This window comes from Chthoniobacterales bacterium, assembly GCA_036569045.1.
Taxonomy (GTDB): Bacteria; Verrucomicrobiota; Verrucomicrobiia; order Chthoniobacterales; family JAATET01; genus JAATET01.
The window spans coordinates 1-43,636 of record DATCRI010000046.1 but is presented as its reverse complement, the minus strand read 5'-3'; the positions used below and the strand labels follow the sequence as shown (position 1 = coordinate 43,636).

The 43,636-nt window shown below is 63.2% G+C and carries 40 protein-coding genes and 1 tRNA gene; 22 read left to right on the top strand and 19 right to left on the bottom strand.

Translation table 11 applies throughout. The features are described from left to right. The 4 genes from VIM61_08935 to VIM61_08920 all read left to right on the top strand — a co-directional run. Nucleotides 1-1,896: ATP-binding protein (locus VIM61_08935; GenBank protein ID HEY8900524.1), on the top strand; the 1,896-nt coding region annotated here is incomplete at its 5' end. Continuing rightward, nucleotides 1,890-2,969 (top strand): response regulator, encoded by a 1,080-nt coding sequence (locus VIM61_08930; GenBank protein ID HEY8900523.1) that lies wholly within the window; start codon nucleotides 1,890-1,892, stop codon nucleotides 2,967-2,969. The genes VIM61_08935 and VIM61_08930, both read left to right, overlap by 7 nt. Nucleotides 2,970-3,000: 31 nt before the next feature. Further along, nucleotides 3,001-4,188, top strand: coding sequence for a response regulator (locus tag VIM61_08925; protein HEY8900522.1), 1,188 nt, complete (start codon nucleotides 3,001-3,003; stop codon nucleotides 4,186-4,188). Nucleotides 4,189-4,197: 9 nt separating this feature from the next. Beyond that, a complete protein-coding gene (locus VIM61_08920) occupies nucleotides 4,198-5,301 on the top strand; it encodes a response regulator (protein ID HEY8900521.1) in 1,104 nt (367 codons plus the stop codon). A 31-nt stretch (nucleotides 5,302-5,332) separates the two neighbouring features. Here VIM61_08920 and VIM61_08915 read toward each other — a convergent pair whose 3' ends face one another. The 4 genes from VIM61_08915 to VIM61_08900 are packed head-to-tail and all read right to left on the bottom strand — an operon-like array spanning nucleotide 5,333 to nucleotide 11,660. Beyond that, nucleotides 5,333-6,877 carry a response regulator gene (locus VIM61_08915; protein ID HEY8900520.1) on the bottom strand — a complete coding sequence of 515 codons (1,545 nt, stop codon included), beginning with the start codon at nucleotides 6,875-6,877 and terminating at the stop codon, nucleotides 5,333-5,335. After that, nucleotides 6,864-7,448, bottom strand: a complete 585-nt coding sequence (locus VIM61_08910) for a chemotaxis protein CheB (GenBank protein ID HEY8900519.1) — start codon at nucleotides 7,446-7,448, stop codon at nucleotides 6,864-6,866. The genes VIM61_08915 and VIM61_08910 overlap by 14 nt, the downstream gene beginning before the upstream one ends. Then, the gene (locus tag VIM61_08905; GenBank protein ID HEY8900518.1) at nucleotides 7,445-8,272 is read right to left on the bottom strand and encodes a CheR family methyltransferase; all 828 of its coding nucleotides are present in this window, start codon (nucleotides 8,270-8,272) and stop codon (nucleotides 7,445-7,447) included. Before VIM61_08905 ends, VIM61_08910 begins: the two co-directional genes overlap by 4 nt. Before the next feature lies 1 nt (nucleotide 8,273). After that, nucleotides 8,274-11,660: a response regulator gene (locus VIM61_08900; GenBank protein ID HEY8900517.1), complete on the bottom strand. Its 3,387-nt coding sequence runs from the start codon at nucleotides 11,658-11,660 to the stop codon at nucleotides 8,274-8,276. A gap of 199 nt (nucleotides 11,661-11,859) precedes the next feature. On the opposite strand from VIM61_08900, the gene VIM61_08895 reads away from it, so the two are divergent. Together VIM61_08895 and VIM61_08890 are read left to right on the top strand one after the other, a co-directional pair. Further along, nucleotides 11,860-12,243, top strand: a complete 384-nt coding sequence (locus VIM61_08895) for a response regulator (protein ID HEY8900516.1) — start codon at nucleotides 11,860-11,862, stop codon at nucleotides 12,241-12,243. 86 nt (nucleotides 12,244-12,329) lie between these two features. Continuing rightward, the gene (locus VIM61_08890; protein ID HEY8900515.1) at nucleotides 12,330-12,761 is read left to right on the top strand and encodes a DUF6232 family protein; all 432 of its coding nucleotides are present in this window, start codon (nucleotides 12,330-12,332) and stop codon (nucleotides 12,759-12,761) included. A gap of 995 nt (nucleotides 12,762-13,756) precedes the next feature. On the opposite strand, the gene VIM61_08885 is transcribed toward VIM61_08890, so the two are convergent. Both VIM61_08885 and VIM61_08880 read right to left on the bottom strand, forming a co-directional pair. Then, nucleotides 13,757-13,833, bottom strand: a tRNA-Met gene (locus tag VIM61_08885). Between the two features lie 63 nt (nucleotides 13,834-13,896). Continuing rightward, nucleotides 13,897-15,297 carry a dipeptidase gene (locus tag VIM61_08880; protein ID HEY8900514.1) on the bottom strand — a complete coding sequence of 467 codons (1,401 nt, stop codon included), beginning with the start codon at nucleotides 15,295-15,297 and terminating at the stop codon, nucleotides 13,897-13,899. Between the two features lie 114 nt (nucleotides 15,298-15,411). Between VIM61_08880 and smc the strand changes: the two genes are divergently transcribed. From smc to VIM61_08850, 6 genes are all read left to right on the top strand, one after another. Beyond that, nucleotides 15,412-19,152 (top strand): chromosome segregation protein SMC, encoded by a 3,741-nt coding sequence (smc, locus tag VIM61_08875; GenBank protein HEY8900513.1) that lies wholly within the window; start codon nucleotides 15,412-15,414, stop codon nucleotides 19,150-19,152. A gap of 6 nt (nucleotides 19,153-19,158) precedes the next feature. Further along, on the top strand, nucleotides 19,159-19,401 hold the full coding sequence (locus VIM61_08870; protein HEY8900512.1) for a hypothetical protein: 243 nt from the start codon (nucleotides 19,159-19,161) through the stop codon (nucleotides 19,399-19,401). Nucleotides 19,402-19,475: 74 nt separating this feature from the next. Further along, the gene (locus tag VIM61_08865; GenBank protein HEY8900511.1) at nucleotides 19,476-19,742 is read left to right on the top strand and encodes a hypothetical protein; all 267 of its coding nucleotides are present in this window, start codon (nucleotides 19,476-19,478) and stop codon (nucleotides 19,740-19,742) included. Nucleotides 19,743-19,791: 49 nt separating this feature from the next. Beyond that, complete coding sequence (locus VIM61_08860) at nucleotides 19,792-20,589, top strand: ABC transporter permease (protein HEY8900510.1); 798 nt, start codon at nucleotides 19,792-19,794, stop codon at nucleotides 20,587-20,589. Next, nucleotides 20,586-21,335 carry an ATP-binding cassette domain-containing protein gene (locus tag VIM61_08855; GenBank protein HEY8900509.1) on the top strand — a complete coding sequence of 250 codons (750 nt, stop codon included), beginning with the start codon at nucleotides 20,586-20,588 and terminating at the stop codon, nucleotides 21,333-21,335. The genes VIM61_08860 and VIM61_08855 overlap by 4 nt, the downstream gene beginning before the upstream one ends. A gap of 15 nt (nucleotides 21,336-21,350) precedes the next feature. Beyond that, the gene (locus VIM61_08850; GenBank protein ID HEY8900508.1) at nucleotides 21,351-22,280 is read left to right on the top strand and encodes an MlaD family protein; all 930 of its coding nucleotides are present in this window, start codon (nucleotides 21,351-21,353) and stop codon (nucleotides 22,278-22,280) included. A gap of 3 nt (nucleotides 22,281-22,283) precedes the next feature. Here VIM61_08850 and ptsP read toward each other — a convergent pair whose 3' ends face one another. The 7 genes from ptsP to kdsA all read right to left on the bottom strand — a co-directional run bounded on the left by ptsP (nucleotide 22,284) and on the right by kdsA (nucleotide 28,095). After that, complete coding sequence (gene ptsP, locus VIM61_08845) at nucleotides 22,284-24,050, bottom strand: phosphoenolpyruvate--protein phosphotransferase (protein ID HEY8900507.1); 1,767 nt, start codon at nucleotides 24,048-24,050, stop codon at nucleotides 22,284-22,286. 109 nt (nucleotides 24,051-24,159) lie between these two features. Next, the gene (locus VIM61_08840; protein ID HEY8900506.1) at nucleotides 24,160-24,468 is read right to left on the bottom strand and encodes an HPr family phosphocarrier protein; all 309 of its coding nucleotides are present in this window, start codon (nucleotides 24,466-24,468) and stop codon (nucleotides 24,160-24,162) included. 8 nt (nucleotides 24,469-24,476) lie between these two features. Beyond that, nucleotides 24,477-25,442, bottom strand: a complete 966-nt coding sequence (gene hprK / locus VIM61_08835) for an HPr(Ser) kinase/phosphatase (GenBank protein ID HEY8900505.1) — start codon at nucleotides 25,440-25,442, stop codon at nucleotides 24,477-24,479. Between the two features lie 20 nt (nucleotides 25,443-25,462). After that, a complete protein-coding gene (gene lptB, locus VIM61_08830; protein HEY8900504.1) occupies nucleotides 25,463-26,245 on the bottom strand; it encodes an LPS export ABC transporter ATP-binding protein in 783 nt (260 codons plus the stop codon). After that, complete coding sequence (locus tag VIM61_08825; GenBank protein HEY8900503.1) at nucleotides 26,242-26,874, bottom strand: LptA/OstA family protein; 633 nt, start codon at nucleotides 26,872-26,874, stop codon at nucleotides 26,242-26,244. The genes lptB and VIM61_08825 overlap by 4 nt, the downstream gene beginning before the upstream one ends. Continuing rightward, complete coding sequence (gene lptC, locus VIM61_08820; GenBank protein ID HEY8900502.1) at nucleotides 26,871-27,371, bottom strand: LPS export ABC transporter periplasmic protein LptC; 501 nt, start codon at nucleotides 27,369-27,371, stop codon at nucleotides 26,871-26,873. Before lptC ends, VIM61_08825 begins: the two co-directional genes overlap by 4 nt. Further along, nucleotides 27,355-28,095, bottom strand: a complete 741-nt coding sequence (gene kdsA, locus VIM61_08815; protein HEY8900501.1) for a 3-deoxy-8-phosphooctulonate synthase — start codon at nucleotides 28,093-28,095, stop codon at nucleotides 27,355-27,357. Before kdsA ends, lptC begins: the two co-directional genes overlap by 17 nt. A gap of 184 nt (nucleotides 28,096-28,279) precedes the next feature. Between kdsA and VIM61_08810 the strand changes: the two genes are divergently transcribed. The 7 genes from VIM61_08810 (at nucleotide 28,280) to VIM61_08780 (ending at nucleotide 33,272) form a co-directional block, all read left to right on the top strand. After that, on the top strand, nucleotides 28,280-29,128 hold the full coding sequence (locus tag VIM61_08810; GenBank protein ID HEY8900500.1) for a hypothetical protein: 849 nt from the start codon (nucleotides 28,280-28,282) through the stop codon (nucleotides 29,126-29,128). Between the two features lie 46 nt (nucleotides 29,129-29,174). Continuing rightward, on the top strand, nucleotides 29,175-30,254 hold the full coding sequence (gene rlmN, locus VIM61_08805) for a 23S rRNA (adenine(2503)-C(2))-methyltransferase RlmN (protein HEY8900499.1): 1,080 nt from the start codon (nucleotides 29,175-29,177) through the stop codon (nucleotides 30,252-30,254). 10 nt (nucleotides 30,255-30,264) lie between these two features. After that, a complete protein-coding gene (locus VIM61_08800) occupies nucleotides 30,265-30,927 on the top strand; it encodes a hypothetical protein (protein ID HEY8900498.1) in 663 nt (220 codons plus the stop codon). 39 nt (nucleotides 30,928-30,966) lie between these two features. Further along, nucleotides 30,967-31,554, top strand: coding sequence for a sigma-70 family RNA polymerase sigma factor (locus VIM61_08795; protein ID HEY8900497.1), 588 nt, complete (start codon nucleotides 30,967-30,969; stop codon nucleotides 31,552-31,554). Next, nucleotides 31,541-32,047, top strand: coding sequence for a hypothetical protein (locus tag VIM61_08790; GenBank protein ID HEY8900496.1), 507 nt, complete (start codon nucleotides 31,541-31,543; stop codon nucleotides 32,045-32,047). Before VIM61_08795 ends, VIM61_08790 begins: the two co-directional genes overlap by 14 nt. Before the next feature lie 98 nt (nucleotides 32,048-32,145). Continuing rightward, the gene (locus VIM61_08785) at nucleotides 32,146-32,493 is read left to right on the top strand and encodes a hypothetical protein (GenBank protein ID HEY8900495.1); all 348 of its coding nucleotides are present in this window, start codon (nucleotides 32,146-32,148) and stop codon (nucleotides 32,491-32,493) included. Then, entirely contained in the window at nucleotides 32,490-33,272 is a 783-nt protein-coding gene (locus tag VIM61_08780) for a methyltransferase domain-containing protein (protein HEY8900494.1), read from the top strand. Before VIM61_08785 ends, VIM61_08780 begins: the two co-directional genes overlap by 4 nt. A 9-nt stretch (nucleotides 33,273-33,281) precedes the next feature. On the opposite strand, the gene VIM61_08775 is transcribed toward VIM61_08780, so the two are convergent. From VIM61_08775 to VIM61_08755, 5 genes are all read right to left on the bottom strand, one after another. Continuing rightward, a complete protein-coding gene (locus VIM61_08775; GenBank protein ID HEY8900493.1) occupies nucleotides 33,282-33,482 on the bottom strand; it encodes a hypothetical protein in 201 nt (66 codons plus the stop codon). Nucleotides 33,483-33,486: 4 nt separating this feature from the next. Next, nucleotides 33,487-35,469: a sodium:solute symporter family protein gene (locus VIM61_08770; GenBank protein HEY8900492.1), complete on the bottom strand. Its 1,983-nt coding sequence runs from the start codon at nucleotides 35,467-35,469 to the stop codon at nucleotides 33,487-33,489. 140 nt (nucleotides 35,470-35,609) lie between these two features. Then, entirely contained in the window at nucleotides 35,610-36,026 is a 417-nt protein-coding gene (locus tag VIM61_08765) for a biopolymer transporter ExbD (protein ID HEY8900491.1), read from the bottom strand. 49 nt (nucleotides 36,027-36,075) lie between these two features. Beyond that, nucleotides 36,076-36,672, bottom strand: coding sequence for an RdgB/HAM1 family non-canonical purine NTP pyrophosphatase (rdgB, locus tag VIM61_08760; GenBank protein ID HEY8900490.1), 597 nt, complete (start codon nucleotides 36,670-36,672; stop codon nucleotides 36,076-36,078). 6 nt (nucleotides 36,673-36,678) lie between these two features. Next, nucleotides 36,679-37,350, bottom strand: coding sequence for a sulfotransferase domain-containing protein (locus tag VIM61_08755; protein HEY8900489.1), 672 nt, complete (start codon nucleotides 37,348-37,350; stop codon nucleotides 36,679-36,681). A gap of 158 nt (nucleotides 37,351-37,508) precedes the next feature. Here VIM61_08755 and leuS point away from each other — a divergent pair, with 158 nt between their 5' ends. The 3 genes from leuS to VIM61_08740 all read left to right on the top strand — a co-directional run bounded on the left by leuS (nucleotide 37,509) and on the right by VIM61_08740 (nucleotide 42,599). Beyond that, the gene (gene leuS / locus VIM61_08750) at nucleotides 37,509-40,040 is read left to right on the top strand and encodes a leucine--tRNA ligase (GenBank protein HEY8900488.1); all 2,532 of its coding nucleotides are present in this window, start codon (nucleotides 37,509-37,511) and stop codon (nucleotides 40,038-40,040) included. 69 nt (nucleotides 40,041-40,109) lie between these two features. After that, nucleotides 40,110-41,534, top strand: coding sequence for a carbohydrate porin (locus tag VIM61_08745; protein HEY8900487.1), 1,425 nt, complete (start codon nucleotides 40,110-40,112; stop codon nucleotides 41,532-41,534). 75 nt (nucleotides 41,535-41,609) lie between these two features. Further along, a complete protein-coding gene (locus VIM61_08740; GenBank protein HEY8900486.1) occupies nucleotides 41,610-42,599 on the top strand; it encodes an N-acetylmuramoyl-L-alanine amidase in 990 nt (329 codons plus the stop codon). Nucleotides 42,600-42,619: 20 nt separating this feature from the next. Here the strand turns inward: VIM61_08740 and VIM61_08735 are convergent, their stop codons facing one another. Next, nucleotides 42,620-43,213 (bottom strand): hypothetical protein, encoded by a 594-nt coding sequence (locus VIM61_08735; GenBank protein HEY8900485.1) that lies wholly within the window; start codon nucleotides 43,211-43,213, stop codon nucleotides 42,620-42,622. Between the last annotated feature and the right edge of the window lie 423 nt (nucleotides 43,214-43,636).

Here is a 43,636-nt window from a genome sequence, read left to right as displayed (position 1 = left end):
TCGTTGCTCGCAAAGGACGACCGCCTCGACGCTCGCACCCACGAGGCGCTCATCCTGATTCACCGGAACAGCCTGCGGTTGCTCAAGCTCATCAACGATCTTCTCGATCTCACCCGCATCGACCAGGGCGCCGATCTTCTGCGCAAGGAAACGTTTGCCCTTGGTCCGCACGTGAAGGGCATCGTCGAGTCCGTGCGTCACCTTGGTTTGTCGAAGCAACTCCGCATCAAAACCGAGGAGGGTGATCTCACGCTGCCGGTGACGGCCGATCCCACCCGTCTCGAGAAGGTCCTCGTGAACCTGCTGACGAACGCCATCAAATACACGCCACCCGGCGGCTCCATCACGGCGCGCTGGCGGGCTGGCGATGCGGCGACGATCCTCGAGGTCGAAGACACCGGCGTCGGCATCCCTCCCGAGGATCTCGACAAGGTCTTCGACCGCTTCCACCAGGTCCGCAGCAACGCGTCGAACCAGGTGCAGGGCGTCGGAATCGGTCTCGCGCTCGTTCGCGAACTCGTCGAGCAGCACGGCGGCCGCATCGAGGTCGAGAGCATTGTTGGCCACGGCTCCACCTTCCGGATCACCCTGCCCGCCGCCACGGAGCCCGTGGCGCCACCGGCTCCCTCCGCGGGGGGCGAGGCGGAGTTCGTGGAGCCATTCGAGAAGGCCTTTCGCTCGGCGGATCGCACGCTCCGCGCCTATGCGGACGAGCCGGACACCGCTCTGCCCGAACGCGGACACGGTCGCGAGGTGGTGCTTGTCGCGGATGACGAGACCGACATGCGGCAATTCGTCGTCGCGCTGCTCTCCGAGGAATACCGCGTGGTTCAGACGCGCCATGGCGGGAATGTCGCGGCGCTCGTCGCCGAGCACGAGCCCGCGGTGGTGCTGCTCGATTGGATGATGCCGGTGAAGGATGGTCTTGCCGTCTGCCGAGAGCTGCGGGAGAACCCGGCCAATCGCGACCTCAAGATCATGCTGCTCACCGCGCGCATCGACGAGAAATCGAAGCTCGAGGCGCTCGGCTCCGGCGCGGACGACTTCCTCACGAAGCCGTTCAGCAGCGTGGAGGTGAAGACGCGGGTGGCGAATCTGCTGCGCGCGGCGCGTCTGCAGCGGGACCTGCGAGACCGCAACGAGGAGCTGAGCGCCACGGTCGAGAAGCTGCAACGCACCGAGCTCATGCTCATCCAGAGCGAGAAGATGAACGCCATCGGCTCGCTCTCTGCCGGCCTGTTGCACGAGATCAACAACCCGCTCAACTACACGCTCACCGCCGTTTCCATTGCGCAGCAGAACCGCGCCGCGCTCAGCCCCGACATGCAGGAGCTCGTCGCCGACATCGAGGAGGGCATGGGCCGCATTCGCGACGTCATCACGAACCTCAAGAGCTTCGCCTACCCGGAAAAGCAGGGGCAGCTTACGACCTTCTCGATCGACGGCATCTTCCGCGACGCCTGCAAATTGACGGCTCGCGAGCTGGAAAGCGTCCGGATCGAGAGCGAGATCCCGGAGGACATCATGGTGAAGGGCCAGCGGACGCAGCTCACTCACCTGTTCATCAACCTGCTGGTGAACGCCGCCAAGGCGCTCGGGGAAATGCCCGCAAACGCGGTGAAGATCATTTCGGTGAAGGTGACGGTCGAGGAGGAAATCGCGACGATCGAGGTGGCCGACAACGGCCCGGGAATTCCGCCGGACATCATTGGCCGCGTGTTCGAGGCGTTCTTCACCACCCGCGACGTGGGCGCCGGCATGGGCATGGGCCTCAGCATTTGCCATACCATCGTGGAATCCCACGGAGGCTCGATTGGCGTGAGCAATCGCAGCTCCGGCGGCGCCGTCTTTACCATCACCCTGCCCATCACCGAACGCATTCCAAAACTATGCTAAACCCCGATCCGACACCCACCTGCGGCGTTCTCTATGTCGACGACGAAGAAAAGGCGCTGAAGTATTTCCGGTTGGCGTTTTCTCCCAAATACCAGATCTTCACCGCCAGCTCCGCCGAGGAAGGCCTCGAAGTGCTGCGGCGAGAATCCGCCAATATCGGCATCGTGCTTTCCGACCAGCGCATGCCGAACATGCACGGCTCGCAATTTCTCGGCATGGTGCGGGACCGATACCCGCGGATCGTGCGCATTCTCACGACGGCCTACACCGACCTGGCCGAGGCCATCGAGGCGGTGAACACCGGTTACATTTATCAATACGTCGTGAAGCCCTGGGAGATCGCCGACCTCGGCATGGTCCTCCAGCGAGCGTCCGATTATTTCCGCGTCCTCACCGAGCGCAACGAATTGCTGGCGGTGAAGATGACCACGCTCCAGCGCATCGTGTGCAGCGACCGCCTGAAGTGGCTCCTCCTTTGGGGACGCCAGCTTCCCGTCGAGGAGCAGCCGACCTTTCGCCGGGCGCTGGTCAGTTTCGTCAAGGCCATACCCCTCGAGCTGAATCCGCTGCTCGGCGGCAACCTCACCTTCAGCCCGCGCCAGTTCGAGGTGATCGGACTGCTCGAAGATGAATACCGCAACGCCGCCGCGTCGCTCGATGCGCTGGAAGGTTTCCGCGCCGGCGCCGAAGAGGCATCCACGGTGGTGGAATCGCTGGTCGCCGCTCTCGCCGGGACGTTGGGCCTCTCGTCGGAAAGCGTGACGACGGAAACCGGCGCCGATGGCGCGATAAGGATCCGCATGGACGCAACCGGGAAAGCCGCCGACGCGGGGGCTTTCTCGCGGCAGCTGTTTGGCCTGTTCATCGAGCGGGAAACTCCGGCCGTGTCGCTCCATGTCTTCCAGGCTCTTCTCGCCCTCGCTCGCGGCGGCGGTTCCCTGGAGATAACCCTCGCTTCCACGGGTGGCGATTTTTCCGTCGGCTTCTTCCCCGCCGGTGCGGCGGACGGTCCGGAGGATGCCCTCCACGTATTGGCGGAAAAATTTTCCGCTGCGGACATCTCGCGGTTGTAAGCGCTGCGAGATCGTGCGAGATAAGGGCGATATGGGACGAAAAGGTGTGCTTCTGGTGGACGACGAGGCCATGGCTTTGAAGTATTTTTCCAGGGCCTTTGCTCCACGATTCACCGTGTTTTCCGCGGCTTCCACGGAGGAAGCGCTGCGGTTACTGGAACGTCATCACGAGGAAATCGGGGTGATCGTTACCGACCAGCGCATGCCGGAATCCACGGGTGTCGACCTGTTGAAGCTCGTCCGGAAGCAATATCCGCATACCGTTCGCATTCTGACGACGGCCTATTCCGAGCTCGATCTCCTCATCGAGGCGATCAACACAGGCGCGATTTACTCGTTCGTCTCGAAGCCCTGGCAGCTGAACGACCTCGAGGAGACGCTCGTTCGCGCGCTCGATCACTACGAGAGCCAGATCAGTGATCACCGTCTCCTCGAGCAAAAGCTCGACGACCTGCGGGCCAAGATCCTCGAAAATCGCACTTACGACGTCGCGCTGATCGCGGCGAAGATCGGGCATTACGTTCACAACGCTCTCTGCCCGGTCACCCTGCTTATCGACCAGCTCCTCGACGAACGCGAGACTCGCGCACCGCTGTCCAATGAGTTTCTGCGCAGCGTGAATGCGCACATTCACGAGATCGCGAACACCTTGAAGGACCTCGCCCAGATCAGCATGCCGCCTAATGCCGCGGATTTTTGTTCGCTGAATCTGGCGGAGCTTCTCGCGAACTCGATCGCGAACTCGGAAATCCTGCGCAAGGAAAAGGGGTTGCGCCTCGAAGTCGAGGTTGCGGACGGCGCCCCGACGGTGTTCGGCGTGCCAATGCACATGGAAAAGCTCTTCCGGTTCATGATCGCCGAGGAAGTTGTGTCCCTTCCGAGCGACAGCCTCGTGAAGGTTCGCATCCAGCCGCATCGTGGTGACGACGAGCCGCTGGGCGTGACGGTCGAATTCGAGGACTTTGCGCCGATTTCCTCGAACACCACGCCGGACAGCCTGCTGCATCCCTTCAACCTGCGGGGTGGGAATCCCCGTGAATTCGGGGTCTTTCTGGCATCGAGCTATTTCATCGCCCGACATCACGGCGGCACGCTGAGTGCCCGGGTTAAGGAGGATATGGGCCTGGTTTTCACATTTTTTCTTCCGAGCCAGCCGCAATCCTCTGGCGACGCGAACGAAGAATTGGTAAGAGTTCTCTTCAATTCCGCACCGTCTTAACCTGCCGCCATGATTTCCTCGGCCCCTCCTCGCAAGCTGCTCGTGGTGGATGATGAACCGCTCGTGCGGCAGACTCTCAGCTACATCCTTCAGGATGAATACGACGTCACCGCCGTGGGCAGTGGCGCCGAGGCGATCGAAGCGTCGATGCGGGAAGCCTTCCCGGTGGTCATTCTCGACCTTTGCATGGAGGGCCTTTCCGGAATCGAGACCCTTCAGCGGCTGAAGAAGATTCGCGAGAGCCAGAACATCATCATCCTGACGGCCTTCGAAAGCACGGAGTCCGCCATTTCCGCCCTGAATCTGGGGGCGTTCAATTATCTCACGAAGCCGTTCGAGCGGACCCAGCTGAAAAAGGTCATCTCGCGAGGATTCGAGATTTACGATCAGGAGAATACGCGCAAACAGGACCTTCAGCAGCGTCTGATGGGCGTGCACGACAGTTTCTTTGCCCTGCTCTGCCACGAGTTCAACACGCCGTTGAACGTGATCATGGGTTTCTCCGAGTTGCTCGCCAAAGGCGTCGAGAATCCGGAACAGGCCTCGTGGGCGCAGCACGTCAAGGAGTCCGGTTCGCATCTGCATGACATCCTCATGGAGATCGTCGACTACATCGCGGCCTCGCATCTCGCCGCGGCGGGTGTGGAAAAGGTCTTTGCGCCGAGCGTTCTGCTCCAGCCAATGATCGATGCGCTCGCGGAGCGGAACGTGACGGTGGAGCTCGACGACCGCCTCTCCTCGGCCGCCCGCGTTGTCGGACCGTCCGACGCGATTTTCATGATCGTGCGGAAGCTCGCCCGGCTTGCCTCGCAGCGCTCGAACCGGATTCGCATTGCGACCCGCATTGAAATGCGCGATGGGCCGAATCTTCACGTGTCTATTGTCGGCACGGGCATCCGCCGCGATTCCATTGCCGGCCGGGGAATCGATGAACTCTTCCAGCCTTACAATTTTTCGCAGATCGGCGGGGCTTCCACGGCGATGAGTCTGGGCCTCGAGCTGGCGACGAGCCGCAAGATCGCCGAATACGCTCACGCCACCATCGAGGGCAACTTCAATCCGGACGAGGAACTCGAGCTGGTCATGCACGTTCCCGTGCAGGTGATCCGCTGATTCGCCGGCCTGGCTGCGGACCGGGCTGGCCTCAAAGAGCCCGGGCGGGCGCCTTCGAGAGCAGGGCGGAGAGTTCCTGGAAGTTGACCGGCTTCGTGAGGTGGTGGTCGAAACCCGCATCCCGCGTGCGCTGGCGGTCGCGTTCCTGACCCCAGCCGGTCTGGGCAATCATCAGCGTGCGGGCGAAGGCGGGATCCTGTCGCAGCTCGCGACAGACGTCGTAGCCGCTCATTCCGGGCATTCCGATATCGAGGAGGATCACGGCGGGGTCGAATTCGCGCGCGAGATCGATGGCGGTGGGGCCATCGTGGGCGAGAGCGACTTCGTGGCCGACCATCGACAGAATTTGTCGGGTGGTTTCTGCCGAGGAGACGTTGTCGTCCACGACGAGAACGCGGAGGGGAGCCGCCGGGTCGATCTTGGCGGGTGACGTGGTCGGGGCGGGAGATTGCGCGCCCTTCTCGAGGGGCAGCCGAACGGTGAAGGTGCTTCCCTGATTCTCGCCGGCGCTGTGGCCTTCGATGGTGCCGCCGTGCAGTTCGACGAGCTGGCGGGCGAGGGCGAGGCCGATCCCGAGTCCCCCCTTGGAAAGCTCGCCGCGGTTTTCGACCTGCGTGAAGAGGTCGAAAATCTCGGGCAGCATCCTGGCCGGGATGCCGACGCCGTTGTCCGTCACCGAAACGACCGCCTGGCCATCGACTTCACGGGCTGAGAGCGCGATCGTGCCGCCCTCGGCGGTGTATTTGGCGGCGTTGTTGAGGAGATTGCTGACAACCTGGGCGATGCGCGTGGAGTCGGCGTTCAGCCAGAGTTCGGACTCGGGAATGTCACGATTCAGGACGTGGCGTTTGGATTCGACGAGGGGACGGCTGGCCTCCATCGCGGCCTGCAGCATCGATTGCAGCGTGACGTGGGTGCGGCGGAGGTCGATCTTGCCGCGACCGATGCGCGAGACGTCGAGCAGGTCGTCGATGAGGCGAACGAGATGAACGAGCTGGCGATCCATCATGGCCCGGATGTCCTCGGGCACGGGACGACCGGGTGCGAGCTGCATCATGTCGAGGCCGTAGCGGATCGGCGTGAGGGGATTGCGAAGCTCGTGGGCCAGCACGGCGAGGAATTCGTCCTTGCGTTTGTCGGCCTGCGCGAGGGTGTCTCGCTGGCGCGCGAGCTGGCGCCGCTGGAGATAGAGCTCGAAGAAGACATCGGCCTTGCTGCGGAGAATGTCGGGCTCGATTGGCTTGTGGAGGAAGTCGACGGCGCCGGCCTCGTAGCCGCGGAAACGGCGCTGCCGGTCGGCGCTGCCGGCGGTGAGAAAGATGATGGGCACGCGGCGGGTGCGCTCGGTGCCGCGCATAAGTTCGGCAAGCTCGAAGCCATCCATGCCGGGCATCTGGACATCGAGAATGGCGAGGGCGACGTCGTAGCGGAGCAGGAGCTCGAGAGCTTCTGTCCCGGAGCTGGCCTTCAGCAGGACGAGGCCATCGCGTCGCAGGAGGCCCTCCAGCGAAAGGAGGTTCCCCTCGAGGTCGTCGACCAGGAGGAAGTAGACCGGATCGGTTTCAGGACTGCTCATGGCGACAAAGATTTCTCAGGAATGTGGCAATTTCCTCCGGACGGAGACTGCGGGCTTCGCGGCATTCCTCCAGAGCGGCGAGGGGCATGGCGGGGGCGCAGGCCCCCTCGGGGGATTGAACAAGGCCGAGGCCGCCTTCGGCGACGACGGTCTTCAGGCCAAGGGCGCCGTCGTTGTTGGCCCCGCTCAGGACGATGCCGAGCAGGGCGGGGCCGTAAACATCGGCCGCGGATTCGAACAGGACGTCGATCGACGGCCGCGAGAAGAGCTGCGGCTCGTCGTAGGACAGCGAAAGGTGGCGACTCGATTCGACCAGCAGGTGGTAGTCGGGCGGCGCGAGATAAACGGTGCCGGGCAGGATCGGTTCCTTGTCCCGCGCCTCGCGGACGGCCACGGCGCATTTTTCCTGCAGCACATTGGCCAGCACGCTGGGCTTGTCGGGCGGGAGATGCACGACGAGCAGGATCGCCAGGGGAAAACTCGATGGCAGCGCGGGAAGGATCTGCGAGAGGGCTTTCAGCGATCCCGCGGACCCTCCGATGGCAACGGCCTCGAATCCCGGGGAACTCATTGGTCGCCGCGCCTCTGGTAGATTTTTTCTTCGCGCGAGAACTCCGCAAACGCGGCGGTGTGCGCCGAGAAGCTGAGGCTTTCCTTCGAGCCAAGGCCCAGGAAGCCCTTGCGGATGAGCGAGTCCTTGAACAGGCCGATGGCGCGGTCCTGAAGCTCTCGGTCGAAGTAGATGAGCACGTTCCGACAGGAGATGAGGTGGATCTCGCCGAAGACGGCGTCGCTGACGAGGCTGTGGTCGGAAAAGACGGTGCGGGTGCGCAGGGTGCGGTCGAATTTCGCGCTGCCGTAGGCGGCGGTGTAGTAGTCGGAGAGCGAGGATCGGCCGCCGGATTTTTGGTGGTTTTCGGTAAAGAGACGGATGCGATCGAGGTTGTAAACGCCGGCCCGGGCCCTGCGAAGAGCCTCGGGATTGATGTCGGTGGCGTAGAACATCGTCTTTTCCTCGAGGCCTTCCTCGCGGAAGAGAATGGCGAAGGAGTAGAGCTCCTCGCCGCTGCTGCAGCCAGCGATCCAGACCTTCAGCGACGGATAGGTGCGAAGGTGCGGGATGACCTTTTCGCGGATCGCCTGAAAATAGGTCGGATCGCGGAAGAGTTCGCTCACCTGCACGGTAAGGAACGAGAGCAGTTCCGGGACGATGGCGGGTTCGTGCAGGACCTTGTCCTGAAGGATCGAGATGCTCGAGCAGCCGAACCGTTCCCTGGCCTGCTTCAGGCGTCGCTTGATCGAGGCCAGCGAATACCCACGAAAGTCGTAGTGATAACGCTGGAAGATGGCCTCGAGCAGGAGCCGGATCTCGATGTCTTCGGTCTTGTGGGGCATCTTATCGCGGCATCCATACGCGCACGAGGGAGAGGAGCTTCTCCACGTCCAGCGGCTTCGCCATGTAGTCGTTGGCGCCGGCTTCGAGGCAGCGCTCCTGATCGCTCTTCATTGCCTTGGCGGTGAGCATGATGATGGGGAGCGTCCTCCACGAGGCCTGTCGGCGAATTTCTCGGGTGGCGGCAAGTCCGTCCATTTCCGGCATCATGACATCCATCAACACGAGATCGATGGCGCCGGGGTCGCCGGCTTTGCTTTTCTCCAGGGCATCGAGGGCTTCGCGGCCATTTCGGGCGATTTGAACGATTGCGCCGCGGGGTTCGAGGATGTTCGTGAGGGCGTAGATGTTCCGAACGTCGTCCTCGACGACGAGGATGCGGCGGCCTTCGAGAATGGCGTCGCGATTGTGGGCCTTCTCGAGCATCTTCTGTTGTTCGGGCGGAAGCTCCGAGACGACGCGGTGGAGGAAGAGCGTCACCTCGTCGAGGAGGCGCTCGGGAGATTTTGCGCCCTTGATGATGATGGACTTCGAGTAGCGCCGGAGTTGCTGCTCCTCGGCGGTCGAGAGATCGCGGCCGGTGTAGACGATGACCGGCGGGAACGAATAGGCGTCTTCCCGGCTGAGAGTTTCGAGCAGCGAATACCCGGAGGCATCGGGCAGCGAGAGATCGAGCACCATGCAGTCGAACGGCTCGGCCTTCAGTCGCGCGAGGCATTCCGCCGCGGTGCCCACGGCCTCGGCCTCCACGTCGTTCGAGCCGAGAAGTTTCGTGAGGCTGTCGCGCTGCACGGCGTCGTCCTCGACGATGAGGATGTGGCGGCGCCCGCCGGCGATGCGTCCCTCGATTTGTTCGAGGGCCTCGACGAGTTCGGCGCGATTGACCGGTTTTACGATGTAGCCGACGGCGCCGAGGGACAGGGCGGTCTGCGAGTGGTCATCCGCCGAGATGACGTGAATGGGGATGTGCCGGGTGCGGGTGTCGCGCTTGAGGCGATCGAGCACGGAGAGGCCGGAATTGTCGGGCAGGCCGACGTCGAGCAGGACGGCGCTCGGGATGTATTGCCGGGCGACGTTCAGGGCCTCCTCCGCGGTGGTTGCGAGCAGGCAGCGGAAGCCGATCTCATGGGCGAGATCGTAGAGAATGCGCGCGAAGGACTCGTCGTCCTCCACGACGAGGAGCGAGCGTTCGCCCGAGGTGAGTTTCTCTCGGTCGTCGTAAATGTAGGTCGCGGTTGCCGAGGCTGCCTTGGTCGAAGGTGCGGCCGGGGGCGGGGCGAAGACGGGAGCGGCCGGGCGGGGCGCGGGAGCCGTGTGCGTCGCGGCGGACGGCGTGTATTGCTCCGGCAATGTGAGCGTGAACGTGCTGCCGGTGCCTGGCGCGCTTTCGAGCCGGAGGCTGCCGCCGAGAAGGTGGGCAAGCTCTCGCGAGATCGAGAGTCCGAGCCCGGTGCCGCCATATTTGCGGCTGATCGTTCCGTCGGCCTGATGGAAGGCGGAGAAGATCGCGACCTGGTGCTCTTCGGCGATGCCGATGCCGGTGTCGCGCACGGCGAAGTCGAGTCGACCTTCGGCGGTGCGCCCGACCGAAAGCTCCACGCCGCCCTGTTGAGTGAACTTGATGGCGTTCGAGAGAAGGTTGCGCAGGATCTGCTCGATCCGTTTCCGGTCGGTTTCCATGACCTCCGGGCAATCCGTCGCGATGACGGTCGAGAATTCGAGGCCTTTCTCCCGGGCGACCGGCTCGAAGACACGGGTGAGATCAGCGAACAGGCGACTGACGGCGACCGGTTCGGGATGCACCTCCATGTGGCCGGCCTCGATCTTCGAGAGGTCGAGGATGTCGTTGATGAGCGCGAGCAGGTCATTTCCGGAGGACTGGATCGTCTGCGCGTATTTGACCTGCTCGTCGGTGAGATTTCCGGACGGATTGTCGGCGAGCAGTTTCGACAGGATGAGCGAGGAGTTGAGCGGCGTGCGCAGCTCGTGCGACATGTTCGCGAGAAAGTCCGACTTGTATTGGCTCGCGCGCTCGAGTTCGTCGGCCTTCGCTTGCACGGCGACCTGCGCATGGGAGAGGTCGTTCCGCTGGCGCTCGAGAAGCTGGGTTTGTTCCTCGAGCTGGGAGTTCGTCTGCTCGAGCTCGGCCTGTTGCTGCTCGAGCCGGGCCTGCGACTCCTTGAGGGCGCGTCCCTGCTCTTCAAGCTCCTCGTTGTTCACCCGCAGCTCCTCGCTTTGCGACTGGAGCTCCTCGGCCTGGCGCTGGGTTTCCTCGAGAAGCTGCTGGAGGTTTTCGCGATAAAGCGCGGATTTCACGGCCACGCCGATCGGTTCGGAAACCTGCCGCAGGAGTTCGAGGGTTTCCTCGTTCAACGGATGAATGAAGCCGAGTTCCAGCACGGCGTTCACGGTCTTGTCCGAGGATGCGGTGGTAATGACAAGCTGGCGCGGATTGCCGTGACCGAGGCCGGAGCCGATCGTGAGGTAGCCGTCTGGCACGTTGTTGATAACGACGGTGGAGCTTTCCGCCGCGGCCTGGCCGAGGAGCCCGTCGCCCGGCTCGAAGTGGAGGGGAATCGGGCCGTCGGCGGGAACGCCGTAGGTCGCCGTGCGTTTGAAACGCGAGCCTTCGCGGGTGAATAGAGCTCCGGCGTGGGCGTCGAAGTATTTGACGAGGAAGTTGAGAATGCCCTCGCCGAGTGCCTCCATCCGTTGCTCGCCAAACATCGCATTTGCTAGGCCGAGCCGGCCGGTTTGTAACCATTCCTGACGGCGTCGGGCCGCGAGCGCGCGGTGAATGAGAATGGCAATCACCACCGACAGCACGATGCCGAGCAGGGCGGTGAGGATGCTACTGGCGATGGCGGTGCGGTAGGCGTCGTGCATCGCAGCGACGCGGTCGTCGCGCAGCTTGTTCTCGGAGGCCTCCATCCGGGAGATGCTTCCGCGGAGGGAATCCATGGCAATCTTTCCGCGGTCGGTCACGACGATCGCGCGCGTGGCTTCGAGACCCGAAGTTCGGCGCATGGTAATGGTTTCGTCCAGCTCCGCGAATTTGGCGGCGATCTGCGTCTTGATCGAGGGGATCAGCGCCAGCTGAGCGGAGTTGTCGGCGACGAGCGACTCCACCTCGCGGATCCGGTTGTCGATATTGGCGCGGGCTGCCGTGAAGGGCTCGAGATAGCGTTCATCACCGGTGATGAGAAATCCCCGTTGGCCCGTCTCGGCGTCTTTCATCAGCGACAACACCTCGTCGAGCGCCGTGATCACTTCGTGCGTGTGCGCGACCTGTTGGGCATCGTTGGCGACAAAACTGATATTGCGAGAGGAGATGCCGCCGCTCACCGCGAAGAAGAGAATGACGGCGGTTAGTCCGAGTGCGAGGGGCATGCGGTTGGTGGACGAAGGGGCGGCCTTCGTCGGAGGGGTCGGGCTCATCGAGCGAGAACGAAAGAGTTTTCCATGCGGGGCCACACCCTAGAAACGCCGCCTGCGGGCCGCAATCGGGCAAGTCCCTGATGGCCGATTCGTGGCGCGATCCGTATTGTTTGAACAGGGCGGAATATCGACCGCCTTTTATTTCGATTCGATGACCGATCCTGCTCCAAATCCTTCGCTTTCCATTCTGCTCGTCGAGGACCACCCGGACACGGCGCTGGCCATCGGAAACTTGCTCGCGATGATGGGCCACACCGTTCAGTCTGCAGATTCCGTGGAAGCGGCCGTTCGCGTTGTGATCGGGAACCGGTTCGATCTTATCATCAGCGACGTGGGACTGCCGGACGGGAACGGCGTGAGCCTCATGCACGGGATCCGTCCTTTCTGCGATACGCCGGCCATCGCGCTCACGGGCTACGGTGGCGATGATGATGTCGCGCGGTGCCTGCGAGCGGGCTTCAATCGGCATCTCACGAAGCCAGTCGGCGCCCGGCAGCTGGGCGAAGCCATCGCCGAGCTTCAGGAGAGGGCCTGATTCGCCACCGAAATTCCACCGACGGGGTGATTCGATTCGCCGATCGGAACGGAAAATGCGGCCTGTTTGGGCAAAGACAGGCAATCATGGCTTCCCCCATCGAGAACCGGCGGCCCAGGGTCGCCGAGGACGGCATCGTGCTCGGAACGGAGTTCATTCCTCGCACCGAGATCTACTCGGCGTCGGTGATCGACCGCCGCCGGCTCCCGCTCCTGGGTTTCTTTTCGGCAGGGGTTGCGGGCGCAGGCTGGCTTGTCCTTTCCGCGGGGCAGCAGTTTCCGCCGTTTCTGCTCCTGAGCTCGGGATTGGTCGGGGCCGTGGGTTGCCTGCTCTCGCCGCCGATGTGGGTCGTGCACGTGGCCACCGCCCGGGGGCGGAGGGAAATCATTCGCACGCCATCCCGCCAGGAAGCCCACGAGCTGACGGCTCTGTTGCTGGATGCGCCGTCTGGAAAGGCGATGAGTTCCCTGGAAAAGTCTGGCGCGGGCCAGAGGGAGAATGCGGCAAATTCCGGCTGAAGGGGCCAGGATATCAGGAAAACTCGGGCTGGCGGGATTTGCGGCATGTGGGTTGCTCGCTCGGAAAGATTCAGCTTCCCGCCACACGAGAACTGGAATCACGGAGTCTCGTTTACTCGAGCGCACAATCGAACGCCCCTTGGATTTTGTCCGGCCGTCACGGTCTCGATCGGATGAAAAGTCGGCAAGGGCCCTCGCGGTTCAATGGGACATGAACCTCAAGACGAAGTTTGTCTTGTATTGCGGCTTTTGGGCTGACTTGCGCTCAAATGAGATCAGGCACGCACCCCCCCGGGGGTTCACCTTCTTAAGGTGCCAGCGAGGGAAGGTAGATATGAAGCGAAGGATAGGCCGCTGCTCCGAGGCTTGATCCTTTCGTATCGCGATCCGACGCGGGGTGAGCGATAAAGGCTGGGAATATAGCTCATGAGAGTGCTGTATTGTGAGTTATACTGAAGAGAAATATCCCTCATGGCACATCGTAAATGGAACTGGGAACAGGAGGATTGGCCACGGTTTCGCTATGACCAGAAGAAGCTGGATCCCTTGGAAACTGACTTTCTCCTGCAGGCGGGCGTTCTTACTCGAACTGGTGCACTCAAAGGCACCCGGTATCATTTGCCTCTGGGAAACAGTTAGCGGTGGCCGCTTAAAGATTAGCTTTAAGAAGCGTCGCTGGAACTCGGTGATTGAGAAAATAACCGCGGCAGATCTCTCCTGAGGATTGGTTGGTGACTTCCTGCGCGCCAGTCGGCGCATCGGATTTCCAGGAAACGTGGTTGCCTTCGGAAAAGGTTCCGCCGCCTGACTCGAAGATTGAAAGGCCTGTGCGGGTATCAATTGCAACGCGGCCATTCGTCAAAAAAGTTGACGCTATGTCCGCTGGGCCTCACCGGCCTTGGTTGCGGCACAGATGCGGGCACAGTCGCCGAAAACGGAGAAAATCAAGAAGCCAAAAGCCCTTGTAAGTGCTTGACTTACAAGGGCCTTAAAAGTGGTTGCGGGAGTAGGATTTGAACCTACGACCTTCAGGTTATGAGCCTGACGAGCTACCAGACTGCTCCATCCCGCGATTGGATGGGAGAAGGTAGCTGCTGAATTTCGTGGCGCAAGATGAAAGTTGGATTTTTCTATCTCAGGCGATCGATGCGGCCGTCGATGGCTTCGGCACGTCGCCCTTGTAGCCGTGGATCCCGATGCGTGGGACGGTCGCGAATTCCTTGAGCAGCTCCTGGTTGAGGGCGATGCCGGCGTGGAAGTTGCGCACGGGGAAGTTCTCGTTCGGCGAATGCGCGGCGCAGTCGGGCGAGGCGAGGGCGGGGAGCAGGGAGTCGACGCCGAGCAGTTGCTTGAAGATGGTGAGAATCGGAATGCTGCCGCCTTCCCGATAGAGGCTGGGCTTCGCGCCGAAGACGCGCTCGAGGGCGCGCTGGACGGCCTGGCCATCGGGCGACATGGGATTCGAGAAATAGGGCAGGCCGCTGTGGCCGCGCTCGATCTCCAGGGTGACGCCGGGCGGACAGTTGGCGCGAATGTGGGCCTCGGCGAGATCGAGGATCTTTTCCGGTTCCATCGAGGGAACGAGGCGGAAGGTGAGTTTGAAGAAGGCTTCGGCCGGCAGCACGGTTTTCGTGCCTTCGCCCTGGTAGCCGCCGCCGATGCCATTGACCTCGGCGGTGGGGCGGGCGCCGATCCGCTCGACCGCGCTGTAGCCGGCCTCGCCGAAAAGGGCGGGGGAGCCGGTTTGCTCGAGAATGTCGGCGTCGGAGCTCGGGTGCGTGGCGGCGGCGGCGCGTTCCCAATCGGCGAGGGGTTCCACGGAATCGTAAAAACCGGGGATGGCCACGCGACCGTCGGCGTCGTGCAGGCTGGCGATAAGGCGGGCGGCGGCGGTGGCGGGATTCATGACCGCGCCGCCGTAGACGCCGGAGTGGAGGTCCACGGAAGGACCTTTGACGCGCACCTCCATGGCCGCGATGCCGCGCATGGCGTAGGAAAGTGTCGGATGGAAGTCGGTGACCATGCCGTTGTCCGAAATGCAAATGACGTCGCAGGCGAGCTTGTCGCGATGCTCGTGGAGGAAGGCCTGAAGACTCGGGCTGCCGATTTCCTCCTCGCCCTCGATGAGGAAGATCACGTTCACGGGCGTGGTGCCGGTGGCGGCGAGGGTTTCCTTCACGCCGAGGATGTGGGCGAGAATCTGGCCCTTGTTGTCGGTCGACCCGCGGGCGTAGATGCGCTCGTTGCGCAGGCTCGGCTCGAAAGGCGGGGTCTCCCAGAGCTCGAGCGGGTCGGGCGGCTGGACGTCGTAGTGTCCGTAGAAAAGGACGGTGCGCTTGGCGGGATCGGGCGTCGTGTGGGCAAGGACGACGGGCTGGCCGGCGGTGGGGAGGACCTCGGCGTGCAGGCCGATGGTTTGCAGGAGGTTGGCGAGCCAGCCGGCACATTGGCGAAGGTCTTCGGCGTGCTCGGTTTGGGTCGAAATCGTTGGAAAACGGAGAAATTTCAACAGGAGGCCGATGGGGTCTTCGTTCATGGAATATACAATATATTGTGGTTGGCCTGTGGAATTTTCCCTGCCAATTGTGTTTTTGAATTGATTGCGGCTGCTAGCGGGGGCTAGCCTGCGAACCGAATTTAAAGCAACGCCATGTATCTTCAATCCCTCGAAATGATCGGGTTCAAGTCTTTTGCCCCGAAGACCACGTTGCAGTTCAATCAAGGCGTGACGGCGGTCGTGGGACCGAACGGCTGCGGCAAATCGAACGTGCTCGACGCCCTGCGCTGGGTGCTCGGAGAGCAGTCCGCCAAGGCGCTGCGCGGCGGCGAGATGGCGGACGTGATTTTCAGCGGCACGGACAGCCGCCAGGCGCTCGGCATGGCGGAGGTGTCGCTGACGTTTTCGGATTGCGAGAAAGAACTCGGCGTCGAGTGGAACGAGGTGCGCATCACGCGCCGCGTCTTTCGCGACGGCAAGAGCGAGTATCTGCTGAACAAGGCGCCGTGCCGCCTGCGCGACATTCACGAACTCTTCATGGATACGGGTATCGGCCGCAGCGCCTACTCGATCATGGAACAGGGCAAGATTGCCGACATCCTTTCGAGTCGCCCGGAAGACCGCCGCGCCATCTTCGAGGAGGCCGCCGGCATCACGAAATACAAGGCGCAGAAGAAAGAGGCGCTCCGCAAACTCGACTATACCGAGGCGAATCTTGTGCGCGTCGCGGACATCATCAAGGAGGTCAAACGCCAGATCGGCTCGCTCCAGCGCCAGGCCGGCAAGGCCCGCCGCTACCAGGCGCTGATGGAGGACCTGCGCACGTTCGATACGCACCTTTCGCACCGCAATTACACGAATCTCCGCGTCGAGCTCGAGAGCACGCAGGCGCAACTGGCCGGCCTCGAGAACGCCCGCGCGAACTTCGAACGCGAGATCGAGGGGCAGGAGCTGGATCTCGGCACGTTCCGAGGACAGCTCGCCGAGCTCGAGGAGCAGGTGAATGCCACGCGCGAAGGGATCCAGACGCAGCGCAATCGCATCTACTCCGCCGAGACGAAGATCGCGTCGAACGCCGAGCGCTGCAACGAGGCCGAGGCCATGATCGAGCGCAATCGCCTCGAGATTGCGGCCTGCGAGGAGAAGCGCCGCGAGCAGGAAAGCCAGATCGCGCGCACCGAGGCGATGATCGCTGAGATGCTCGACCTCCTGCGCTCGGGCGAACAGCAGCTGCACGACGCGAACGAGCGCGTGCGGCTGGCGCGCGAGGATCGCTCCGGCGAGGAGCGCGCCGCGCAGGCGCTGAATGCCGAGATCGGCCAGATCGAGGCGCGCCTGAGCAACCTGCGACGGGATGTCTCCGCCGCCGCCGGCCGCCGCGAAGCGGGGGAAGCGCGGTTGCAGATCCTCAAGAGCGAGGAAGCTGGCGCGCACGAGGCCCTGGCCGCCGCGCAGGGCCGGGCTTTCGAGGCGCAGAGCCGGCTCGAAGCCAGCGCCGCCGAATTGGTCGCGGCCCAGACCGAGGCCGACGAGGCACAGATGGCGCATGACGACGCGCAGCGTGCCCGCCAGCTCGTGGAGACGGCATTGAACGCCGCCAATCGCACGCTCGCGGAGCAGGAGTCGAAGCTCGAAGTGCTGCGCCAGCTCGCGGAGGCCGGCGAAGGTTTCGGCGAAGGCACGCAGGCCGTCCTTCGTGGTCTCGATAATCCCGACTTTTTCAAATCGGCGCTGCACGGGGCGCTGGCGTCGTTCATCGAGGTGGACGCGCGCTTCATTCCCGCGATCGAGGCCGCGCTCGGGGGCAACCTGCAGGCGATCGTTTTCAAGGATCCCGCGGTGGCGGAGGCGGCCGTGCTCACCCTCGGCGGCAAGAAGCTTGGCCGCGCAGCGGTGGTGCCGCGCGACTGGCTCGGCGCCGAGCATCCCTTCAGCGACGCCAGCCTTCCGGAGGGCGCGATCCAATGGGCCTGCGATTCCATCAAGGTCACCGATTCCGCAGGCGAACTTGCGCGCCGGCTGCTCGCGGACGTGGCGGTGGTCGAGCGCATCGAGACGGCTTTCGCGTTGAAGGCGCAGCATCCTGCGCTGGGCTTCGTGACGCTCGACGGCGATTTCATCACCCGTGAAGGCATCGTTCACGGCGGTCGCACGGGCGACACGACGAACTCGGTGCTCACTCGCAAGAACCAGATTCTCGCCCTCGAGAAGGAGCTGGCCGCGAGTCAGGCCGTCGTCGCGGAAGCGGCGGCGAAGCGCGAAATCGCGGTGAGCGAACTCGATGCCGCCCAGGACCGCCTGCGCACGGCGCGGGAAGTCGTGCAGGGCGCGCAGGTCGCGAATTCCACGGCGCAGAGCGAGGTGAGCATCCTCGAGCGCCAGCAGAGCGAGGCCGAGCGGCGCCTGGAGAATTTCACGCGCGAGGCCGGTTCGCTGGAGCAATCCGTCGGCGAGGCCGCGGTGCGCGCGGCGGAACTCGAGAGCGGCATGAGCGGTCTCGAGGATGCGCTGACCGAGGCGCGGCAGCGCCAGGGCGAGGCCGCGGCGCGGATCGACGCGGCGCGGGACCGCGAACGCGGCGCGACCGATGAATTGAACGAGCTGCGCGTGCGCGTGGCGACCGAGCGCCAGCAGCAGGAGGCGCTGGCCCGGCAGCGTGGCCCGCTCGCGGCGCGCGTGGCGGAGTTGAGCGAATTGCTCGTCCAGCGCGAGCGCGACATTTCCGAATACGAGGCGCGCATTGCGAACCTCCGCGCGGAGTCGGCGGAGTTCGAATCGAGCATCGAGAACTGGCGGCTGTTGCTCGAGACCGGCGAACAGGAAATCTCCGGCCTCGTCGCGCAGCGCAGCGAGATTCAGGAGAGCGTCGAGGCCCTCGAGACCGCCCTGCGGCTATCGCGGCGGCAGCTCGGCGAGTTGCAGGATTCCCGCGGTCGCCTCGAGGTGCGCGGCACCCAGCTCGAGATGCGCATCGAGAATGTCTGCGTGCATGTCGCGCAACGCTACCAGCTGACACTCGCGGATTTTCAGCCCGACAGCTACGCTCTGATCGTCGCGCTCCGCGACCGCAAGGCGAAGGAAGCCGCGGAGAATGCCGAGGCGCCGGTCGAGGTTGCGCCCGTTTCCGACGAGGAATCCGGTTCCGTGCCGTGGGGTCGCGTCGAGGAACTTGTCGCGGAACTGTCTGGGAAGCTCGACAGCATGGGCCCGGTGAATCTCGACGCCATCCAGGAATACGACGAACTCGAGCAGCGTTACGCCTTCCTCGAACAGCAGAATACCGACCTCGTGAACTCGAAGGCCGAGTTGCTGGAGGTCATTTCGAAGATCAATCGCACGACGAAGGAACTCTTCGCCGAGACCTTCGAGAAGATCCGCGTGAATTTTCAGGAAATGTTCACCGAGCTTTTCGGCGGCGGTAAGGCGAACCTGCTGCTCACCGACGAGAGCGATCCGCTCGAGAGCGGCATCGAGATCATCGCGAAGCCGCCCGGCAAGCAGCTCCAGAGCATCACGCTGCTCTCCGGTGGTGAGAAGACGATGACCGCCGTCGCGCTGCTCTTCTCGATCTACATGGTGAAGCCGAGCCCGTTCTGCGTGCTCGACGAAATGGACGCGCCGCTCGACGAGTCGAACATCTCGCGGTTCATCAAGATCCTCGATCGCTTCGTGGCGCAGAGCCAGTTCGTCGTCATCACGCACAACAAGCGCACCATCGCCCGCGCCGACACCGTGTTCGGCGTGACGATGGAGGAGCATGGCGTGAGCAAGATCGTCGGCGTGAAGTTTGGCGGCACCGATGATTCGCAGGCTCGCCCACGGAGCGTGGCCGAGAGCTTCGGCAAACATGGCAATCTCCAGTCCGAGCAGGCGGAGGTCGCGCTCACGAGCTAGCCGGCCATGAGGATGGTGCTTCGCGCGTTTGCGTTGCTTCTGCTCGTCGGCACGGTCGGCCTTTGGGCCGGTCTGGGCGGCCGACTCGAATGGACGCAGACGCAGGCTCCGAAGAAAGAGGCCGGCATCGGCGAAGCGCGACCAGTCTTCGTGCCTGGCGTCGAATTCCTTGCCCTCGGCGTCGGGGGAGCATTCGTCATTTTTGCCGCCACGCTTTTCGTGCGCATCACCCCGAAGTCTGAATCGTGAGAAACGGTCTCGGCCTGGGGGTTTTGGCGAAAAAGTCCCTTGCCACGTTTCCGCGGCGGGGGAATGATTCCCGCATGGTGGAGGTCGAAATTTATGCCGCCGGGGTGCGGAGCCCCGATAAAATGATGGCCCTTGCGCTCGAGCTCGATTCGCTGCCGGGCATCCGCTACAAGGTCGATACGAACCACGACATCGTTTACATGGAATTCGGCGATCACGCGCCGGCGCTTTCCGCCCTAAAGTCGATCTTCAACAAGTCCGGTTTGCAGGCCAGGTTCGTCGGCGCGCTTCCTCCGGAAGTGAATTCCGACAAGAAGAAGACGCAGAGGTTGAGCGTGTGATTGGCGGAAAGATTTCCGCGTCCCTTCCTCTTTCCGCCCTCCGTTCGTAATGAATCTCCTCCTCGGAGTTTTCGGAGGCGCGTTTGCCGCCTTCTGCACGTATCTCGGCCAGGTCGGCGTGCTGGCCGGTGAGACGTTCGCTTCGGTTTTCGCCGGACGCGTGCGGCTGGGCCTGACGCTGCGGCAGATCAGTCACATCGGCTTCGGTTCGCAGATGGTCGTGATCGTGACCGGGGCCTTCACCGGCGCGGTCTTTGTCGCGCAGACGTATTTTCAATTCGCGCGTTTGAACATGGAGTCCGCCGTCGGGCCGGTGGTTTCGGTCGCGATGTGTCGCGAGCTGGGGCCGGTGCTCACGGGGTTGATGGTGGCCGGACGCGTGGGCGCGGCGATGAGCGCCGAGCTGGGCACGATGAAGGTGACGCAGCAGATCGATGCGCTGCGCGCGCTGGCGGTGCATCCGGTGGACTATCTCGTGGTGCCCCGAGCGCTGGCGATGCTGGTTTCCCTGCCGCTGCTCGTGGGCGAATGCATCTTCTTCGGAATGCTCGCGGCGTATCTCGTCGCGACGCAGGTGCTCGGGGTTGGCTCGGCCTACTACATGCTGAACATGTATAAGTTTACCGAGGCGGAGGACATTTTCATGGGCGTCATCAAGGGCGTCGTTTTCGCGGTGATCATCGTTTTCGTGGCCTGTCGCGAGGGGCTGCACGCTCGCGACGGCGCCGTCGGCGTGGGCCGGGCGACGACCGAGGCGGTGGTGATTTCCTCGCTCGCGGTGCTGATCGCGAACTTCTTCCTGACGATGTTCCTGAACATCTTTTTTCCGGCGGGGGTGAGCGGATGAGTGCCGTGATGATCGATGTGCGCGACCTCGTGCAGCGCATTGGCACGCAGGAGATCCTGCGCGGATTTTCGATCCCGGTGATCAAGGGCGAAACGCTCGTGCTGCTGGGCCGCAGTGGCGGAGGCAAGAGCGTGTTCCTGCGCCATCTCATCGGGCTGATGAAGCCGATCTCGGGGCAGATCCTCGTCGAGGGGGAGGACATCACGCATTTCACCGAGCGGCAGCTCGAGGGCGTGCGCCGCAAGATCGGGATGGTGTTTCAGGACGGCGCGTTGTTCGACTCGATGACGGTTTTCGAAAATGTCGCGTTTCCCCTGCGCGAACGCGGGGAGCGCGACGAGGCCGTGATCGCGACCAAGGTCGACGAGACTCTCGCAATGGTGAACATGGCCGGCCATTCGCACAAGATGCCGGTGAACCTGAGCGGCGGCATGCGCAAGCGGGTCGCTCTCGCGCGGGCGATCGTCTCGCCGCCGGAAGTGATTCTTTACGACGAACCGACGGCGGGGCTGGATCCGATCGTTTCGGACAGCATCAATCGCCTGATCCGGCGCATGCAGCGCAAGCTCGCTGTGACGTCCATCGTGGTGACCCACGATATGGTGAGCTGTTATCACATCGCGGACCGCGTCGCGCTGTTGAACGCCGGGAAGGTTTATTTTTATGGCACGGTGGAGGAGTTGAAGCAGAGCGAGGATCCGGTGATTCGCGATTTTGTGGATGGACGCTCGGACGAAGCCGAATAAAGGAAGGAGACGCGAATGAGTTCGGAAAAAGTGACGCAGGCCCGGGTGGGGTTCTTCATATTACTGGGGCTGGTGGCCATCTGCACGATGGTCGTCTATTTCGGCCGGTTTGGTGACGGGCTGAAGAAGTTCTACGAGCTACGGGTGGAATACCCGAATGCGAGCGGCCTCTTCTCTGGCGCGGACGTGCTGCTGGCTGGCGCGAAGATCGGCACCGTGAAGGACGGCCCGTATGTGCTCGATAACATGCGGGGCGTCTACGTGATGCTGAAGATCTATGATGGCGTGCAGATTCCGGAAGGATCGGCCTTCACGATCGGCAGCTCCGGCCTGCTCGGCGACAGCTTCGTGGACATCACGATGCCGGCGACTCTCGACATCGAGAACTACAAGGCGATTGCGCCGGGCACGACGATCGTCGGCAAGCGCGATGCCGGCGGCATCACCGAGCTGGCGGGCGAGGGCGGCAAGCTGCTCGAGGACGTGCGCGCGGCGGTGAAGAATATCGATACGGTCGTCACGCGCCTGAACACCGAGGTGCTCGACAAGCCGACGGTGAAGGCCGTGGGCGAGACGGTGCAGAATCTCAGGACGACGACGGCGGAATTCAGCGCGGCGTCCAGGAAGCTCGATGGCATTGTCGAGCAGGCTGCGACGGCGATGAAGCAAGTCACCGAAACGGTGAATCACGTGACGGTGACGGTCGACAAAACCACTGACACGCTGGCCGCAACGAAGGACGCGGCGGAGTCGTTCGACAAGACGATGGTCGAAGTCCGCCTGCTCGTGCGGGATGCGCGAAACGGCAAGGGCGCGCTCGGCACCCTCATCGGCGACCGCCGGATGGCGGAAAACCTGAAGATTTTCATCGCGAACCTGAAGACGCGAGGAATTCTCTGGTATAAGGATCGCGCGGAGCCCGAGCCGACGCCTTCGCGGCGCTAGGAGCTACGAGACGAGGTCGTCGTAGCGCGAGCGCGCGAGGTCGACGCAGAGCTGGAGGATGTCGCTCGACGTGCTGGAGCGCAGGGCCTGCTCTGCGAGCGCCTGGCAGTCCGTGAGCGAGAGACTTTGCACGGCCTTCTTGACCCGTGGCACGAGCGTGGCGCTGGTGCTGAGTTCGTCGATGCCGAGTCCGAGAAGCAACGGCGTGAGCACGATGTCGCCCGCCATTTCCCCGCAGACGCCGGTCCAGATATTGTTTGCGCGGGCGGCTTCGACGACCATCCGGATGAGTCGAAGAATGGCAGGATGCGTCGGCTTGTAGAGGTGGGCGATCCGGTCGTTCACGCGATCGACGGCGATCGCATACTGGATGAGATCGTTCGTGCCGATGCTGAAGAACTTGGCCTCTCTGGCGAGAAGGTCGGCGGACAGCGCGGCGCTCGGAACCTCGATCATGAGGCCGACTTCGACATCTTCCCGAAAGGCCGTCCCTTCCGCGCGCAGCTCGGCCTTGCATTCCTCGAGGATGGCGTTGGCCTGACGAAATTCGCCGAGGCCGGAAATCATGGGATACATCAGCCTCACGTGGCCATGAACGGCGGCGCGAAGGATGGCGCGGAGCTGGGGTTTGAAGATCTCGGGGCGCTCGAGGCAGAGGCGGATCGCGCGGCAGCCGAGGAAGGGGTTTTCCTCCTCGGGCAGGTCGAGGCCGGATGCCTCCTTGTCGCCGCCGATGTCGAGAGTGCGGATGATCACGGAATGCGGCGCGCTGCGCTCCGCGACGATGCGGTAGTTTTCGTATTGCTCGTCTTCGCTCGGCGGCTCCTCGCGATTGAGGAAGAGAAACTCGGTGCGATAGAGGCCGACACCCTCGGCGCCGTGCTCGATGACGTCATCCATCTCCGCGGGCGACTCGATGTTCGCCGAAAGCGTGATGTTGATGCCGTCCGCGGTCGTGCTGGTCGTGTCGCGGATGAGTTCCAGCCGCTCCTCGACGAGGTCTTTCTCGCGCTCGTAGGCGTCGTATTCCTGAATCGTCTGCGGCGAAGGATGGACGATGAGAATGCCCCGATAGCCGTCGATGAGCAGGGGGTCGCCGCTCGTGATGTGATCGGTGATGTCGTGCAGGCCGACGATCGCCGGGATGTCGAGCGAGCGGGCCATGATGGCCGTGTGCGATGTCTTGCTGCCAGCCTCGGTGGCGAAGCCGAGCACGAGGGCGCGATTCAGCAGTGCGGTGTCGGAGGGCGTGAGGTTGTGCCCGATGATGATGTGCGGCTCGTCATGCGCGTGGATGCCGCTGGTCGATTTCCCGAGAAGGTGCCGGAGCACGCGCCGGGTGACGTCCTCGATATCCACGACGCGTTCACGAAGATAGGGATCGTCGATCTCGTTGAGCGTCTTGCAATACCGATCGGCGACGAGGTTGAAGGCAAACTCGACGTTGTGCAGCTCCGACTCGACGCTTTTGAGGACCTCGTCGATCAGTGTGCGATCTTCGACGACGAGGAGGTGCGCATCGAAGATGCTGGCATCGCTCGTGCCGATGGCCTCGGCGATCTTCTGCTGCATCTCCAGCAGCTCGGCGCGGGTGGCGATGAGCGCCGACTCGAAGCGCGCAATCTCCTCGGGAATCGCGGCCTTCGGAATCTTGCGAAAGGGGATTTCCTCCTCTTCCACCCAGTGGACGAGGGCGGGGGCGCGAGCGATCCCGGGCGCGACGGCGATACCTTCAAAACGCTTTTCGAGGGACTCAACGACGTCGCCCATAATTCCGGGCAATCGCTAACAGGATTTCCCCAAGGGGTCAAAGGGTCATTCCGGTCATGAGCCCGCCGTCACAGAAGCGGTGTCGAAAACTTGCCGGAAAACCAGAGAATCATTCCTCCCCGAAGCGACTTTCGATAAGTGTCTGGAGTTCGTCGACGGCGCGGTCGGCGTCGGCACCCTCCGCAATGAGCTGGAGTTTGGAACCCTTGCCGGCGGCAAGCATCATGAGACCCATGATACTCTTGCCGTTGACACGTTCCCCGTCCTTTTCGATCCAGATTTCGGCTCGAAAGCGACTGGAGACTTTCACAAGCATCGCCGCTGGGCGCGCGTGGAGGCCATTCCGATTCTGGATGACCACCTCGCGTGCACATCGGCCCGCATCGGTCGTGGATTTTTTTCGTGAGAGCAGGCCCATGGTAAATCTTATCGCTCAGGATTTTGCTGCATCATGGAAAGCAGGCGCTGGTTGAATTCGAGTGCGGTGTTATGTCCCATGCTTTTGAGTTTCTGATCGAGCGCGGCCACTTCCACGAGACGCCCCAGATCCCGACCGGTGCGCACGGGCAGGGTGACGTGCGGAACGCGGATGCCGAGGACCTCGTAGTAGTCGCGATCGATGCCCAACCTATCCACGTCTTCGACTTCGTGCCAATCCATAAGTGACACGACGAGGTCGAGACGCTTCTCGGGACGGACGCTGCCGACGCCGAAGATGGATGCGACATTGATAATCCCAATGCCACGGACTTCCATGTGGAAGCGGGTGAGTTCCGACGACATGCCGACAAGCTCGCGGCCCTCGATGGCTTTGATCTTCGTAATGTCGTCGCTGACAAGGCTGTAGCCGCGTTCGATGAGGCCGAGCACGCACTCGCTTTTCCCAATGCCGCTGGCGCCGCGGATCAGGGTGCCGATGCCCTGAATATCCATCATGCTGCCGTATTCCGACGTCGAGGGCGCAAACTCGAACTCGAGGGCGATCGTGGCCGCATTGATGAACTTCATCGTGATGATCGGCGTTCGAAAGATGGGCGTCTCGAATTCGGCGGCCTGCTGGAGGAGGACCGAGGGAATGGCCGCGTCGCGGGCGACGATGAGGCACGGAATCTTGCGGGAGAACAGCTCCCGGCAGCGCTCCAGAAGGACGGGAGCTTTGAGCGATTTCAGGTAGCTGAGTTCGGAGTTCCCGATGACCTGCACGCGCCGGCTCGCAAAGTAACTATAGAATCCAGCGAGGGCGAGACCGGGCCGATTAATGGTCGGCTCGCGGATGACGCGGTTCATCCCGAGGGACAGGCCCTCGAGACGCAGGCCGAGCTGCTCGGCGTGGTTCGCGTAAAACTGGCCGACCGTGAGAGGCGTCGCGCGAATCGGGGATTTCTCTGGCATCGCGCGAAAGGGATCTGTCCTTACATCGTGAAGCTCTCGCCGAGGTAGAGCTTGCGGCTGATGGGGTCGTTGAGGAGGAAGTCCTTGTTGCCCTGGCTCTCCACGCGACCCTCGAAGATGAGGTAGGCGCGGTCCACAATGTTCAGCGTCTCGCGAACGTTGTGATCGGTGATGATGATGGCGAGGCCGTCCTTGCGGAGATCGGTGATGATCTGCTGGACGTCGAAGACGGCGATGGGATCCACGCCGCTGAAGGGCTCGTCGAGCATGAGCAGTGATGGGTTTGTGACCAGCGAGCGGGCGATCGTGAGGCGGCGCTTTTCACCGCCGGAGAGCGTGAGCGCCTCCTGGCGGGCGACGTGCTCGATGCCGAATTGCGTGAGGAGGTCGGCGCAGCGGGATTTCCGCTCGGCCTTCGAGGCCTTCGTGGTCTCGAGAATGGCCATGATGTTCTGCTCAACGGTGAGCTTGCGGAAGATGGATTCCTCCTGCGGGAGGTAGCCCATGCCATGGCGGGCGCGGACATACATGGGCTGGCTGGTGACGTCAATGCCCTGGAAGAATACGCGGCCGCCGTTCGGCTTCACGAGGCCGACGATCATGTAGAATGACGTCGTCTTGCCGGCGCCGTTCGGGCCGAGCAGGCCGACGATCTCGCCCTTCTTGACGTTGATGTCCACGCCATTGACGACCGCACGACCGCCATAGACTTTGACGAGTTTGTCGGTCTCGAGAAGCGGCTTGCGCGTGTCCTCGGTGGTGGCGGTGGCGGGAGCGGTCATGGGTTCTGCGCTGGCACTCATTGGGAACTTCCGGCGCTCTTGTCGGCGTCGACGAACGTGGCCTTGCTGCCGCCGATGGTCTTGAGGCGGCCGGCGCGGTTGAGAATCATGACGGTTTCGGCCGAGGTGGCGACCTGATTGTTGATGCCTTGCTGGAGCTGCGGCCAGACGGAGAGGGTGACGTCGCCGGTGGCGGGCTCGAAAACGGCCTTGTCGGCGCGACCGATCGATTTCACGGCTTCGCCCTTGTCGTTCGTATTGTCCTGGACGATGACGACCTTGCCCTCCGCGATGGCGTGGTCGATGCCTTTGCGATCCTTGCGGAGATAGACCGTGAGCTTGTCGCAGAAGAGGTTGAACTGCGGGTCCTTCACCACGACCTTGCCCTCGAACGTGGCGATGCTGGTGGCATTGTCGAACGTCGCTCCGTCCTTCGACGTGATTTCGGTCTTGGCGCCCTTCGGGCGGTCCTTGCTCGAAATGCCCAGCGGGTTGTTATCCGCTTTTTTCGCGGACGAGGTCGCCGTGGGACTCGGAGAGGAATCGAGCGAAAAATTGGGAGTCGACTGGGCGCGAAGGCCGCCGGAGGTCGCGAGGGCGGCAGTGGCGCAAAGGAGGGCGAGCGCCCGGCTGGAGAATAGTGGAGTCATTTAACTTGCTCTGAATTGATGATCATCTTGGTCGAGCCCTTCATGCGGCCGAACTTGGTCTTGAGATAGAAGTCCGCCTTTTCGCCGGTGATCACGAAGTCTTCGCGGGTGATTTTCGTAGGCGTGTCGCTTGCGAGGATGCGGGTGTCAAGATTGAAGACGGAATGGGCGGTCGTCACGTGGAAGGTCGTGCCATCCTCGTTGTGAATCTCGAGCTTGAGTTCCGTGAGATCGACGTCGCGATCGCCGACGCGCTTTGCCTCCTTGGCATCGAGCAGCATGAGAAGCTTGCCGGTGGGGCTGAAATTCGGAATGCGCAGGCCGGTGTAGGTCTGCCCCTGGGGCAGATCACGCAGCATGGCGTCCTCCTTTTGCTCCGTGGAGGCGGGAGTCGGCGTGGCCTTGGACTTCTTCGAGTCCTTGTCGGACTTTTCCGATTCCGCGATGGCTGCGACCGGCAGCAGGACGACGAGGAGAAGACTAAGCCACGATTTCACGGATGGAGCGGAGCTGGCGCAGAAGTGCGGGAAGTTTGCGAAGAGGGATCTGGTTCGGGCCATCGGAAAGGGCTCGGGACGGATTTTCGTGGGTTTCAATGAAGACGGCATCACACCCGGCGGCCACCGCTGCGCGGGCGAGCACGGGGGCGAGATCGCCGTCGCCGCTCGTCGTGTCGCCGCCGCCACCGGGGCGTTGCACCGAGTGGGTGGCGTCGAAGATCACGGAGCAGCCGAGTTCCTGCATCCAGGGGATGGAACGCATGTCGGCGACGAGGTTGTTGTAGCCAAAGGTGGTGCCGCGCTCGGTGAAGCAGAAATCCTTGCAGCCGGCGGCGGCGAGCTTCACGGCGATATTTTTGACGTCCCAGGGGGCGAGGAACTGGCCTTTCTTGACGTTCACGGCGCGGCCGGTGGCGCCGGAAGCGAGAATGAGATCGGTCTGTCGACAGAGAAAAGCCGGGATTTGCAGCAGATCGATGTAAGGCGCGGCCTGCTCGGCCTGCTCGGGCGAGTGGATGTCGGTTGTGACCGGCACGTCGTATTCGGCGCCGATCTCGGCGAGAAGCTTACAGCCATCCTCGATGCCGGGGCCGCGAAAGGACTTCACCGAGCTACGGTTGGCCTTGTCGAAGGAGGCCTTGAAGACGTAGCTGGCGCCAAGGTCCGTGCAAATCGCATGGATTTTCTTCGCCATGCGGCGAGTGAAGGCGGGGGTTTCCATGACGCATGGTCCCAGGATGAATGGCATTTCCCGCTCTCCCAGAGAGAGTTTCCCGATACGCACGCGTTTACGACCCATTCGGCGAAAGAATAGACGTAAGTTGCGGGAGCGCCACTTTTTTTGCCGGAGGGACGCGGAGAGCGATCTTGTCGCGAATCGACCGGGCACTTATCGTGTGCGGCCGATGAGGTTGGCGTATTTTCTGGTCGGATTTTTGGGATTCGGTGTCGCGCAGGCAGAGCCGCGGCCGGTGCGGACGACCAAGAAGCAGGAGACCTTCCAGTCGCCGAAGGATCTGATTACCCTGAAGCGGAACCGCAAATTCTCCTCCGCCGACGAGTTCAACGGCTACATGTGGAATTTTTCGCGGGAGACGATGGGCGACGACGTGCGGCTCCGAAAGCTCGAGTCGTTGTCGGAGACGGACCCGTTCTGGATGCGCCGCGCGGTCTGGGCGGATGCCACGATGCCCTGGCGCATGGCGGAATTTGGGAGCGGGAAGCTGACGAGCACCGCCCGCCAGCGCCCGACCCTCGATGATCGCGACGCCGCTTCGCGGCTGCCCGAGCGCGAGTATGCGACCAAGGACAGCGACGATGCGATTCTTGCGACGGCCTACCGTCACTTTTTCGACTACCGTTCGCAGGGGCTGGGCAGGGAAGCCCGCGACGAGAACGCGAAGCTGAAAGTCGGCGACGTGTATTTCTTGGGCCTGGGCCCGCACCTCGCGGAAGCCCCTCCGAGCCTGATCGCCGCATTGCAGAACGACCCCGACATCAGGCGCGACAAGATCACGCTGCGGCCGCTCAATAAAGTGCTCGAGGTCACCGGGGAGGCGATTCGCGATCGCGACACGGGCGCCTATGGGCCCGCCTTTCGCGTGGACGATATCGGCAGGGTCGACAAGGGCGAAGTGAAGGTGATGGTGACTCTCGGCGAACGCGAGGGATTCTGGTTCACGCGGGAGCTGACCATGCGTCAGGGCAAGAACGGCTGGGAAGTCACGAAGGATTCCGACTACGCGATCCCGTAACGCGTTTCCGCCTCGCGGAGCCGGGCCGCCGTGGTAACTTGCGGCGATGCAATCGATCAAATCGCTTACCTTGGACGAACTGGCTGGCCGGTTCGAGGCCATCGGCGAACGCACCTACCGCGCCAGGCAGGTGATCGAGTGGCTGTATCGCAAACGCGTCGCGCGGTTCGCCGACATGACGAATCTCCCCGCGGAGTTGCGCGAGAAATTGAGCGTGGAATTCGACGAGCGGCCGCTCGAGGTCGTGCGTAAAACGGGTTCCCACGACACGACGCAGAAGTTTCTGTTTCGCCTGCGCGACGGCCAGATGGTCGAGACCGTGCTCATTCCCGCGTCCCCGTCGCTCTATGGCGAGGCCTCAGACCGGCGCACGATCTGCATTTCCTCGCAGGTCGGGTGCGCCTACGGCTGCAAGTTTTGCGCGAGCGGACTGGACGGCTGGAAGCGCAATCTCGACGCGGGAGAAATCGTCGACCAGCTCTTGCGGGTCGAGGCGGAATCCGGCGAGCGCGTGAACAACATCGTCTTCATGGGAATGGGCGAGCCGCTGGCGAACTACGACAACCTGCTGAGGGCGATCGGCATTCTCAACGCGCCCTGGGGCACGGAGATTGGCGCGCGGCACATCACGGTCTCCACGAGCGGCCTCGTCCCGCGCATTCGCGACCTCGCGGACCAGCCGCTGCAGATTCGTCTCGCGATTTCGCTGCACGGGGCGACGGACGACGTTCGCAATCGCATCATGCCCGTGAACCGGAAATATCCGCTCGCGGAGTTGCTCGAGGCCTGTGCGTATTTCCGGTCGAAGAAGAAGCAGAAGCTCACGTTCGAGTTCATTCTCATCGAGGGAGTCAACGACAGTCTCGAGCAGGCGGCGGAGCTCGGCCGCCTGACGAAGCGGCTCGACGCCAAGGTGAACGTCATCCCCTACAACAACGTCGAAGGGCTGGAGTGGAGCCGCCCGTCCGTGCGCGTGCAGGACGAATTCATGGCCGTGTTGCGCAGTCTGGGCGCGGTGGCGACGATTCGTCGGGAGAAGGGACACGACATCGCGGCGGCATGCGGGCAGTTGCGCCTTCAGACCGTGCGCGAAAAACCCATTGCAGCCGATCCGGACGTGAACTAATGAGGAGTTAATGGCCGAAGAGAATTCCGGGTGTCCTGAGCTCTGGGACGAGTATCAGTGGGAGCGCTTCCTCCAGCAGCAGGACCGCAAGACCGAGCAGTATTTCCAGTTGTTCGAGAAGTATCAGGATCATCCCGAGCGGGATGAGATCATTGCCCGCGAGATGGGCTGGAATCATTCGGACGACGATGACGAAGAGGAGGAGACCTCCGACTGGCTCGAGACGCTTCAGGACAGCGACGAGGAATCCGAAGAGGATGAGGACGAAGACGAGGATGCGGAGCTCGACGAGTTGCAGCACTCGGAGGTCTACATGCAGAGCATGGAGCTCAACCGGCGCGTCTTCACCATGGTCGAAGAGCGCGAGGCGCTGAAGGACCATCCCGTGGCGGTGGAACTCGCGACGCGTGTCGCGATCTGTGGCGCGAAGCTCGCCGCGGCCCTTTGCGGGGACGACCTTTCCGAGGTGGGCATGACGATCGCCTATCTCAAGCGCAGCGTGAAGGCGGCGAACGACGCCCTCGGCGCGGCCAGCCGCCTCCGCCAGGCCGGGCTCATCGACGACGAGGATCTCGGCAGCGTCAACGAGCTCCTTTTCCCCATCCGCGAGTGCATCGTGGATATGATGGGCGAATTCCGGCAGGAATTGCGCCGCCGTCGGGGCGAACTGTAATTTCTTTGAATAAAGGCCGCGTTCGTCGCGTCTCCAAACATGGAAAGTGACGAACTGGCGAATGAAGCCGACCTGTTGGGCCGTTGCCGGCAGGGCGACACGCAGGCTTTCGACCAGCTCATCACGCTCCACCGCGAGAGAGTGTTTATGGTCGCTTATCACATCCTGAGAAATCACGAGGAGGCGCTCGACGTGTCGCAGGAGACCTTTCTGCGCGCGTGGAAGAACCTCGCGCGTTTCGATGGATCGGCGAGCCTGCGGAGCTGGCTGTCCCGGATTGCGACGAATGCTTCGATCGACGTCGTGCGCCGTCGCCAGGCGCATCCGCAGACGGAATTCGAGGCGGTGCCCATGACGATCGATGCCGCGTCGCACACCACGCCCGCGCAACCGGCCCGTCCGGGGGACAGTCTCGATCGCGCGGAAATGCGGTCCCGTTTTGAACAGGCGTTGGGAACGCTGAGTGCTGATCACCGGGCGGTGATCGTGCTCAAGGAAATCGAGGATTTTTCGTATCAGGAGATCGCGGATGCGGTCGGCTGCTCGATCGGCACGGTGATGTCCCGGTTGTTCTACGCGCGAAAGAAATTACAGGAACAGTTGAGGGATTTTTATGAAGAACTTTGAAGAGCGATACACCGCATGGCTCGACGGGCAGCTCGACGAGCCGGAGCGAGCGAAATTCGAGGCCGAGCTGCCCGATCGCGAAGCGGCGCTGGCGGACGCGGCCCAGTGGCGCGCCCTCGGTGGTTTGATGCGGGAGGTGGTCGTGCCGACGGCCGTGCCTCACTCGGACTTCCTGAATAGTCAGGTGCTCGAGGCGATCCGGCGGGAGACGCCGGTGGCGGAAGCTGCCAGGCCGGTGCGGGGCTGGTTCCCGATCGGGCGGCTGGCCTGGACGGGGGTCTTTCTCGCGGCGGTGGCGGCGGTGCTTTCCTGGATGTGGATGCCCCGCGACGGCGGCGTGCCGAACGAGGCCCGCTTCATCTCGCAGGTGATCGATGCCCGTTCGAGCGATCCGAAGCTCGGGGCCTATGCTTTCGCCGCTCCGGGTGGCAATGGCGCCGTGTTGTGGGTGGACGATGCCGGGTTCATTCCGGCGACCGAGCGTCTCAAATAATGATGAGGAGCCGGGGGGGAATTGCGTGGCTCGTTGCGCTGGTGTTGCTGTCGCTGGTTCCGTTGGGCCGGGCCGACGACAAAATCTGGGCAGCGTTGGTGCTCGGCACGAATGAGCGGCCGCCGAAGCCCGTTCCAAAAGAACTGGCGGCCTACGCCCCCGGACTGCGCACCATTTTCGGAGTCAATTCGCTCTACCTGCTCGGTTCCAAGAAACGGGAAATCGTCAAGGGCAGCGAGGAATGGATCGTGCCGACGAAAGTGGTCTTCCTCAAGGTGCGGTGCCTCGATCGGGGCGCGGCCAGTTACACGGTGCAACTGGATCTCTACCTGAAGAAGCGGCTCGTCGTGACTTCCAAGGTCAGGCTGGCCCGCGGGGCGCCGCTCTACATTCGCGGCCCGCAATGGGGCCGGGGACGGCTGGTGTTCATTCTCGAGGTGCGATGAATCTCGACGACTCGCAGCGGGCCGCGCAGGCGCAGTTCGACCGGCAGAGCGATCGCTACGGCCGATCCCATGTGCTGGCGGATGTGGGCGATCTCGAAAGCGCCGTTGCGGGACTGGAAATGCCCGCGGTTGGTCCGGCGCTCGACGTGGCGACGGGTGGCGGGCATACCGCCCTGTGGCTGGCGCGGCGTGGCTATCGGGTGACCCTGGCGGATATTTCGCAGCAAATGCTCGGGCGGGCGGCGGAGTTGCTCGAGGAAGAGGGCTTTCTCTCCGAAACGCGCCAGCATCCGGCGGAGGAATTGCCGTATCCCGGCCGGAGCTTTCGGATCGTGGCCTGTCGCGTGGCGGCGCACCATTTCAGTGATCCGGCGGCATTCGTTCGGGAGGCGGCACGGGTGCTCGAGCCCGGCGGAATGCTTCTGGTCGTCGATGGCACCGCTCCCGACGACAAGCCGGAAGCGGAGGCGTGGTTGCACGACCTCGAAAAATGGCGCGACCCGAGCCACGGGAGGTTTTTGAAGCCTTCGGTGTGGCGGAAACTTTGCGAGAGTGCGGGGCTGAAGGTCGACCGCATCGAGATCTGCCGGCGCAGACAGCCCGATCTCGAATGGTATTTCGAAACGGCGGCGACAGCGCCGGCGAATCGGGAGCGGGTGCGGAAGCTGATCGCCGCCGCGTCGCGGCCGGTGCGCGACTACTATTCCCTTGCGGTCGAGGACGGGCGGATCACCTGGCACTGGCCGATGATCCACCTTGTGGCCACGAAGCCGGCCTGAGCGCCGGGGCTACTTCTTCTTCCCGGGCCGGAGGCTCGAGATGAGCATCCATGCGCCGAAGAGGACGAGGACGATGCCCCACCAGAGATTCACGTTGATCCCGAGCGATCGCTCGTAAAGCGCCGCGGGGGTGACAAGGCCGTAGCCCGTCATGAGAAGGCCGATGAGGGAGAACATCAGGCCGATGGGGAGGCGGATATCGAGGCCCATGGGATTACCAGAAGATGATGTTGAGGATGATGCAGCAGGCGAGGAGAATCAACCCCAGCACACCCGGACGGGCATACCAGGCGACGTTTTCTTCCTGAATACGGGGGGTGAGGGAGTAAACGAGGCCGCGGAGATCCTCCACGGTCTTGTTTTGTTTGGTGGCCAGCGAGATGACGATGGTGAGGATGAGGCAGACGCCGAAGGCGAAGGTCGCGAGCCAGAAGTTCTGCGCCATTTCGCTCGGGAAGCTGGCCGGGGTGACATGGAACATCTGGGCGAAGTAGCCGCCCTTCACCCCGACGGCATTGCCGGAGGCAAGCGAGAAGCCGTGGAAGATTGCCGAAGTGGCGGTGCCGCCGAGCAGGCCGAGGAAGGCGCCGGTGCCGGTGGTGCGGACCCAGAACATGCCGAGCAGGAAGGTCGCGAAGAGCGGGGCATTCACGAAGCCGAAAACGAGCTGCACGACATCCATCGCGTTGTTGAAGTTCTTCGCGAAGTAGGCGCAGGCGATGGAGAGCAGGATGCCGGCGATCGTTGCGAAGCGGCCCATCCAGGCGTAGTGGGCGTCGCTTTTGTTTTTCGCGACGTAGGCCTGGTAGAGGTCGTAGGTCCAGACCGTGTTGAAGGCGGTCACGTTGCCGGCCATGCCCGACATGAACGAGGCGAGCAGCGCGGTGAGCGCGAGGCCGAGGAGCCCGGGCGGGCAGTATTTCTGGACGAGGGAGAGGATGACGCCGTCGTAGTCGTTCTTCGGAACGAAGTTCTGCTGGATGGCCGCAGTGACCTCGGCGTCGCTCATCGGCGCGGCCTCGGCCTGCGCGATGACGGCGGCGAATTCCGGCTTGAAGCCAAACGCGCCGAGCTTGCCGGCGACGGTGCTCGCGACTTTCTCGGGGGCGAGCTTCGCGGCGGTGGCCGTCTGGAACTCCTTCACGGCGGCGGAGACATCGCTCTGCGTGACTTCGACCTTCGGGAGTTCGTAACCCTTGTTCAGGGTGGCGAGACCGATGGCGAGCATGCCGGGAAGGATGACCAGCACGGGCATGAGCATCTTTGGAACGGCGGCGATGAGCGGCGTCTGGCGCGCGGCCGTCATGTTGCGGGCCGCCATGGCACGCTGGACGACGAGGAAGTTCGTGCACCAGTAGCCGAAGGAGAGAACGAAGCCGAGGCCGAAGACCATGGCGAAGATGTCGACGCCCATCGGGTTCGCGCTGGGACCGCCGAGGAGCGGCGTCCATGCGGAGGTCCAGGCGTCAGGCTGGAAGGTCTTGTCGTTGAGGCCGAGCGCCATCGGGTCGACCGCGACCTTCTGGAGGGTGTCCTTGAGTGCGCCGTAACCGCCGACATCCTTGAGGCCAAGGTAAACGACCGGCGCGAAGCCGAGCACGATCATGAAGAACTGGAGCACCTCGGTGTAGATCGCGGAGGTGAGGCCGCCCTTGAGCACGTAGATCAACACGATGCCGGAGCAGATCCACAGTGCGGCGTGGTAGTCCCAGCCGAGGAGCTGGTTGAGCAGCTTCGCCAGCGCGTTCATCGAAATACCGGAGGCGAATACGGTCATCACCGCGAAGGTGAGCGAGTTCAGCGCGCGGACGCGCTCGTCGAAGCGCATCTTGAGGTATTCCGGCACGGAGCGGGCCTTCGAGCCGTAGTAGAACGGCATCATGAACACCGCGAGGAAGATCATGGCCGGGATCGCGCCGACCCAGTAGAAGTGCGCGGTCGAGATGCCGTATTTCGCGCCGGAGGCGGCCATGCCGACGAGTTCGAGCGCGCCGAGGTTGGCCGACATGAAGGCGAGACCGGTCACCCACGCGGGAATGCTGCGCCCGGATGTCAGGAAGTCCGCCGACGTCTTCATGTAGCGCTTGAGCGCAAAGCCGATGCCGACGACGAATGCGGTGTAGGCGATGAGGATCGTGTAATCGATCCATTTGAGGTCGACCGCGGCGGCGGCGAAGAGAGGGGATGCCGAAATCATGGGGAGGCGGTGAAAAAAATGCTGGGAGCTTGGGATGACAGTCCTTCGGGGGAGCGAGGACGGACGGCGAGTTGCTTAACACCGGCGAACCCCCGGCCTCAAGCCTCTTCGCGGGGAAAACGAGAAGTCCGAGGCCGGACCTATTTCGGAATGCTGGCGGCGAAGCCGACGGACGTGACACCCGCCGCATTGCAGGCGTCGAGCACGCGGAGCACGAGATCGTATTGGGACTTGCGGTCGCCGCGGATGACGACGGTCTGGTCGGGATTCAGCTTCGCGAGCTTGCCGACGAGCGTCTGGAACTCCTCGAAGGTGACGGTGCGCGCATTGACGCTGAGTTCGCCATTGGAGCGGATGTTCACGATCATCGGCGCGGCCGGGGCCTGCGGCGCCTGCTTTTGCGAGGATTGGGGCAGCGCGATCTTGAGATCAGTCTCCTTGGTGCGGTTCGACCACGTCAGGAGAAAGAAAAAGCAAAGGACGAGGAGAATATCGATGAACGCCGTCACGTTGAAGAGAATCGGCGTCGGGGCGACGACGGAGCGGCGGAAGTTCATGGAATGCGGGAAGAATTCGCACACGACGGGCGCGAAAACAAGGCGCGGCTCAATCGATCGGGTGCGTCGCGAGCCACTCGCGGAACCCGGCGAGGGCGCGGGAGCGATGGCTGATGGCGTTCTTGGTCGCGGCCGGAAGCTCGCCGAAGCTGCGATCGTAGCCGTCGGGCACAAACAAGGGGTCGTAGCCGAAACCGCCGGCGCCCGAGAGCGTGTCGAGCAAACGGCCTTCCACGGCGCCGGCGAACTCCGCGACGAATTCCCCGGCGCGGGCGAGCACGAGCACGCAGCGGAAGCGCGCGGTGCGGGGCGCGGCCGCGAGCGTGGCGAGTTTCTGAAGCAAAAGCGCGTTGTTGTCCGCATCGGTCGCGGAGGGGCCGGCGAAGCGGGCGGAATAGACGCCGGGCGCGCCGTCGAGGGCGTCGACCTCGAGGCCGGAATCATCCGCGAGCGCCCAGCCGCCGGTGAAGCGGGAGATGGCGAGCGCCTTCAATGCGGCATTCTCGGAGAAGGTCGTGCCGGTTTCCTCGACCTCGGGGGCGTCGGGCACGTCGCGCAGATCCGCAACCTCGAACGTATCTGCAAGCATGGCGGCGATTTCGGAGGTCTTGTGCGCGTTGCGGGTGGCGAGGATGAGACGTTGCATGGAGCGTCAGGCGAGGCCGGCTGCGGCGGCTTCCCGGTGGAGGCGTTCGACGGCGTAGCGGTGGATGTCGTAGTCGAGGGCGTTCTCGACGCGGAATTTTTCGATCGCGGCGGGAGCGATCTCGTATTCGCTGCGCGGCGAGGGATTCAGATGCGGCGGGGCCGGCACGGGCGGGTGGCCGGTCTTCGCGGCCATGAGATTGATCGTCAACTGGAGCTCCTCGGTCGTCCCGACGAGAAAGAAGTCATCGAGGCGCGCGCGCCAGGTCTCGGCGGTGACGCCGAGGTAGGAGGCGAGGTTGTTGCGCGTGTGGGCCATCCAATGCTCGAGGGAGTCGGGCCAGGGGCGGCCTTTCCGGGCGCGGTGGAAGTATGCGGAGATGCGGCGTTCGAGCGGGTCGCGCACGATGGTGACGACGCGGCATTTTCCGGCGGCGATCTCGGCAGCGTAGCGTTCGCAGGGGCGGATGCCGGCCTGGATCAAATGCCCGTGAACGAGGCAGGGGCGCGGGAGGGCATCGAAATCGAGCTTCGATTCCGCGAAGGCCGCGACCTGTTCCTTGCTCGGGTAGGAGCCGGGATTCTCGTGCGCGGTGTGGAACCATTCCTTGCATTGGTGGATGAAGGAGCGGCCGCCGCATTTGGGCAGATGCTGGTAGATAAAGATGTCGGGCTCCATGCGCGCGGGGAAAATCGGTCAGGTGGAAAGGGGCGTCAGAATTTGACGGATTTCGGGGATCGACAAGACCCAATTGCCGGGTGCGAGGCGGGAGCGCGCTTCGGGGTTTTCTTTTCGGCGGGCAGCGGGCAGACTTCGCGGTTCCCGAAAACAAGACGATGTCGCAACGCAAGCCCTTTCCCTTTCCCGAGTTCGAGTCCCGCTGGCAGCAGGAGTGGCTCGCCACCGGCGCGTTCCGCACGCCGAATCCCGGTGACGCAGGCTTCGACCCGACACGGCCCAAATACTACGTGCTCGACATGTTTCCCTACCCGAGCGGCGAGGGGCTGCACGTCGGCCACGTCGAGGGCTACACGGCGACGGACATCCTCGCGCGCACGAAGCGCATGCAGGGCCATAACGTGCTGCACCCAATGGGCTGGGATGCCTTTGGCCTGCCGGCGGAGCAGTTCGCGATCAAGACCGGGCAGCATCCGCGTGTGACGACGGAGCGCAATGTCGCGCGCTTTCGCGAGCAGTTGCAGGGCATCGGTTTTAGCTACGACTGGTCGCGTGAGATCAGCACGACGGACCCCGCGTATTTCCGGTGGACGCAGTGGATTTTTCTCAAGCTCTACGGCGCGTGGTTCAATCCCGCGACGAACCGCGCGGAGTCGATCGAGACCTACGCGGGCGAGGATCCGGACAGCGTGCGCCTCGCCTACATCGCGGACCGGCCGGTGAACTGGTGCCCGCAGCTGGGCACGGTGCTGGCGAACGAGGAAGTCGTCGACGGCAAGAGCGAGGTCGGTGGCTTTCCGGTCGAGCGGCGGCCGATGCGGCAGTGGATGCTGCGCATCACCGATTACGCGCAGCGGCTCATCGACGAGCTCGACGGGCTGGACTGGCCGGAGTCGATCAAGCTCCTGCAGCGAAACTGGATCGGCCGCAGCGAGGGGGCGTCGGTCGAATTCGGAATCGAGAATTCGGAATTCGGAATCGAGGTTTTCACGACGCGGCCGGATACGCTTTTCGGCGCGACCTACATGGTGCTCGCGCCCGAGCATCCATTGGTCGAGGCCATCACGACGGCGGAGCAGGCCGAGGTCGTCGCCGATTACAAAAAGAAGGTGTCGTCGAAGTCCGACCTCGAGCGCACCGACCTCGCGAAGGAAAAGAGCGGTGTGTTCACCGGCGCTTTTGCGGTGAATCCCGTGAACGGAGCGCGGATTCCCGTGTGGGTGGCCGACTACGTGCTGATGGGCTACGGCACCGGCGCGATCATGGCCGTGCCCGCGCATGATGAGCGCGACTTCGAGTTTGCGCAGGCGTTCGAGCTGCCGGTCGTCCAGGTCGTGCAGGCGCCGGAGGGCGTGGATTGGCGAGGCTTCACGGGCGACGGCGTTGCGGTGAATTCCGGATTCCTCGACGGAAAGGCGACGCCCGAGGCGAAGCGCGCGATCATCGCGTGGCTCGAGGAACGCGGCGTCGGCGCCGGCCGCGTGAACTACAAGTTGCGCGACTGGCTGTTCTCCCGGCAGCGCTACTGGGGCGAGCCGTTCCCGATCGTGTGGGAAAACGGTCGCCATCGCGCGCTCGACGAGGCGGATCTGCCGCTCGTGCAGCCCGAGATGGATGATTTCAAGCCGACCGGCACGGGCGAGCCGCCGCTGGCGAAGGCCGTGGACTGGGTGCGCTATTCCGAAGCCGCCCGCCGCGAGACGAACACGATGCCGCAGTGGGCGGGCTCGTGCTGGTATTACCTGCGCTACTGCGATTCCGAGAACGCCGGCCGCTTCGTCGGCGAGGAAGCCGAGAAATACTGGATGAATACCGGAAAACCCGGCGGCGTGGACCTCTACGTCGGCGGCACGGAGCACGCTGTGCTGCACCTGCTCTACGCGCGATTCTGGCACAAGGTGCTGTTCGATCTCGGCGAGGTTTCGACGCCGGAACCCTTCCAGCGTCTCGTGAATCAGGGCCTCATCCTCGGAAGCGATGGCGTGAAGATGTCCAAGAGCCGCGGCAACGTCGTGAATCCCGATGAGGTGATTTCCGAATATGGCGCGGACTCGCTGCGCCTTTACGAGATGTTCATGGGGCCGCTCGAGCAGATGAAGCCGTGGAGCATGAAGGGCGTCGAAGGCGTCTTCCGCTTCCTCGCTCGCGTGTGGCGTCTTGGCTTCGAGGAGAACCAGGAGGGCGAGTGGGCTCTCTCGCTGGCGCTCGCGGAAACCGAGTTCACGGGCAGGCAGGCGCGCGTCGTGCACGCGACGATTAAGAAGGTCACCGAGGATATCGAGGCCCTCGCGTTCAATACCGCGATCTCGCAGATGATGATTTTCGTGAACGAGTTCACGAGCGCGGATCCGCGTCCGCTTGGCGCGCTGCGCGTGTTGCTGCCGCTGCTCAGTCCGTTTGCCCCCCATCTTGCGGAGGAAATGTGGACTCGCCTCGGCTTCGAAGGCCGCGCTTCGCAGCAGGCGTGGCCGGCCTACGACGAGAGATATCTCGTGGATGACGAGGTGGAGATTGCTTTGCAGGTGAACGGCAAGTTGCGCGATCGCGTGACGGTGCCGAAGGCCGCGGAATCCGCCACCCTCGAGGAGATCGCGCTGGCGAATGCGAAGGTGCGCGAGATGACGGATGGCAGGACGGTCGTGAAGGTGATCGTCGTGCCCGGCAAGCTCGTGAACATCGTCGTGAAATAAGCGGGGCGGGACCGTCTTCGGAATTGCCAATCAGTGGGAGGATTAGTCACTGTATTCCCAATCCCCCTTATGAAACTCCGCCTCTCCCTCGCGGCCGTATTCGTCGTTTTCACGTTCCTTCCCGGCGCCGCGCAGGCGGAAGTCGGCGGCACATCCCGATTCTGGGACTACTATGATCCCCGGCCATCGAATTACATCGGCTCGCGCGAGTGGTGGGATGGCGAGGCGGCGAGCGGTGATTGGTGGAACATTCGCAACATGCTCAAGACGGAGAACGGCATCGAATTCTCCCTCACCTACACGAACAACATCGCCGGCAACGTCGTCGGCGGCAAACAGCGCACGGCGACCTACACGGACAACGTCGGCTTTGGAGTCGCGCTCGATCTCGAGAAGCTCGTCGGCTGGAAGGGCGGCTCGCTCACCGTGAGCGGCCTGAATCGCTCGGGCCAGAGCCTTTCGGAGATCGCGCTCGCGAATCAGTTCACCGTCCAGCAGGTCTACGGCGGCCAGACGGCGATGTTTTACGCGCTGGCCTTCGAGCAGAAGCTTCTCGACGACAAGGTGGCCATCAAGCTCGGTCGTTTTGCGACCGGCGACGACTTCGGCAGCTCGCCGATCTACTGGCTCTACATGAACAACGGCATCGACGGGAACCCCCAGGCGCTGCCGGTGAACACGCAGTTCTCCGCGTATCCATGGGCTGTGTGGGCGGCGCGGCTGCGCATCGACCCGACGCCGGAGTTCAATGCCATGTTCGGCGCCTATCAGGTCTCCTCCCGCGTCTTCGATCGCGCCTATCACGGTCTGGACTGGAGCATTCGCCCCGATGATGGCGTGCTGTTCATCAGCCAGTTCGGATGGACTCCGGAGTTCTTCAAGCGGCCGGTCGAGCAGCCCGCGGAGGCCGACGGCAAGACGCTCGCCGGTGGCAAGGGGGCGGATGGCAAGACCGCGGCGAAGAGTTTCAAGCAGCCCGTCGTCACGACAATGAAGGGGCTGCCCGGTCATTACTGGTTCGGCGCGTATCTCTCTCCGTGGCAGTTCCCGCAGTTCGGCACGCTGGACAAGGCGACGAATTCCTACGGTTTCTACTGGCACATGGACCAGATGGTTTTCCAGGAAGCGCCGGGATCGGATCAGGGGCTCACGCTCTGGAGCGCGTTCGTGTGGTCGCCGCAGCAGAACATCGCGAAGCTTCCGTTCCAGGTGAACGGCGGCGCCGCCTACAAGGGGCTCATTCCCACGCGCGACGAGGATCAGACCATGCTCGGCGTCGTTTACGGTGAGTTCAGCAAGGACTACGCGCGCGCCACGCAATCCGCCGGCGGCGGCTATCCCGATTACGAGCTCGTCTTCGAATTCGGCCATCGCGTGCAGTTCAACAAGTGGCTCTTCGTGCAGCCGAATCTTCAATACGTCATCAATCCCGGCGGCACGCACACCGTGCCGAACGCCCTCGTGCTCGGCGCGCAGTGCGGCGTGACGTTTTGAGATTTCGCCCCGCGACATCGCGGCGCCAAGGAATTGTCTTGGTGCCCAGGTGTTCAGGTGGTGAAAACTCCGGACATGCGGTGGGTGATATTTCTGGCGTGCCTGTTTGTGCAGGTCGCGCGGGCGGACTGGAAGATTGTGCCGATCGGCGGGCGGGACTACGTCACGCTCGCGAGCGCGGCGGAGTTCTACGGCCTCGGTGCGCCGACCAGCTCCGGGAAGAAATTTGCGGCGAACGGGAATGGCAGGTCGCTGCAGGTCGAGGTGGGGAGCCGCGAGGCGATGATCGATGGCGTGCGGCACTGGCTCTCGTTTCCCGCGCTGCCCGGAGAAGGCGGGGCCTGCGTCTCGAAATTCGACGTGAGTCGCACGATCGATCCCGCGCTGCGACCGGAGAAAGTCGGTGGGATGAAGCCCTTCCGCACGGTGGTGCTCGACGCGGGCCACGGCGGACACGATAACGGCGCGCGATCACCCTTCGGTTCCGAGAAGGAATTCACCCTCGATACCGTGCGACGGCTGAGGAAGAAGCTGGAGGCGGCCGGCCTGAAGGTCGTGCAGACGCGGAATAGCGACACGTTCATCGATCTCGAGGCGCGACCCCGCGTGGCCAACCGGCTCTCGGGCGCGATCTTCGTGAGCATTCATTACAACTCGGCCGATTGGAAACCCTCGGCGAACGGCATCGAGACCTACGCGATCTCGCCGCTCGGCGCTCCGCCCAGTGGGCAGGATAATGTCATGGCGCGGGACCGGATGCCGGAACGCGGCCACGCCCTCGAGCCGGTGAATTTCACGCTCGCGAATGCGGTGCAGCATGCGCTTGTCGGGAAACTTGGCGTCGAGGATCGCGGCGTCAAACGGGCGCGATTCGTCGTGCTGAAGGACGCCGCCACGCCGGCGATCCTCATCGAGGGAGGCTTCCTCACGAATCCCGGCGACGCGGCAAAAATCGCGAGTCCGATCTGGCGAGAGAGCTACGCGGCGGCGATCGCCGCCGGCATCGTGGAGTTCAGGAACCTCGCGGAAAAAGGAACGAAGCCTCGCGAGAAGAAGGACTGGTAGTTCGCCTGAGGGAGCCGGCGCTATTCCGCGGTGAGATCGGCCAGGCGCTGTTTGAGGCGGTCGCGGTCGGAGCGGAGTTGCTCGATGCCGGTCGCGTCTGCGGAATAGGTGACGACGTAGGTGCCTTGATAGAGGACCGCATTTCCCCACGCGTCATAGGTGTAATGTCTCGGATTTGCGGCCTGCTTGGAGCCACGGGCAGAAATTTCCATTTCTGCGGCTTTGATTCGCTTATCCAGATTCCCAACCTCCGCCTTCAACGCTTTGACAAGTTTTTCACGAGCGGCCTTGGCTTCGGCGGCAGCGCGAGCGGCCTTTCGTTCGAGAAGGGTCTGGAAATTCGGCGTTGGCGAGGCCGATTTCGAGGAGACTGCCGAGGATGACGACGCGGCGTTCGAGGGGTCGGCGGCCTTCGCCGGGATCGCTGTCGGCTGAGCGGGAGTCTGACTGATTGGAGCTCGAGGGCCCCGATCATCGGGATTGCGCGAGAAATAGGTGGCCGCCGCGCGAACTCTCAGGCGTCCATCGGCGACGACCAGCATGTTTCCGTCCTTTCGCACGAGTCGCACCGCCATCCCGGGTCGGAAGCCATGAACTCCGGAATCGGTGGTCACGGAAAAGGATTTCACGACGTAGTAGACCTCGCTTTCCGGTCCCTTTGGCGGATTGCTGGTGGTCGGCGCCGGGGTTGCGGCAGATTTTACGGGAGCAGGCGCGGTGGATTCCTGTTCGGGAGTTTTTGATGGCCGCGAGCAGCCCGGCAGGATCAAAACGATGGCGCTGATCAAAATTGCCGGGCCGAGGGGAAATTGCTGGAAAAGGAATTTGTCTGCCGCCATGAGAACCAAACGGGATTGACGCATAGGACATGCAGACCTTTTTTGCCAAGCAGTAAGCTCATCCTCCGCGGGGAAGTTCGGCCAGTTCCTTCAGAACGCTGGCCGTGGAAATCTGGTCCATGGGCGCTTTGCCGATGGCGGGGGTGACGATGTGGGCGGAGGTGCGGCGGGGGCGCCAGTGAAGGGGATTTGTAGGGC

Coding starts and splice junctions, on each gene's coding strand:
- VIM61_08900 (HEY8900517.1), bottom strand. CDS start 11,660: ATGCCCCTCGCACTCGGACTAACCGCCGTCATTCTCTTCTTCGCGGTG.
- hprK (HEY8900505.1), bottom strand. CDS start 25,442: ATGCCAGAGAAATCCCCGATTCGCGCGACGCCTCTCACGGTCGGCCAG.
- VIM61_08850 (HEY8900508.1), top strand. CDS start 21,351: ATGAGTTCGGAAAAAGTGACGCAGGCCCGGGTGGGGTTCTTCATATTA.
- VIM61_08925 (HEY8900522.1), top strand. CDS start 3,001: ATGGGACGAAAAGGTGTGCTTCTGGTGGACGACGAGGCCATGGCTTTG.
- rlmN (HEY8900499.1), top strand. CDS start 29,175: ATGCAATCGATCAAATCGCTTACCTTGGACGAACTGGCTGGCCGGTTC.
- VIM61_08825 (HEY8900503.1), bottom strand. CDS start 26,874: ATGACTCCACTATTCTCCAGCCGGGCGCTCGCCCTCCTTTGCGCCACT.
- VIM61_08780 (HEY8900494.1), top strand. CDS start 32,490: ATGAATCTCGACGACTCGCAGCGGGCCGCGCAGGCGCAGTTCGACCGG.
- VIM61_08870 (HEY8900512.1), top strand. CDS start 19,159: ATGAGGATGGTGCTTCGCGCGTTTGCGTTGCTTCTGCTCGTCGGCACG.
- VIM61_08795 (HEY8900497.1), top strand. CDS start 30,967: ATGGAAAGTGACGAACTGGCGAATGAAGCCGACCTGTTGGGCCGTTGC.
- VIM61_08790 (HEY8900496.1), top strand. CDS start 31,541: ATGAAGAACTTTGAAGAGCGATACACCGCATGGCTCGACGGGCAGCTC.
- VIM61_08740 (HEY8900486.1), top strand. CDS start 41,610: ATGCGGTGGGTGATATTTCTGGCGTGCCTGTTTGTGCAGGTCGCGCGG.
- smc (HEY8900513.1), top strand. CDS start 15,412: ATGTATCTTCAATCCCTCGAAATGATCGGGTTCAAGTCTTTTGCCCCG.
- VIM61_08880 (HEY8900514.1), bottom strand. CDS start 15,297: ATGAACGAAGACCCCATCGGCCTCCTGTTGAAATTTCTCCGTTTTCCA.
- VIM61_08770 (HEY8900492.1), bottom strand. CDS start 35,469: ATGATTTCGGCATCCCCTCTCTTCGCCGCCGCCGCGGTCGACCTCAAA.
- lptB (HEY8900504.1), bottom strand. CDS start 26,245: ATGAGTGCCAGCGCAGAACCCATGACCGCTCCCGCCACCGCCACCACC.
- VIM61_08765 (HEY8900491.1), bottom strand. CDS start 36,026: ATGAACTTCCGCCGCTCCGTCGTCGCCCCGACGCCGATTCTCTTCAAC.
- rdgB (HEY8900490.1), bottom strand. CDS start 36,672: ATGCAACGTCTCATCCTCGCCACCCGCAACGCGCACAAGACCTCCGAA.
- kdsA (HEY8900501.1), bottom strand. CDS start 28,095: ATGGAAACCCCCGCCTTCACTCGCCGCATGGCGAAGAAAATCCATGCG.
- VIM61_08800 (HEY8900498.1), top strand. CDS start 30,265: ATGGCCGAAGAGAATTCCGGGTGTCCTGAGCTCTGGGACGAGTATCAG.
- leuS (HEY8900488.1), top strand. CDS start 37,509: ATGTCGCAACGCAAGCCCTTTCCCTTTCCCGAGTTCGAGTCCCGCTGG.
- VIM61_08775 (HEY8900493.1), bottom strand. CDS start 33,482: ATGGGCCTCGATATCCGCCTCCCCATCGGCCTGATGTTCTCCCTCATC.
- VIM61_08910 (HEY8900519.1), bottom strand. CDS start 7,448: ATGAGTTCCCCGGGATTCGAGGCCGTTGCCATCGGAGGGTCCGCGGGA.
- VIM61_08905 (HEY8900518.1), bottom strand. CDS start 8,272: ATGCCCCACAAGACCGAAGACATCGAGATCCGGCTCCTGCTCGAGGCC.
- VIM61_08860 (HEY8900510.1), top strand. CDS start 19,792: ATGAATCTCCTCCTCGGAGTTTTCGGAGGCGCGTTTGCCGCCTTCTGC.
- VIM61_08745 (HEY8900487.1), top strand. CDS start 40,110: ATGAAACTCCGCCTCTCCCTCGCGGCCGTATTCGTCGTTTTCACGTTC.
- VIM61_08920 (HEY8900521.1), top strand. CDS start 4,198: ATGATTTCCTCGGCCCCTCCTCGCAAGCTGCTCGTGGTGGATGATGAA.
- VIM61_08915 (HEY8900520.1), bottom strand. CDS start 6,877: ATGAGCAGTCCTGAAACCGATCCGGTCTACTTCCTCCTGGTCGACGAC.
- VIM61_08930 (HEY8900523.1), top strand. CDS start 1,890: ATGCTAAACCCCGATCCGACACCCACCTGCGGCGTTCTCTATGTCGAC.
- VIM61_08840 (HEY8900506.1), bottom strand. CDS start 24,468: ATGGGCCTGCTCTCACGAAAAAAATCCACGACCGATGCGGGCCGATGT.
- VIM61_08855 (HEY8900509.1), top strand. CDS start 20,586: ATGAGTGCCGTGATGATCGATGTGCGCGACCTCGTGCAGCGCATTGGC.
- VIM61_08895 (HEY8900516.1), top strand. CDS start 11,860: ATGACCGATCCTGCTCCAAATCCTTCGCTTTCCATTCTGCTCGTCGAG.
- ptsP (HEY8900507.1), bottom strand. CDS start 24,050: ATGGGCGACGTCGTTGAGTCCCTCGAAAAGCGTTTTGAAGGTATCGCC.
- VIM61_08810 (HEY8900500.1), top strand. CDS start 28,280: ATGAGGTTGGCGTATTTTCTGGTCGGATTTTTGGGATTCGGTGTCGCG.
- VIM61_08890 (HEY8900515.1), top strand. CDS start 12,330: ATGGCTTCCCCCATCGAGAACCGGCGGCCCAGGGTCGCCGAGGACGGC.
- VIM61_08755 (HEY8900489.1), bottom strand. CDS start 37,350: ATGGAGCCCGACATCTTTATCTACCAGCATCTGCCCAAATGCGGCGGC.
- VIM61_08865 (HEY8900511.1), top strand. CDS start 19,476: ATGGTGGAGGTCGAAATTTATGCCGCCGGGGTGCGGAGCCCCGATAAA.